Source organism: Nocardia sp. NPDC056100 (genome assembly GCF_042266325.1).
GTDB lineage: Bacteria > Actinomycetota > Actinomycetes > Mycobacteriales > Mycobacteriaceae > Nocardia.
The window spans coordinates 623138-678107 of record NZ_JBHJVY010000002.1 but is presented as its reverse complement, the minus strand read 5'-3'; the positions used below and the strand labels follow the sequence as shown (position 1 = coordinate 678107).

Annotated in this window: 61 protein-coding genes (2 of these 61 cut by a window edge); 33 read left to right on the top strand and 28 right to left on the bottom strand. The window is 65.4% G+C overall.

The annotated features are described in order from the left end of the window. Both ACFC0O_RS14970 and ACFC0O_RS14965 read left to right on the top strand, forming a co-directional pair. On the top strand, positions 1 to 1316 hold the 3' portion of the coding sequence (locus tag ACFC0O_RS14970; protein WP_375960724.1) for an acyl-CoA synthetase. Its footprint begins 268 nt before the window's first position; only the last 1316 of its 1584 coding nucleotides appear in the window; its start codon lies off the left edge, out of view; it ends in the stop codon at positions 1314 to 1316. Positions 1317 to 1356: 40 nt separating this feature from the next. Beyond that, the gene (locus ACFC0O_RS14965) at positions 1357 to 2118 is read left to right on the top strand and encodes a dienelactone hydrolase family protein (RefSeq protein ID WP_375957958.1); all 762 of its coding nucleotides are present in this window, start codon (positions 1357 to 1359) and stop codon (positions 2116 to 2118) included. Between the two features lie 7 nt (positions 2119 to 2125). On the opposite strand, the gene ACFC0O_RS14960 is transcribed toward ACFC0O_RS14965, so the two are convergent. Further along, positions 2126 to 2581, bottom strand: coding sequence for a hypothetical protein (locus ACFC0O_RS14960; RefSeq protein WP_375957954.1), 456 nt, complete (start codon positions 2579 to 2581; stop codon positions 2126 to 2128). Then, positions 2578 to 2988 (bottom strand): YrdB family protein, encoded by a 411-nt coding sequence (locus ACFC0O_RS14955; RefSeq protein WP_375957951.1) that lies wholly within the window; start codon positions 2986 to 2988, stop codon positions 2578 to 2580. Before ACFC0O_RS14955 ends, ACFC0O_RS14960 begins: the two co-directional genes overlap by 4 nt. A 30-nt stretch (positions 2989 to 3018) precedes the next feature. On the opposite strand from ACFC0O_RS14955, the gene ACFC0O_RS14950 reads away from it, so the two are divergent. Next, entirely contained in the window at positions 3019 to 3645 is a 627-nt protein-coding gene (locus tag ACFC0O_RS14950; RefSeq protein WP_375957948.1) for a peptide deformylase, read from the top strand. A 4-nt stretch (positions 3646 to 3649) separates the two neighbouring features. Here the strand turns inward: ACFC0O_RS14950 and ACFC0O_RS14945 are convergent, their stop codons facing one another. Then, the gene (locus ACFC0O_RS14945; protein WP_375957945.1) at positions 3650 to 4327 is read right to left on the bottom strand and encodes a TetR/AcrR family transcriptional regulator; all 678 of its coding nucleotides are present in this window, start codon (positions 4325 to 4327) and stop codon (positions 3650 to 3652) included. A 160-nt stretch (positions 4328 to 4487) separates the two neighbouring features. Between ACFC0O_RS14945 and ACFC0O_RS14940 the strand changes: the two genes are divergently transcribed. Continuing rightward, positions 4488 to 5918: an MDR family MFS transporter gene (locus tag ACFC0O_RS14940; RefSeq protein WP_375957943.1), complete on the top strand. Its 1431-nt coding sequence runs from the start codon at positions 4488 to 4490 to the stop codon at positions 5916 to 5918. 31 nt (positions 5919 to 5949) lie between these two features. Here ACFC0O_RS14940 and ACFC0O_RS14935 read toward each other — a convergent pair whose 3' ends face one another. Further along, positions 5950 to 6630, bottom strand: a complete 681-nt coding sequence (locus tag ACFC0O_RS14935) for a TetR/AcrR family transcriptional regulator (protein ID WP_375957940.1) — start codon at positions 6628 to 6630, stop codon at positions 5950 to 5952. A gap of 66 nt (positions 6631 to 6696) precedes the next feature. Between ACFC0O_RS14935 and ACFC0O_RS14930 the strand changes: the two genes are divergently transcribed. Next, on the top strand, positions 6697 to 7806 hold the full coding sequence (locus ACFC0O_RS14930) for an FAD-dependent oxidoreductase (RefSeq protein ID WP_375957937.1): 1110 nt from the start codon (positions 6697 to 6699) through the stop codon (positions 7804 to 7806). 112 nt (positions 7807 to 7918) lie between these two features. After that, positions 7919 to 8119 (top strand): CsbD family protein, encoded by a 201-nt coding sequence (locus ACFC0O_RS14925; RefSeq protein ID WP_364644510.1) that lies wholly within the window; start codon positions 7919 to 7921, stop codon positions 8117 to 8119. A gap of 12 nt (positions 8120 to 8131) precedes the next feature. Here the strand turns inward: ACFC0O_RS14925 and ACFC0O_RS14920 are convergent, their stop codons facing one another. After that, the gene (locus tag ACFC0O_RS14920) at positions 8132 to 8797 is read right to left on the bottom strand and encodes a hypothetical protein (protein WP_375957934.1); all 666 of its coding nucleotides are present in this window, start codon (positions 8795 to 8797) and stop codon (positions 8132 to 8134) included. A gap of 809 nt (positions 8798 to 9606) precedes the next feature. On the opposite strand from ACFC0O_RS14920, the gene ACFC0O_RS14915 reads away from it, so the two are divergent. Further along, the gene (locus ACFC0O_RS14915) at positions 9607 to 10044 is read left to right on the top strand and encodes a response regulator transcription factor (RefSeq protein WP_375957932.1); all 438 of its coding nucleotides are present in this window, start codon (positions 9607 to 9609) and stop codon (positions 10042 to 10044) included. A gap of 56 nt (positions 10045 to 10100) precedes the next feature. Here the strand turns inward: ACFC0O_RS14915 and ACFC0O_RS14910 are convergent, their stop codons facing one another. Continuing rightward, positions 10101 to 10751, bottom strand: a complete 651-nt coding sequence (locus ACFC0O_RS14910; RefSeq protein WP_375957929.1) for an alpha/beta fold hydrolase — start codon at positions 10749 to 10751, stop codon at positions 10101 to 10103. Between the two features lie 80 nt (positions 10752 to 10831). Further along, positions 10832 to 11704, bottom strand: a complete 873-nt coding sequence (locus ACFC0O_RS14905; protein ID WP_375957927.1) for an alpha/beta fold hydrolase — start codon at positions 11702 to 11704, stop codon at positions 10832 to 10834. A 96-nt stretch (positions 11705 to 11800) separates the two neighbouring features. Here ACFC0O_RS14905 and ACFC0O_RS14900 point away from each other — a divergent pair, with 96 nt between their 5' ends. Continuing rightward, positions 11801 to 12691: an alpha/beta fold hydrolase gene (locus ACFC0O_RS14900; protein ID WP_375957924.1), complete on the top strand. Its 891-nt coding sequence runs from the start codon at positions 11801 to 11803 to the stop codon at positions 12689 to 12691. Positions 12692 to 12719: 28 nt separating this feature from the next. Here ACFC0O_RS14900 and ACFC0O_RS14895 read toward each other — a convergent pair whose 3' ends face one another. Then, positions 12720 to 13124, bottom strand: a complete 405-nt coding sequence (locus ACFC0O_RS14895) for a MerR family transcriptional regulator (protein ID WP_375957922.1) — start codon at positions 13122 to 13124, stop codon at positions 12720 to 12722. Between the two features lie 49 nt (positions 13125 to 13173). Here ACFC0O_RS14895 and ACFC0O_RS14890 point away from each other — a divergent pair, with 49 nt between their 5' ends. From ACFC0O_RS14890 to ACFC0O_RS14880, 3 genes are all read left to right on the top strand, one after another. Beyond that, positions 13174 to 14055, top strand: a complete 882-nt coding sequence (locus ACFC0O_RS14890) for an NAD(P)-dependent oxidoreductase (RefSeq protein WP_375957919.1) — start codon at positions 13174 to 13176, stop codon at positions 14053 to 14055. Positions 14056 to 14161: 106 nt separating this feature from the next. Continuing rightward, positions 14162 to 14575, top strand: a complete 414-nt coding sequence (locus ACFC0O_RS14885; protein ID WP_375957916.1) for a hypothetical protein — start codon at positions 14162 to 14164, stop codon at positions 14573 to 14575. A gap of 80 nt (positions 14576 to 14655) precedes the next feature. Next, positions 14656 to 15321 carry an NAD-dependent epimerase/dehydratase family protein gene (locus ACFC0O_RS14880; RefSeq protein ID WP_375957914.1) on the top strand — a complete coding sequence of 222 codons (666 nt, stop codon included), beginning with the start codon at positions 14656 to 14658 and terminating at the stop codon, positions 15319 to 15321. A gap of 6 nt (positions 15322 to 15327) precedes the next feature. On the opposite strand, the gene ACFC0O_RS14875 is transcribed toward ACFC0O_RS14880, so the two are convergent. After that, positions 15328 to 15849 carry a nuclear transport factor 2 family protein gene (locus tag ACFC0O_RS14875; protein WP_375957911.1) on the bottom strand — a complete coding sequence of 174 codons (522 nt, stop codon included), beginning with the start codon at positions 15847 to 15849 and terminating at the stop codon, positions 15328 to 15330. Between the two features lie 193 nt (positions 15850 to 16042). On the opposite strand from ACFC0O_RS14875, the gene ACFC0O_RS14870 reads away from it, so the two are divergent. After that, complete coding sequence (locus ACFC0O_RS14870) at positions 16043 to 17452, top strand: amidase family protein (protein ID WP_375957909.1); 1410 nt, start codon at positions 16043 to 16045, stop codon at positions 17450 to 17452. 8 nt (positions 17453 to 17460) lie between these two features. Here ACFC0O_RS14870 and ACFC0O_RS14865 read toward each other — a convergent pair whose 3' ends face one another. Continuing rightward, positions 17461 to 18192, bottom strand: coding sequence for a nuclear transport factor 2 family protein (locus tag ACFC0O_RS14865; RefSeq protein WP_375957906.1), 732 nt, complete (start codon positions 18190 to 18192; stop codon positions 17461 to 17463). Positions 18193 to 18252: 60 nt separating this feature from the next. Between ACFC0O_RS14865 and ACFC0O_RS14860 the strand changes: the two genes are divergently transcribed. Further along, positions 18253 to 18846 carry a TetR/AcrR family transcriptional regulator gene (locus ACFC0O_RS14860; protein WP_375957903.1) on the top strand — a complete coding sequence of 198 codons (594 nt, stop codon included), beginning with the start codon at positions 18253 to 18255 and terminating at the stop codon, positions 18844 to 18846. Here the strand turns inward: ACFC0O_RS14860 and ACFC0O_RS14855 are convergent. From ACFC0O_RS14855 to ACFC0O_RS14845, 3 genes are all read right to left on the bottom strand, one after another. Next, a complete protein-coding gene (locus ACFC0O_RS14855; protein WP_375957900.1) occupies positions 18840 to 19412 on the bottom strand; it encodes a TetR/AcrR family transcriptional regulator in 573 nt (190 codons plus the stop codon). The genes ACFC0O_RS14860 and ACFC0O_RS14855 overlap by 7 nt on opposite strands. 64 nt (positions 19413 to 19476) lie before the next feature. After that, a complete protein-coding gene (locus ACFC0O_RS14850; protein ID WP_375957897.1) occupies positions 19477 to 20052 on the bottom strand; it encodes a hypothetical protein in 576 nt (191 codons plus the stop codon). Between the two features lie 36 nt (positions 20053 to 20088). After that, positions 20089 to 21600: a multicopper oxidase family protein gene (locus ACFC0O_RS14845; RefSeq protein ID WP_375957895.1), complete on the bottom strand. Its 1512-nt coding sequence runs from the start codon at positions 21598 to 21600 to the stop codon at positions 20089 to 20091. A gap of 330 nt (positions 21601 to 21930) precedes the next feature. Between ACFC0O_RS14845 and ACFC0O_RS14840 the strand changes: the two genes are divergently transcribed. Both ACFC0O_RS14840 and ACFC0O_RS14835 read left to right on the top strand, forming a co-directional pair. Next, entirely contained in the window at positions 21931 to 22797 is an 867-nt protein-coding gene (locus ACFC0O_RS14840) for a dimethylarginine dimethylaminohydrolase family protein (protein ID WP_375957892.1), read from the top strand. A 6-nt stretch (positions 22798 to 22803) separates the two neighbouring features. After that, positions 22804 to 24183, top strand: coding sequence for an MFS transporter (locus ACFC0O_RS14835; protein ID WP_375957890.1), 1380 nt, complete (start codon positions 22804 to 22806; stop codon positions 24181 to 24183). Here ACFC0O_RS14835 and ACFC0O_RS14830 read toward each other — a convergent pair whose 3' ends face one another. The 5 genes from ACFC0O_RS14830 to ACFC0O_RS14810 form a co-directional block, all read right to left on the bottom strand. Further along, on the bottom strand, positions 24184 to 24576 hold the full coding sequence (locus ACFC0O_RS14830; protein ID WP_375957887.1) for a hypothetical protein: 393 nt from the start codon (positions 24574 to 24576) through the stop codon (positions 24184 to 24186). Between the two features lie 127 nt (positions 24577 to 24703). After that, positions 24704 to 25099 carry a hypothetical protein gene (locus ACFC0O_RS14825; protein ID WP_375957885.1) on the bottom strand — a complete coding sequence of 132 codons (396 nt, stop codon included), beginning with the start codon at positions 25097 to 25099 and terminating at the stop codon, positions 24704 to 24706. Between the two features lie 94 nt (positions 25100 to 25193). Further along, the gene (locus ACFC0O_RS14820; RefSeq protein ID WP_375957883.1) at positions 25194 to 25805 is read right to left on the bottom strand and encodes a TetR/AcrR family transcriptional regulator; all 612 of its coding nucleotides are present in this window, start codon (positions 25803 to 25805) and stop codon (positions 25194 to 25196) included. Next, entirely contained in the window at positions 25802 to 27412 is a 1611-nt protein-coding gene (locus tag ACFC0O_RS14815; protein ID WP_375957880.1) for an FAD-binding oxidoreductase, read from the bottom strand. The genes ACFC0O_RS14820 and ACFC0O_RS14815 overlap by 4 nt, the downstream gene beginning before the upstream one ends. Positions 27413 to 27537: 125 nt before the next feature. After that, positions 27538 to 27861 (bottom strand): putative quinol monooxygenase, encoded by a 324-nt coding sequence (locus ACFC0O_RS14810; protein WP_375957877.1) that lies wholly within the window; start codon positions 27859 to 27861, stop codon positions 27538 to 27540. 353 nt (positions 27862 to 28214) lie between these two features. Here ACFC0O_RS14810 and ACFC0O_RS14805 point away from each other — a divergent pair, with 353 nt between their 5' ends. The 4 genes from ACFC0O_RS14805 to ACFC0O_RS14790 all read left to right on the top strand — a co-directional run bounded on the left by ACFC0O_RS14805 (position 28215) and on the right by ACFC0O_RS14790 (position 32954). Further along, complete coding sequence (locus tag ACFC0O_RS14805; protein ID WP_375957874.1) at positions 28215 to 29525, top strand: FAD-binding oxidoreductase; 1311 nt, start codon at positions 28215 to 28217, stop codon at positions 29523 to 29525. Between the two features lie 70 nt (positions 29526 to 29595). Beyond that, entirely contained in the window at positions 29596 to 31017 is a 1422-nt protein-coding gene (locus ACFC0O_RS14800) for an MFS transporter (protein ID WP_375957871.1), read from the top strand. Between the two features lie 93 nt (positions 31018 to 31110). Continuing rightward, positions 31111 to 32058, top strand: coding sequence for an NADP-dependent oxidoreductase (locus ACFC0O_RS14795; protein WP_375960722.1), 948 nt, complete (start codon positions 31111 to 31113; stop codon positions 32056 to 32058). A 218-nt stretch (positions 32059 to 32276) separates the two neighbouring features. Further along, positions 32277 to 32954, top strand: coding sequence for a DUF4232 domain-containing protein (locus tag ACFC0O_RS14790; protein ID WP_375957868.1), 678 nt, complete (start codon positions 32277 to 32279; stop codon positions 32952 to 32954). Positions 32955 to 32964: 10 nt separating this feature from the next. Here ACFC0O_RS14790 and ACFC0O_RS14785 read toward each other — a convergent pair whose 3' ends face one another. Then, positions 32965 to 33192 carry a hypothetical protein gene (locus ACFC0O_RS14785; RefSeq protein WP_375957865.1) on the bottom strand — a complete coding sequence of 76 codons (228 nt, stop codon included), beginning with the start codon at positions 33190 to 33192 and terminating at the stop codon, positions 32965 to 32967. 151 nt (positions 33193 to 33343) lie between these two features. On the opposite strand from ACFC0O_RS14785, the gene ACFC0O_RS14780 reads away from it, so the two are divergent. Both ACFC0O_RS14780 and ACFC0O_RS14775 read left to right on the top strand, forming a co-directional pair. Next, positions 33344 to 33694, top strand: coding sequence for a hypothetical protein (locus ACFC0O_RS14780; protein WP_375957862.1), 351 nt, complete (start codon positions 33344 to 33346; stop codon positions 33692 to 33694). A gap of 68 nt (positions 33695 to 33762) precedes the next feature. After that, positions 33763 to 34710: a YihY/virulence factor BrkB family protein gene (locus ACFC0O_RS14775; protein ID WP_375957859.1), complete on the top strand. Its 948-nt coding sequence runs from the start codon at positions 33763 to 33765 to the stop codon at positions 34708 to 34710. A 28-nt stretch (positions 34711 to 34738) separates the two neighbouring features. Here ACFC0O_RS14775 and ACFC0O_RS14770 read toward each other — a convergent pair whose 3' ends face one another. Together ACFC0O_RS14770 and ACFC0O_RS14765 are read right to left on the bottom strand one after the other, a co-directional pair. After that, on the bottom strand, positions 34739 to 35980 hold the full coding sequence (locus ACFC0O_RS14770) for a serine hydrolase domain-containing protein (RefSeq protein WP_375957856.1): 1242 nt from the start codon (positions 35978 to 35980) through the stop codon (positions 34739 to 34741). A gap of 116 nt (positions 35981 to 36096) precedes the next feature. Then, positions 36097 to 37113: a DUF6670 family protein gene (locus ACFC0O_RS14765; RefSeq protein ID WP_375957853.1), complete on the bottom strand. Its 1017-nt coding sequence runs from the start codon at positions 37111 to 37113 to the stop codon at positions 36097 to 36099. Positions 37114 to 37221: 108 nt separating this feature from the next. On the opposite strand from ACFC0O_RS14765, the gene ACFC0O_RS14760 reads away from it, so the two are divergent. Next, the gene (locus ACFC0O_RS14760; protein WP_375957850.1) at positions 37222 to 37839 is read left to right on the top strand and encodes a TetR/AcrR family transcriptional regulator; all 618 of its coding nucleotides are present in this window, start codon (positions 37222 to 37224) and stop codon (positions 37837 to 37839) included. A 179-nt stretch (positions 37840 to 38018) separates the two neighbouring features. Further along, a complete protein-coding gene (locus tag ACFC0O_RS14755) occupies positions 38019 to 39884 on the top strand; it encodes a VWA domain-containing protein (protein WP_375957847.1) in 1866 nt (621 codons plus the stop codon). Positions 39885 to 39992: 108 nt separating this feature from the next. Here the strand turns inward: ACFC0O_RS14755 and ACFC0O_RS14750 are convergent, their stop codons facing one another. The 3 genes from ACFC0O_RS14750 to ACFC0O_RS14740 form a co-directional block, all read right to left on the bottom strand. Then, on the bottom strand, positions 39993 to 40304 hold the full coding sequence (locus ACFC0O_RS14750; RefSeq protein WP_375957844.1) for a hypothetical protein: 312 nt from the start codon (positions 40302 to 40304) through the stop codon (positions 39993 to 39995). Positions 40305 to 40370: 66 nt separating this feature from the next. Then, positions 40371 to 41039, bottom strand: a complete 669-nt coding sequence (locus ACFC0O_RS14745; RefSeq protein ID WP_375957841.1) for a DUF6461 domain-containing protein — start codon at positions 41037 to 41039, stop codon at positions 40371 to 40373. 143 nt (positions 41040 to 41182) lie between these two features. Beyond that, the gene (locus ACFC0O_RS14740; protein WP_375957838.1) at positions 41183 to 42118 is read right to left on the bottom strand and encodes an SDR family NAD(P)-dependent oxidoreductase; all 936 of its coding nucleotides are present in this window, start codon (positions 42116 to 42118) and stop codon (positions 41183 to 41185) included. A gap of 151 nt (positions 42119 to 42269) precedes the next feature. Here ACFC0O_RS14740 and ACFC0O_RS14735 point away from each other — a divergent pair, with 151 nt between their 5' ends. The 3 genes from ACFC0O_RS14735 (at position 42270) to ACFC0O_RS14725 (ending at position 44189) form a co-directional block, all read left to right on the top strand. Then, complete coding sequence (locus ACFC0O_RS14735) at positions 42270 to 43115, top strand: helix-turn-helix transcriptional regulator (RefSeq protein WP_375957835.1); 846 nt, start codon at positions 42270 to 42272, stop codon at positions 43113 to 43115. A gap of 95 nt (positions 43116 to 43210) precedes the next feature. Next, the gene (locus ACFC0O_RS14730) at positions 43211 to 43807 is read left to right on the top strand and encodes a DinB family protein (protein WP_375957832.1); all 597 of its coding nucleotides are present in this window, start codon (positions 43211 to 43213) and stop codon (positions 43805 to 43807) included. 61 nt (positions 43808 to 43868) lie between these two features. Continuing rightward, positions 43869 to 44189: a hypothetical protein gene (locus tag ACFC0O_RS14725; protein ID WP_375957830.1), complete on the top strand. Its 321-nt coding sequence runs from the start codon at positions 43869 to 43871 to the stop codon at positions 44187 to 44189. A gap of 45 nt (positions 44190 to 44234) precedes the next feature. Here ACFC0O_RS14725 and ACFC0O_RS14720 read toward each other — a convergent pair whose 3' ends face one another. Further along, on the bottom strand, positions 44235 to 45281 hold the full coding sequence (locus ACFC0O_RS14720) for an AraC family transcriptional regulator (protein WP_375957827.1): 1047 nt from the start codon (positions 45279 to 45281) through the stop codon (positions 44235 to 44237). 135 nt (positions 45282 to 45416) lie between these two features. On the opposite strand from ACFC0O_RS14720, the gene ACFC0O_RS14715 reads away from it, so the two are divergent. Beyond that, positions 45417 to 47609: a CocE/NonD family hydrolase gene (locus ACFC0O_RS14715; RefSeq protein ID WP_375957824.1), complete on the top strand. Its 2193-nt coding sequence runs from the start codon at positions 45417 to 45419 to the stop codon at positions 47607 to 47609. Between the two features lie 171 nt (positions 47610 to 47780). Here the strand turns inward: ACFC0O_RS14715 and ACFC0O_RS14710 are convergent, their stop codons facing one another. Further along, complete coding sequence (locus ACFC0O_RS14710) at positions 47781 to 48293, bottom strand: nitroreductase/quinone reductase family protein (protein WP_375957821.1); 513 nt, start codon at positions 48291 to 48293, stop codon at positions 47781 to 47783. A 396-nt stretch (positions 48294 to 48689) separates the two neighbouring features. On the opposite strand from ACFC0O_RS14710, the gene ACFC0O_RS14705 reads away from it, so the two are divergent. Further along, a complete protein-coding gene (locus ACFC0O_RS14705) occupies positions 48690 to 49037 on the top strand; it encodes a GntR family transcriptional regulator (RefSeq protein ID WP_375957820.1) in 348 nt (115 codons plus the stop codon). Then, positions 49037 to 49498 carry a hypothetical protein gene (locus ACFC0O_RS14700; RefSeq protein ID WP_375957817.1) on the top strand — a complete coding sequence of 154 codons (462 nt, stop codon included), beginning with the start codon at positions 49037 to 49039 and terminating at the stop codon, positions 49496 to 49498. The genes ACFC0O_RS14705 and ACFC0O_RS14700 overlap by 1 nt, the downstream gene beginning before the upstream one ends. 197 nt (positions 49499 to 49695) lie before the next feature. Here ACFC0O_RS14700 and ACFC0O_RS14695 read toward each other — a convergent pair whose 3' ends face one another. After that, positions 49696 to 50052: a hypothetical protein gene (locus tag ACFC0O_RS14695; protein ID WP_375957814.1), complete on the bottom strand. Its 357-nt coding sequence runs from the start codon at positions 50050 to 50052 to the stop codon at positions 49696 to 49698. 96 nt (positions 50053 to 50148) lie between these two features. Between ACFC0O_RS14695 and ACFC0O_RS14690 the strand changes: the two genes are divergently transcribed. The 3 genes from ACFC0O_RS14690 to ACFC0O_RS14680 all read left to right on the top strand — a co-directional run bounded on the left by ACFC0O_RS14690 (position 50149) and on the right by ACFC0O_RS14680 (position 52705). Next, positions 50149 to 50547 (top strand): hypothetical protein, encoded by a 399-nt coding sequence (locus tag ACFC0O_RS14690; protein WP_375957811.1) that lies wholly within the window; start codon positions 50149 to 50151, stop codon positions 50545 to 50547. A gap of 249 nt (positions 50548 to 50796) precedes the next feature. Beyond that, positions 50797 to 51495, top strand: a complete 699-nt coding sequence (locus tag ACFC0O_RS14685) for a hypothetical protein (protein WP_375957809.1) — start codon at positions 50797 to 50799, stop codon at positions 51493 to 51495. A 262-nt stretch (positions 51496 to 51757) separates the two neighbouring features. Continuing rightward, positions 51758 to 52705: an alpha/beta fold hydrolase gene (locus tag ACFC0O_RS14680; protein WP_375957807.1), complete on the top strand. Its 948-nt coding sequence runs from the start codon at positions 51758 to 51760 to the stop codon at positions 52703 to 52705. A 47-nt stretch (positions 52706 to 52752) separates the two neighbouring features. Here ACFC0O_RS14680 and ACFC0O_RS14675 read toward each other — a convergent pair whose 3' ends face one another. Continuing rightward, positions 52753 to 53073, bottom strand: a complete 321-nt coding sequence (locus ACFC0O_RS14675; protein WP_375957804.1) for a DUF4913 domain-containing protein — start codon at positions 53071 to 53073, stop codon at positions 52753 to 52755. Between the two features lie 424 nt (positions 53074 to 53497). Here ACFC0O_RS14675 and ACFC0O_RS14670 point away from each other — a divergent pair, with 424 nt between their 5' ends. Beyond that, a protein-coding gene (locus ACFC0O_RS14670) for an SMI1/KNR4 family protein (protein ID WP_375957801.1) crosses the window boundary here: on the top strand, positions 53498 to 54970 show its 5' portion. The gene runs 135 nt beyond the window's last position; only the first 1473 of its 1608 coding nucleotides appear in the window; it begins with the start codon at positions 53498 to 53500; its stop codon lies off the right edge, out of view.

The window sequence follows — 54970 nt, the reverse complement described above, 5'->3', positions numbered from 1 at the left end:
GCGGGATGGTGTTGAGCCTGCAGGCGGCGGGGAAGGTGGGCGCGCGAGTTGTGTTGATGAACACCGGGTTCGCCAAGCCGCAGCTGGCGGATGTGGCCGCTCGGGAAAACGTTGGGGCGGTGCTGCTCGATAGTGAGTTCGCGGGTCTGCTGGATGCGATTCCGGCCGAGATTCCTCGAATCCTCACGTGGGTGGATCAATCGGACGATGTCGATGCGAGCCTGCCGACGATCGATGACCTGATCGCCGCGAATTCCTCTGAGCCGCCTACTCCCCCGGCCAAGCCCGGCGGGCTGGTCATCCTCACGAGTGGAACCACCGGAACCCCGAAAGGCGCACCGCGCGATAAGGTTTCGCCGTTGCAGTCCGCGCAGTTCCTCGATCGGATCCCACTCCCCCGCGATGCCGCCATGGTCATCGCCGCCCCGATCTTTCACGGCACCGGACTGTCGCAGCTCATGCTCGGCTGGGCGCTGGGGAACAAGGTCGTCCTGTTGCAACGCAAGTTCGACCCCAAGGCGACACTGGCCGCCGTGGCCGAAAATCACGCCGCCACATTGGTTCTGGTGCCGACCATGCTGCAGCGCATAGTCGACCTCGGACCCGAGGTGCTGCAGAGCATCGACACTTCCTCGCTCCGGGTGATTTTCGCGGCGGGCTCCTCGGTCTCGCCCGATCTGAGTCGGCGCACCGCAGAGGCTTTCGGCGAGGTGCTCTACAACCTTTATGCCTCAACCGAAGTCGCGGTCGCCGCCGTCGCGACCCCGCAGGACATGCGCGACGCGCCCGGCACGGTGGGCAAACCGCCCGTCGGTTGCCGCGTCGCGCTGTATGACGAAAACCGCTGCCGCATAACGAAACCCGGGATCACCGGCACCATCTTCGTCTCCAGCGGCCTGAGCTTCGCCGGGTACACCGACGGCCGCAACAAGGAAACCGTCGACGGCCTGCTCTCCAGCGGCGATGTCGGCCATTTCGACGCCGAGGGCCGCCTGTTCATCGACGGCCGCGACGACGACATGATCGTCTCCGGTGGCGAGAACGTCTTCCCCCTGGAAGTGGAGAACCTGCTGGTCTCGCGCCCGGACATCCTCGATGTGGCGGTGGTCGGCGTCCCGGACCCGGATTTCGGAAAACGCCTGCGCGCCTTCATCGTCCCGGCCCCGAACACCACCATCGACCCGCAGTCGATCAAGGACTACGTCAAAGCCAACCTCGCCCGGCACAAGGTTCCGCGTGATGTCGTCTTCCTCGACGAGCTCCCCCGCAACGCCACCGGCAAACTCCTGCGCCGAAATCTGTCGAATATCGAATGAGGTACGTTCGAGGCCGACTATGCAACTGGAGGCTGCAACGATGACTGCGCTGCAAGGTCATTCACTCGACATTCCCACCCCCGACGGCGTCGCCGACGCCTACCTCGTCCATCCCGACGACGACTCCGCGCACCCCGGCGTGCTGGTGATCCAGGACGGTTTCGGGCTGCGCCCGAGCCTGCGCACCTTGGCCGACCGCATTGCGTCGCACGGCTTTACCGTGCTGCTGCCGAACGCCTTCTACCGACACGGCCGCGCTCCGGTGGTCGACCTGCCCGATTTCATCGATCCGGGCGAGCGCCCGGAGATCTTCCAGCAGGTCTTCCCGATGATCCGCGATCTCACCCCCGATCGCGTACGCGCTGATATCGGCGCGTACCTGGACTGGATGGCGGCCTCGCCCAAGGTCGCTCCCGGCAAGGTCGGGCTCACCGGCTACTGCATGGGCGCACGCCTGGCGGTCATCGCCGCCGCCATGTTCCCCGACAGCGTCGGGGCGGTCGCCGGATTCCACGGCGGCCCACTGGTCACCGACGCACCGGACAGCCCGCACCTGATGGTCGAAAACATCACCGGCGAACTGTATTTCGCGCATGCGGGTGAAGACCACCACATGACCCCGGAACACATCGCGCAATTCGACAAGGCGCTGGAAGCCGCGGGCGTGCGCCACCGCACCGAGGTATACGACGGTGCGCAGCACGGGTTCACCCAGGCCGATACCGCCGCCTACGACGCCCAATCCGACGATCGGCACTACGTCGAACTGCTGGGCTTGTTCGACCGCACGCTGCGTTCCTGATCGGGACCTACGCCTCGACGCTCACTTCCAGCACCTCGCGCTCCGCGCTGAGCGACACCGCGGGCCAGTAGCCATCCAGGAAATGCTGCCCGCAGGTGTCCTCGAGGTGCAGCACAACGGTGCCGTCCTCGCGCACCTCGATGGTGCTGACCCGAAGATCTTGTGCGGCGTCATCGAACTCCTCGGGCGCGGTCTCCGCACCGCCGAATTCGGTGACGACCGCGTCGGAGGCGGTGCGCGCCAAGGCTGCGAACGTCCCCACCACATCCTCGAGGTCCGGCAGCAATGCCCGCGCCCGCACCGGATCGCCGGTCCCGATCATCACCTCGATCTCGGCACCATCGACCACGACGTTGCCGATGTACCAGTCGTGCTCGAGCACCTCTCCCGCACCGAGTTCGGTCCGGGCTCGGCGAAACTCACCGAACCACGCATGGGTGAAGGCATCGGGTGAATCAGTCACGCAGACACCGTAACCAGATGGATCGCAGCCAAATTCGCCACCACCACAATGGGATAGATCACCGCTGCTCGTCGATACCCGAGGCGGTACAGTGCCACCGCCGCGCCGCCGAAGACCGCGATCTTGGTCAGCACCGCCAGCGCGGGAATGCTGAAGCTCGCCTGCGGCGCGGCGAACAGACCCCATACGGTCATCGCCGCCAGTGCCGCTGCCACTCCGCACACGACTTTCCACACGGACCCACGCCCGTAGCGGGCACCCAGAAACCCGATCGCGCAGAAGGCGATAAGTTCCATGAGGAATGCGAGGGTGAGGTTCGCGCCCCGCCAGATTTCGTTGATCATTACCGCTCCGAGATCAGTGCTCTGTTTTGTGATCACTGTGTCACGCACGGTGATACGAGTCAAGAGCACTGCTCTCCGTGAAGAATAGCCGGTATGGAAATCGCGGAGTTGGTGACCGAGTTGGTCGAGAAATACCGGGGTGAGGCGGCACCACTGGTCGAAGTGGGCGATCCGGTACTGCGGGCGGTGGCCGAACCGGTGAACGGGCAGGTGGAGCCCGAACTGCTTCGGGACCTGGTCGAGATCCTGTTCGCCACCATGCACGCGGCCCCCGGGGTCGGGGTGGCCGCGCCGCAGATCGGAATTCCACTTCGAATGGCGGTACTCGGCGACTCCGCGATCGTGGCGGAAGAGGTCGCGACCGCGCGCGGACGGCGGCCACTGCCGGAGTTCACCATCATCAATCCGACGTACACCGCCGACGGCGGCGATATCGGATTCTACGAAGGCTGCCTGAGCATGCCCGGATATCAGGCGGTGGTGTCGCGGCCCGAATCCATCGTGGCGACCTATCAGGATGTGGATGGCGTTCAGCACACCGAGCGGCTGACCGGTTGGCCCGCAAGGATTTTCCAGCACGAGACCGATCACCTGCACGGCATCATCTACATCGACAAGGCCGACACCCGATCGTTGACCACGAACGATCACCTGCGCGAACGCTGGGCGCAGCCGACACCGGCCGAAGCGGCTCGGGCCCTTGGATTCTCGCTCCCCTGAGCGGTCAGCGCCGGGCAGCCCGCGCGAGTAGGCCATCGATGACCACGTCGATGGCCACCCGGAACCGCTGCTCGGTATCACCCGCGACCAACTCGGAGGCGTAGGTGGTGACCAGCGGGAACCGCTCCGGGGGGAGGCTGGTGAACGCCTTGTAACCCGCGTCGGCCTGGCCCTGACTGTCGGAGTGCCGGGCATCGGCCTCGACGGCAGCGTGGGTGACCAGAATCGCGAAAATGTCTGTGGCCCAAGCGGCTTCCTGAGGTTCGAGACCCGCGGCGAGCAGAATGCCGAGCAGATTCTCGGTATAGGTCAGCGTGGCCTCGGTGGCGGGAGCCTCGGCCACGACCGTCGCGGCGATGCCCGGGTGCGCGATGAGCGCCTGATGCATGCGGGCCAATAGCGCGTGGAGCTGTTCGCGCCAGCGCGCCGGATCCGGTGTTTCGAGGTCGACACTGGCGAACACGCGCTCCTGCATGGCCTGGATGAGCGCCTCGCGGTTGGAGACGTACACGTAGAGCGAGGACGGGCCGGTATCGAGTTCGGTCGCGACCCGGCGCATGGTCACCGCGACCATTCCCTCCGATTGCAGTAGCGCCAAGGCCGTATCGACGACCGCGTCCTCGCTCAGCGGCGCTTTGGCGGGGCGATCTCGGGTCGAGCGCTGACGGCTGGTGGGGGGCATCGGCGGCGGCTCCCTTGTATCTCGGCGATGGGACCTGTTGACAGGTGCAGCTTACAGCGTACTCTGTTCGTAACGAACGCTGTTCGTGACGAACGACGTTCGGCAGACACATTCAGCCTCTCACCAGCCTCGATCCGACCCCACCCCCAGGAGGAACTCCATGACCACCACGAGCAAACCCCAAGTCCCCGACTCCGATCGCATAGATCCACACGTGTGGAAGATCGGGATCACCGTCATCATCGGCGCGCTGGCGGTGGTGTTCGACACCACCATCCTCAGCGTCGCCATCAATGATCTCGGGCGCGATCTGAACGCGCCGCTGAGCACCATCCAGTGGGTCAGCACCGGTTATCTGCTGGCGCTGGCGATCACCATGCCGATCGCCGGGTGGGCGCAATCCGCGCTCGGCGGCAAGCGACTGTGGATCGCCTCGCTCGGCATCTTCCTGCTCGGCTCGATACTGAGCGCCTCGGCCTGGAATGCGCCCAGCCTCATCGCATTTCGCGTCGTACAGGGCATCGGCGGCGGGTTCATGATGACCCTCACCGCCACCCTCATCTTGCAGGCCGCGGGCGGCCGCAATATCGGCAAGCTCATGTCACTGATCACCGTGCCCACCGCGCTCGGCCCCATCCTCGGCCCGGTGCTGGGTGGACTCATCCTGCACTTCGGGAACTGGCGCTGGATGTTCCTGATCAATATCCCGTTCGGCGTCATCGGCATCTGGCTGGCCATGCGCAACCTGCCCGCCGACGCGCCCAGCCCGCGTCAGCCGCTCGACATCATCGGATTCCTGCTGCTGTCCCCCGGTGTCGCGGCCATCATCTACGGTCTCTCGCGCATCGACGGCACCGCCGGATTCGCGGACGCGAAAGTGCTTGCGCCCGTGCTGATCGGCGTGATCCTGGTCGCCGCGTTCGCCGTATGGGCATTGCGCCGCCGCGCGGGAGCGCTGGTCGATATCCGCCTGCTGCAACACCGTCCACTCGCCGCCTCATCGGCGATGCTGCTGCTCACCGGTGCCGCGCTCTACGGCTCGATGCTGCTGCTCCCGCTCTACTTCCAGCAGGTCAGGGGCACCGACGCGCTCGGCGCGGGACTACTGCTGATCCCCCAGGGCATCGGCACCCTGCTCTCGCGCTCGCTCGCCGGCAAGTACACCGATAAGTTCGGCCCGCGCCCGGTGGCACTGGCCGCGTTCGTCATCGCCTGCGTGGCAACGATTCCCTTCGCCTTCGTCACCGCCGACACCAGCGAGATCTTCCTCATGGCGGTGCTGCTGCTGCGCGGTATCGGCTTGGGCGCGGCCATGATCCCGCTCAGCGGAGCCGGATTCAGCGGGATGAGTCACGATGAAATCCCGCACGCCAGCATCATCATTCGCGTCGCCCAGCAGCTCGGCGGCTCGTTCGGCACCGCGATCCTGCTGGTCATCCTGCAGCACGCCGCCGCCGGAGCCCACACCCTCGACGCGCTCAATGACGGCTTCCACCAAGCCTTCTGGTGGGCGATCGTCGCGACCGCCCTCTCCATTCCGCTGTGCTTCCTGCTGCCGAGCAAGCGCGAGAACGCCGAGACGGCTTCCTGACATGATCACGGCCGCAATGGATCACACCGCGCTATCGCGAGATGCGCGCCTGGATACCGTCGAGCAGACATTCGAGACCGATTCCGAAAGTCTCGTCGGCGTCCAGGTGCGCGGCATCGCGGATCACCGTCGACAGTGCCGGGAACCGGCCGGTGGCGAAGGTGCGTTCCAGATACGGCCCGTAGGTCGCCTGCCACTGCTGTTTATCCATCCCGCTGGCCCGTTCGCTGCGCCGCTCGGTGATTTCGCGGCGCACCGCACCGATCACGTAGGCGTTGACCGCGTCGACGATCGGCATCACGATGTCGAGGTCGACCCCGCTCATGGCAGCCACCACCGCTTCACCGCGCGCGAGGGTGTTCGGCCCGAGTTGCGGTCGCCCACCGATCAAATCGGCAAGCCATTCATGCTGATGAGCGGCTCGCCGCGTGGTTTCGGCGAGCGAGCGCAGCACCTGCCGCCAGTCCTGTCCGACCGGCTGGATCTCGGCGAAGACCGCATCGACCATCAGGTCGAGCAGTTCCTCCTTGGTGGCGATATAGCCGTACAGCCGCATCGGCCCGACATCGAGCACCGCGGCGACCTTGCGCAGCGAGACCGCCGCGAGGCCATCGGCATCGGCCAGCTGAATCGCGGCCGCGACGATCCGCTCCCGGCTCAATTGCGCGGGCACCGGGCGATTCGGCGGCTCGGGTCGTTCCCACACCAACATGCCGCTGACGATACATCGACTCGCGCGATACAGTGTATCGGTAGATACGGTGTATCGGAGGGAATCATGACCATAGCCATTGCCGGAGCCGGATTGGGCGGGTTGGCCCTGGCCCGCGTGCTGCACGTGAACGGCGTCGAGGCCGTCGTCTACGAACGAGAACATTCGCGCGAGGCACGCGGCCAGGGCGGCATGCTCGATATCCATTCCGGGCAGCAGGCCCTGCGGGATGCCGGACTGATCGAGCAATTCCACGCGATCGCGCGCGGTGAAGGGCAGGACATGCGCCTGCTCGAACCCGACGGCACCCTGCTGCTGCAGGAGGACACCCCCGACGATGCCCCACTCGCCCGGCCTGAGGTCGACCGCGCGGATCTGCGTGACCTGCTACTGGATTCGCTCCCGGACGGCACGGTGCGCTGGGGCCACGCGTTCGACTCTGCGGCCGAGGGGGTGCTGCGTTTCGCCGACGGCCGCACCGCGGACTACGACCTGTTGGTCGGGGCGGACGGCGCTCAGTCCCGAGTCCGCGCACTGCTCACCGACGCCCGCCCGACCCATATCGGCCAGAACGCCGTCGAACTCTGCATCTCCGATATCGATCGCACCCATCCCGCGCTCGCGGAAATGGTCGGGCGCGGCAACTACTGGGTGCTCGGTGACGGCATATCGCTTGCGGCACAACGCAATGGCGACGGCCGCGTGCGCATCGGCGTGAGCTTCTACAACACCGCCGCGGACTGGTTCGCCACCAGCGCGATACCGTTCGACGATCCGGCGGCGACCCGGGCACGACTGATCGAACTGCTCCCCGGCTGGGACCCCCGTTTCACCGGACTGATCGCGGCCGCCGACGACACGATCGTGCCGCGCTCGATCTCCACGCTCCCCATCGGCCTGACCTGGCCTTTGAAGCCGGATATCACGCTCATCGGCGATGCCGCGCATCTCATGCCGCCGGTCGGCGAGGGCGCGAACATGGCACTGCTCGACGGTGCAGTGCTCGGACGCGCGTTGGCGGCACATCAGGGCGACTTCGCCTGTGCCATCGAGGAATACGAGTCCGAGATGCACGAGCGCACCGGAGCGGCCGCCCGCAAGTCGACAATGCTCCAGGACATGCTGATGGCTCCGGACGCCAGCCGGCGACTGCTCGAATTCTTCCAGCCGCGCTGACGGGTGACGGCAATTCCGGGACGAACGTGTGAATCCGCGGAACCCGGGTATGGCTCGGATCAGGACGTCACCGATGCCGTTCGCGAGCCACCACCGAGAGGAAGGACCCGCCATGAGCACAGCAGATAACAAGGCCGAGGAGTTCAAGGGCCGCGCCAAGGAGGCCGCAGGCAGCCTCACCGGCGACGATGACCTCAAGGCCGAGGGTAAGGCAGATCAGACGTCCTCGTCGGTAAAGCAGCACATCGACGACGCCGCCGAGAAGGTCAAGGAAGCCGCCGAGTCGGTGAAGGACAAGCTGACCGGCCACTGACAGTTGGCGTGATCACATCGCGCGCGAATCCGCCGATCCGGTGGGTTCGCGCGCGAACGCGCGCCGCACCACCGAGACTTCGGTGGCGACGAGCGTAATCAACAACGCACCTTCACCCGCGTTACCGAGCGGTGGGACAACGGGCGCCACAGCCGATGCCGCGGTCAGCGCGATCACTCCGGCCAGTAGCCACACCCACCGTCGCTGTCGCCACAGTCGCACGCCCGCGATCAGTAGGACGACGGTGACCGCCAGTGCCGCAATCGGCGGACCGGTGGAGATCAGATGGGTGTATCGGAGCGTATCGGCGAAAGTCCGTGGCACCAGGTTCAGCCGGAGCAGATCGGCGACCGCGCCCCACGCAATAAGACACACCACCGTGGGCCATACCCACCACGCGCGCTCCCGGAAGACTCGGTCACCAGCCCAGACCACCAGCAGTGGGGTGAGGACCACATGAGCGACGAAGCGCAGGACGCTCAGCACGCGGAGTGTGGTCCCCTCGCCGAGCAGCGCGCCGGCGCCGAACACGGCCGAGTCATAGGCCAGCCCGCACCCCACCACGATGATGAGCCAGCGTGCCCTGTCGATCGGCTCATGCCGACCGGACTTGACCAGCAGCCAAGCAACGCAAGCCAACTGGGCTGCCGCCAGCGATATGAGCGCGCCGGATACCACAGCGAATTCCTCCCCGTCTACAGCCGATAGGGCGGCCGAATTCACCGGCCGCCCTATCGCCTGAAAGCGCTACCTCGGAAGCGCGTTGTCCAATAGATAGTAGAGCTGGACCAGGGGCATATGAATGGCCTGGAATAGCGCCTCGAACACCTCACGCATGGCGATCATCTCCATCGGGTACGGCTTGCGCCGAACGACTTCGGGCTATTGATCCACGACAACCAGTACAAGCTGCTCATCGTCGCAACCAACTATTTCATCAACGAGATATTTAAGCAACTGAAATATTTCTGCGACAGCCGTCGTCGGCACCCGAACTCCCGGAGTGCACCAAATACGCTGCGCTCCAACCATGTTCGACGCATCGAGGAAACATCGCTCGAGCGGCCCCGCTCACCGTCACCCCTCAAGATGCCGATCGCGTTCGCCCCGGAGCCTTGGCGGCATCGCCGAACCGGATGGTCACACGGGCTCAATGTCCGAAAATTGCCTGTGGATAGCAGAATTGGTGCGCACGCGGACTTGTGCTGCGAATTAACCGCCGTGCGGCGGCCGAAAGCGCCTCCCCCAGCACGCGTTCGACGCTCCACCCAGCAGCGACACTCCGGTGATACGCAGTAGATTCGATTACAAAATGGATGCGATCCAGCGCGCGGAGGCCAATTTCCGATTGCGTATTGCCCATAAATAGCTGAGGCGTTAGCGTGCGAAAGGTGGCTCGGATATCGACTTTTCGGCGAGGGGCAGATCGTCGACGGGAAGTCGATTCGAGCTTCGACGGCAGGGTCGGGGCCGAAAGGGTAGGGATCGTGAATACACATCAGCTGTGCGGTCGCAGGGCAGCGCATCCGCTCATTCCCGCATCGCAGGACGAGGGTCCCGCGCTGGGGAGAATATTGCTCCTCGAATGCCATGAGCCAAGCGCCGCAGCCATTGTCGGCGCGCTCTCCGGCGCGGGCTACGACGCCCTGCACGCGATGAACGCCGAACAGGGCATGGAGATCGCGCAGTGGTGGCGTCCGAACCTGATCGTGCTGAGCCTGTCGCTGCCCGATCCGGGCGGGCTCGAGGCGTGCCGAAGATTGCACACCGCACTTCGGATCCCGATCATCATCGCCTGCGCACAGTCGGATCCCACCGTGGTCGGTGCGGCGATCGCCGCGGGCGCGTGTAACTATCTGCCCGCGCCGTTGCGGACCGGGGAACTGCTCACCCGGATACGCGCTCGCCTGCACCCGCAGGCATGAAAACGCCTGCACGGCATCAGCACCGAGCTGCGATCGTGCGCAACGATCCGAACGACTCACGGCTGTGCGCCGCGCCGTCCACGGTGGTCGTCGTCGGTAACACCGGAATTCGGTGAGCAGGGTCCGACTTCGATCACGAACTGCGCTGCGACACTGTGCCATACGGAGAACTTGCGCAGCATGAAGTGACCTGTGCGGGAGAGACCGGACCACTGCGCGTCTACGCCACGACCGCGAGCGCGCACGGTCTGGCGACGTGAGGCTTCCGCATCGGTCCAGCTGTCGGCGACACCGTGCAGCACGCGAACTCGGCAGGTCGACGGGATCAGGTCGGCGTCCTCGTCCGGCCACCACGGTGCGAGGGCGACAATGCCCGCGATGTCGTGCGCGGCAGCCAGGTGCGCGGCGACCCGCGCACCCATGGAGTGCCCGACCAGGATGATCGGGCCCGCCTGCGAGCCTGCCGCGCGCACCGCCCGTGCGCCGTCGGCGACCGGGTCCAAATCCGGTGCGTTCCAGCCGCGGTGGCGATAGCGCACCTGTTCGACCATGTAGTCCGGGCCCAGCCGCCGGCGCAGGCTCCGCGTGAGCAGTGCGGCGCGCACCTGGGCGAGCTGCCAGGGACGAACCCGGGCACGACTGCGCTCCTGCCCGCCGGGCAGCACCAGCACGCGACCGGACGGACGTGGGTGGTCGACTCTATGCACTCTTCGATTTCGACACCGGCTCAGCTCCGGTTTGGAGCGCGAATTGCCGACCAGCAGCGGCAGCTGCGTACGACCGCGAGTCAGCCGAAAAACTCGAGGAATCTGCGGGAGACGAGGTCGGGGGCTTCCTCGGGCAGGAAATGCCCCGCGCGCATCGACTCACCCTCCACCTGCGTGGACCAGCGACGCCAAATATCGAGCGGCTCATACCATTGCGCGAGCGCACCCGAAGCGCTCCACAGCACCAGCGTGGGACAGCTGATCGGCCTTCGAGGGCCATCGATCCTGTCGAGGTCGGCGTCGATCGTCGCGGCGCAGCGATACTGCGCGCAGATCGCGTGCACCCGGGACCGATCGTGGAATTGGCGTCGATAGGCGAGGCGATCGTCTTCGGCGAACTCGAAGCCGGGGTCTGCCCACACCTCCAGCACGTGATCGATGAATCCGTCCGCACCGGCGAGAATCAGATTCTCCGGTACCGGTGCGGGAGCGGCCAGGAAGCTCCAGACCCAGAAGCCGAGCGCGAAGCGGTGATCGGCGCGATCGAAAGCCTCGGCGGTCGGCACGATATCGAGCACGGCCAGCCGACGCACCCTTTCGGGATGGTCGATCGCCATTCGATAGGCGCACCGCGCCCCGCGATCGTGCCCCGCCACATCCAATCGGTCGAATCCCAACGCGGTCATGACCTCTGTCTGGTCGAGGGCTAGGCCACGCATCGAGTAGTCCGCAACAGAGGGCGACGGGGCACTACTGCCGCCGTAACCACGCAGGTCTGTGGCGACAATCGTGTGCCCCGAAGCGAGCGGGCCTGCGACCGCCGCCCACATCAGATGTGTCTGCGGAAACCCGTGCATCAGAAGCAACGGCGGCCCCTGCCCGCCGATCACGCCGTGGATCGTCCCGGCCGTGGTGTCGATGTCGAACTCTCGAAATCCCTTGGGGAATCCCATACCTCACGATAGGCGCGCAGGCATCCCGCGTTTAGTGGTACGTACATATCATTTACGTGGTACGGTCATATCATCAACGATGATGAAGGGGCGGCCATGGCCAAGGTTGGGCGATTCAAGAACGAGCGGGCACGAACAGACTTCGTCGCCGCCTACGACGCACTGGCGGCGCAGTCCGCGCTGGAGGCGGAAACCCGGGAAATCCCAACATCTTTCGGCACCACTCATGTGCGCCGGTTCGGAAACGGCACGGGCACACCGATCGTGCTGTTGCATCCGTTCGGCGGGAACGGCCTGTACTGGGATTTCGTCGCGAAGGATCTTGCGGATGACCGTGTCGTGTACGCGCTGGACACGATCGGCACGGCGGGAAAGAGCGTGCAGACCGCACCGATCGGCGGTGAGGCGGATTTCGCGAGCTGGTTCGGCGAGACTTTGACCGGTCTCGGGATCGACCGGGCGCATGTGGTCGGACTGTCACAGGGAGCCTGGCATGCCTCGATCGTGGGACTGCGACTGCCACAACGAGTGGCGAGCGTGACCCTGATCGAGCCGAATGGCGTGATCACCAAGATGAAGTGGAGCGTGCTGTTCAAGATCCTGCGCTTCGGAATGAACCCGTCCGAAGAGGACTGGCGCAAAATGAACGCCTGGATCACCCCCGGCGTCACCATGAGCCGGGCCCAATTCGATTGCGCGAAAGCCTCTCTCGGCTATCGCACCCGGCTCGGCTGGGCACGCGTGCTCAAAGACGCTGAGCTGCGGTCATTCCCGACGCCCATGCTCGCGATCTTCGGCGGAGACTCGGTCGCATGCGATCCGATCGCGGCCGTACGGCGAATCACCAGCCTCGTCCCGCAGGCCGATACCGAGATCTACCCCGGCATGGGCCACGGCGTACTCGACCAGGTACCCGAGCAGGTCATTCCCCGAATCCTCGAACACGTACGACGGCACGACCTTTCGTCCGCGTCCACCTCGGCCTAGGTGCGAGCCGCTGCAGCGGGCAGCCGACCTATGCGGGTATGCGATCCACATCGCCGTCGAACGGCGGATACCGGTCCGCTCCCGTCTGCTCGGCGGCATCGATGTAATCGGACAGGGCCGCACGCGATTTCGCGAGGGCCGCGATCTGATCGTCGATGCGTTGCATCCGGGATCGCATCGCGGACACCAGTTCCGGGCAGCCGGCCAGCTCGGGGACTTCGCCGACCGCACACGGCAGCACGTAGGCGATGTCCTCGGAGGACAGGCCCGCCCCGAGCAGATGCCTGATCTGTTTGACCCGAAGCACCGCGGTTTCGTCGTAGTCGCGGTAGCCGTTGGCGCTACGCCCGGCCTCCAACAGTCCTTGCGACTCGTAATACCGCAGCTGATGCGTGTTCACCCGGGTGCGCCGACTCAATTCACCGATAAGCATCGAATTCTCACTTGACCTTCACATTGGTATCAACGTTGACCATGGTGCCATGAGCAAAAACGAAACCCCCGTGACAGTCCTCGGTCTCGGCCTGATGGGCAGGGCGCTGGCCAGCGCTTTCCTTGCCGCCGGGCATCCCACCACAGTATGGAATCGCACACCCGCCAAGGCCGAACAGCTCGCCGGCGAGGGCGCGATGGTCGCGTCCTCGGTCGGCAAGGCGCTCGCGGCCGGTGCCGTGACGATCATCTGCCTCACCGACTACCGCGCGGTGCGTGAGCTGCTCGACGATCCCGAAGTCGACCTGACCGATACGACATTGGTCAACCTCACCTCCGGCAACTCGACCCAGGCCCGCGACGCCGCGCTCTGGGCTGCGCAACGCGGTGCGCGCTACCTGGACGGCGCGATCATGGCTATCCCGTCCACCATCGGCACCGCCGAGGCGACCATCCTGCTCAGCGGACCGCAACCGGTCTTCGACGCCCACCAGCACGTGCTCGAAACACTGGGCGTCAGCACATATCTGGGCGCGGATCCCGGACTTGCTTCGCTCTACGACGTGGCCGGACTGACCATGATGTGGAGCGTCCTCAACGCCTGGTTGCAGGGCACCGCCATGCTCCGTACCGCCGGTGTGGACGCCACCACCTTCGCCCCCTTCGCCCGGCAGATCGCGGCCGGTGTCGCCGAATGGATCCCCGGCTACGCCGCACAGATCGATCAGGGCGACTACTCCGTGACCGTGGCCGCGCTCGAAACCGAAGCGCGCGCAATGGATCACATGGTCGAAGAGAGCGAACTACTCGGGGTGAACACCGAACTGCCGAAGCTGATCAAGGCAATGGCCGACCGCGCGATCGCCGCAGGCCACGGCGGTGAGCAATATCCGGTGCTCATCGAGGAATTCGGCAGAAACCGCGCCAGCTGAGGTACCCGATCGCGCGGTCTGCCGAGGTTCGCCATAAGAAATGGGGGCATTTCATTTGGATCCGGATTTCCTAGGGTGGGCATCCACACCAGAAAGGCATGCCTTGATGACATATCGGATCGCGGCCGCGGCAATCGCATTCCCACTTGTGGTCGGGGCGGGTGCGGCTCAGGCCGCGCCGGTCAGCGCGCCAGAACCCGTCGCGGCCGATTCCGGCTCCGCGCTGCTCAATTCCGATCTCGCTGTCGCGCTCGGCACGGGTTCGGGCGAGCTGGCGAAGGCGCTGCTCAATGCCGGATCCAGTCGCGCCCAGACGAATGCGAACATCGCCGGTAGCGGATCGGCGGATCTGGCGTCGAGTGGTTCGGCGCTCGGTAACGGCGCGCTGACCAGTGGTTCCGCGCAGGCGCTCATCGGACCCAATAGCGCCTGGTCCAATTTCTGGGCGATGCTGATCAATTCGGGGTCGGGCAAGGGCTGGATGCAGGGGTTCGGTTCCAGCGGCTACCAACCGGGCTGAGTCGACGAAGGACTCCGGGGACCGCGGATTTCCGACGCCGGGTCCCCTCCATCCCGCTGCCGATGAGGCAGGATTCCGGCATGAAAGTAATGCTGTTCGGTGCGACCGGGATGATCGGTCAGGGCGTACTCGCAGAGTGCCTGCGCGATGATCGGGTTCGGCAGGTGCTGGCTGTCGGGCGCAGTTCGCTGGGGATCGAGAATCCCAAGCTGCGGGAATTGATTCAGTCCGATCCGTCTGATCTGTCGGCGATCGCCGGGGAGTTGGCGGAGTTCGACGCCTGCTTCTTCTGCCTCGGGGTGTCCTCGGTCGGCATGAAGGAGCAGGACTATCGGCGGATCACCTATGACCTGACGCTGCGCGTGGCGAATACGCTGGCGGCGGCGAATCCGAAGATGACGTTCATCTACGTCTCCGGGCAGGGCACCGACAGCACCGAGCAGGGGCGGTCGATGTGGGGGCGGGTCAAGGGTAAGACCGAGAACGATCTGCTCGCACTTCCGTTCCAGGGGTACATGTTCCGGCCCGGATTCGTGCAGCCGATGGACGGGGTGGTCTCCAAGACCCCGCTGTATCGCGCCGCCTACGCGGTGACCGGACCGTTGATCCCGCTGTTCAAACGGCTGGCACCGAACGCGGTCAATGACAATCGCGAGATCGGGCGCGCGATGATCTCGGTCGCGGAGTCCGGCGCGGACACCCGGGTGCTCAAGCCTCGCGAGATCAACGCCCGGGCAAGGCTATAGCGGCGATCAGCCGAATATGGCGGTCGGATCACCTGTATACCAGGTGTTTTCGATGCGCATTCGATGGATGAGCCAGCGCTCGCCGTCGCGCCGGAGTTCGAGAATGTAGGGATTCTTCAGCAGCGCACGGGTTTCCGGTGCGGCGGTGAGTAGGTGCTGGGCTTCGACCAGGGCGGTCATGCGGGCGGTGTCGCCCTCGACTCGTACCCGCACGTTGGTGACCTGGTGGGTGGTGTCCACGCGTCCGCTGAACATCGCGAGGATGGTGCTGACGATGGCGTCCCGCCCGGTCATGACGGGCGGGTTCGCTCCCCATTTCGCGGCCGCGGGCCGGAAATCCAGTTCGGCGTCGACGGTGAACGCCGAGGCGAACAACTCCTTGTCCTTCAGATCCTGACCGAGCGCGAAACGGTAGAGGGCGTCGGCGATTTCGGCCCGATCGCGCAATTCGGCGACGACCGCCGCGACATCCTCGGCGGATGCGGCCACGGCTCGATGAGTGATTTCGGGATGCTGTTCGTACGACATGATTCGAACCGTATGCCGGTGCAGGTGCCACGCCCGGGGACCCGATGCGCCAATATCCGGACCGGGCCCGCCACCCGATCTCCGCAAGGTTTAGCCACGCTGATGAAGCGTTGACCGAACACCTGTTGATCGAGTGCCGTTGCACGACCGAAGGTTTGGGTGACCAACTCGCCCACCCATCCAGGAGTCAGTAGTGACGACCACTCGGTCCACCGCATTGTGGACCCAAGACGCGCAAACTCTCGCAGGCATGATCGCCGCCGGCGACGTGAGCGCCACCGAGGTGGTGTCCGCGCATCTGCGCCGCATCGCCGATATCGATCCGGTCGTCCACGCCACGACCTCGGTACTGGCCGATACCGCGCTCGCCGCGGCGGCCGCGATCGATCGCGGGGACGGGCCGCGCGGGCCGCTGGCCGGGGTTCCGTTCACCGTGAAGAACAATCTCGACGTCGCCGGTGGCGCGACCAGCTGGGGCGTCGGGGCATTCGCGGGCGCGGTGGCCTCGCAGGATGCCCCGGCGGTCGCCGCGCTGCGGCGAGCGGGTGCCATCCCGATCGCCCGCGGCAATATGCCGGACTTCGCCACACGTTGGCATACCGACAATGACGCCAACGGTCCAACCCTCAACCCCTGGAACGCTTCTCACAGCCCCGGCGGTTCCAGCGGTGGTGATGCGGTAGCGGTCGCGACGGGGATGACCCCGCTGGGACTGGGCACCGATTTCGGCGGATCGTTGAGAGTCCCTGCGGCGTTCACCGGTGTCGCCTCGCTGCGCGTCACCCCGGGCCGGGTCGCGGTGGCGTCCAGCCTGCCCGGGCCCGCTCCGACACCGACGAATCAATTGTTCGCCGCGCCAGGTCCTTTGGCTCGATCGGTGCGCGATCTCGCGTTGGTCTTCGAACTGATGCTCGCCGATGACCCTCGCGATCCCTCCTGGATTCCGGTGCTCGACTCCCCCGACGCCACACCACCCACCGTCGCAGTCACCTTCGACGGCGGAGCAGGCAGCCTCGACCCTCAGGTCCGCGCTGCGGTCCGGCGCGCCGCCGACGCGCTCGCCGATGCCGGGCACCCGGTCACCGAGCAGACCCCGCCGCAGCTGATCGAAGCCACGACCTCCTACGGGCGATTGGTCTCCACCGAATTGCTGCCCCAGCGACTGGAATTCATGCGCCAGGTCGGCAGTGCCGGGCTCAACGCGTTCCTCGGCGCGGCACTCGAACTGTTCCCGCCGCTCGATCTGGCGGGATACATCTCCGAACTCGGTGAGCGGCTGCGCGTGCGCGCGGCGTGGTCACTGTTCCTGCACGAGTATCCGATCGTGCTGGGGCCGGTATCGGGGCAACTGCCATGGCCGGTCGGATACGACCTGGGCGGGGCCACGGCGGTGGCCACCATGTACAACGCTCAGCGACTCACCGTCGCCGCGAATTATCTTGCGCTGCCAGCGGTTACGGTTCCAGCGGCGCAGTCGAGCGAGGGCCTTCCGATCGGAGTGCAGCTCATCACCGCACCGTTCGCCGAACGCCGGGCGCTGGCCGCCGGGGCGCATATCGAAGCGGCGTTCCGGCCCGAGACCCCGATCGATCCGAGGTCCTGAGCGGGGTCTCAGCGGCGGCCGAGCGTGGTCGCGACGCGAGTGGCCAGTCCCGCGCCACGCATGAGCCAGGCGAATTTCCTTGTCGCCGGGCCGGGTAGCAGACCGGCCGTCTGCACGGCGTCGATGAGGTCGTAGAGGGTCTCGCCCTCGTACATCAGGTGGTCCCGGTTGAAGTGGTAACGGTCGACCGCGGTGCACTGGACGAAAGCGCCGTTTCCGGGCAGTGCCACCGCGTCGTCACCGTAGGGATGCAGTTTCAACGGTCCCGCCAAATGCCCACTGCCGTAATACCTTACGACCATACGGACCTCACCGTCCGGGCTGATGTCGACGTAGGACTGCCCGGGAATCGGGTCGTAGCGCCAATCCGGGATCGCATCGAAGAACGCGAAGTTGTAGGCGACGAATTCGTCGAGCCCGACCATGGTCGCACCCAAGGTCGTGACGTCCTTGTACCGCAGATCGGCGGTGTAGAGCTCGTGGTTGTAGCTCATATCCCGCGCCTGCCAACTCCACCAGTACTTCTTGGCCCAGTCGAGCGTCCAGGCGATATCGAAGCCGTGCGCGGCATACCAGTCGATCTTCTGCTCGTATTCGGCGAACCAGGTCGTGGTCATGGCCGTGAGCGCGTCCTCATCGAGCACCGGGACCGGGACCGCGCGATTGGTCAGGATCGATGGAATCGGTTGTGCCAGGCGCGATTGCCCCAGCGCCCGCTGGAATTGTGCATCGGTGAACATCGCATCTCCATCTGGAACCAGCCGCTTTCTAAAGCAGATGGTTCCTGATAGATTCCAGGTGTGTCAAGGAGCTACGGCGGACGCACCGCCACCGATCGCGTCGCCGACCGGCGCGCACAGCTGATCGCCGCCGGTGTGAGCGTGGTGGGCACGGAAGGTGTTGCCGCACTGGGCATGCGGGCGGTGTGCCGGGAGGCCGGGCTGAGTCAGAAGTTCTTCTACGAGAGCTTCACCGACACCGATGAGCTGCTGCACGCGGTCTATGCCGCGGCGTTATCGGAGTTGGAGCAGGCCGTGGCGAGCGCGGTCGCGGCGCGGGATCTGCCCGCGATCGTCGACGCCGCCGCGCGGGCGATGGAGGCCGACCCGCGACTGTGCCGGATCCTGCTGGTCGAACCCGTCGCCGATATGCGCCTGCGGCGCCACGTACGCGAGACGGTTCCCGCCCTCACCACCGCCGCGCTGGGGCACCTGTTCCCCGGCTCCCCCGACGACCCGCAGGTCCGCATGCGTTTCTCGGCGCTGTTCGGAGCCCTGATCTCGCTATTCGTGGAATGGACCGAGGGCAACCTGGGCACCGACCGCGACGCGTTTGTGCGCCACACCACCGCCGTCGCAACCCAACTACTGGGCGCGCACAGCCCCGCTCAGTAGGCGGGCCACTCCGACAGCGAGGTGTGCAGCGCGTCCAGAATCCGCGCCCAGGACTCATCGGTGCCACGCGAATGCGCGAACCCGCCCCCGGCCTCGAGGGTGGCGAACCCGTGAAAAGTGCTGCGCAGCAGGCGACCCGCGTCCAATCCCTCGGACTCCCCCAGCCTGTAGCCGCGCAATACCGCCGTGGTCAATTCGATACTGCGCAATAGCGCGGGCTCACCGGCGACCTCGGCCGGATCCATCCGAATCTGCGTCGCCGCATAGCGTTCCGGATACTCGAGCACGTATCCCCGATACGCGTTCGCGAACGCCACCAGCGCATCCTTACCGGATCGCCCGGCAACGGCGGCACCGATCCGGTCGTTCAACTCCGCACTGGCCAGCAATGCCACTCGCACCCGCAGATCGTGCAGATTGCGCACGTGCACGTACAGGCTGGGGTCCTTCACTCCCACCCGCCGCGCGAGCGCGGACAGCGTGAGCTTGTCGAACCCGATCTCATCGGCCAGCTCCGCCGCCGCGGCGACAACGCGTTCCCTGGTCAAGCCCACCCTGGGTGACATGCGACCTCCTCCTACGCATACTAAGACAAAGCCTAGAGATCGTAGGTTCACACCCCCGGGGCCATCAGGCCGACGGCAGTGCCCGCTGCCGCACCGCGATCATATGCTCGCGCGGCGTCCACGCGTCCACCCACACCGGCGCCTCGAGTTCGGCGTCCGCCACTTCCAGATCATCGCGCGCGGCGGTACTGAACTCCTTGCGCAGCCGGTAGGCCTCCCGAATGATCAGCAGCCAATCGTCCTGCCCGCTCATCTCCCCCTGCGCGAACCACTCCAGGGTCCAGGTGCACCTGTTGAGTTCATCGCCCACCGCCACCGCTTTGGGACTGCCGAGCAGCTGCACCTCCTGCCACCGTTGAATCCGCTCCCGCTCCAGCTCGCCCAGTCGAACGATCCCGTCCTGCAACGACATTCCCTCCACATCACGCACCCCCGCCCGGATCCGCACCAACCGCGCCGCCAAGGTGTGCATCCCCCGGGTGACGATCAAATACTCCGAATACACCTGCAATCGCCGCTCATCCCACCGCGCCCCCTGAGTCCGATTCCACTTCGACCGTTCATTGACATACGACGCGAGAAACGTGATCGCCCCACCGATCACCACCCCGCTCAACGTCCCGAGCAACTGCGCAAACACACCCAAATACTATCCACCCCAACACTTTCACCGCCCTCACTTGACGTACGAGAGGATGGTCATCATTCCGGCTTCGGCGTGGTAGGCGTTGTGGCAGTGGATCATCCATTGGCCGGGGTTGTTCGCGTCGAAGTCGACTTCGACGGTGTGCATGGGGGCGACGATGGAGGTGTCCTTGCGCGGGCCGGATGCGGTGGGTGTGCGGAGTTGGTAGGTGTGGCCGTGCAGGTGCATGGGGTGGAACATCATGGTGGAGTTGATGAATCGGAGGCGAATGCGTTCGCCCTCGGTGACGTCCAGTGGGGATCGATCGTTGTAGGTTCGGCCGTTGATCGTCCAGATATAGCGTTTGGGGTCTGAGCCGAGGGTGACGTCCAGGGTTCGGTCGGGGGTCTTGGTGGGAAGCCGGACCGCGTCGATGGCGGTCAACCGGTCGGCGATCAGGGGCGGCGTCGTCAGTTCCGCGGGGCGGAAATCGGGCGGTGGCGGGGTGCCGGAGCCGGTGCGGATCAGGGCGAGTGCCCCTCCGGGTTTGCCTTCGGGGACCGCTACCAGGGGAAAGACGCCGTCGCCGAGTTCGACTATCGCGTCGTAGCGTTCGCCCATTCCGATGAGGACCGACGAGGTGTCCGCCGGTTGTACCGGGAAGCCGTCGGTGTGGGTGATGCGCAGGCGGTGGCCGCCGACCGCGACTCGGAAGGGGGTGTCGGCGGCGGCGTTGATGATTCGCAGGCGGATTCGCTGGCCGGGGCGGGCGGTGATGGTTGCCGGATCGGTGTTGAGGCGGCCGTTGATCAGGTAGTAGGGGTATTGCACATCACCGGTGTCGGAGCCCAACGGGGCGTTGGGGTCCGAGGGCATGTCCATGGACATGCCGCTCATACCCTCCATTCCCTTGTCCCGCAGCTGCTGCAGTTCTTTGTCCGGGTCGCGCCCATCGACGCCGTCGAGCCAATCGTCCAGGACCACAACGGCTTCCAGATCGTAGTCGCGGCCGTCGGCGGGGTCTTCAACGATCAGCGGAGCGTAGAGGCCGCGATCCTGTTGTACGCCCACGTGCGGATGGAACCAGTAGGTACCCGCATCGGGCACGGTGAATTCGTATGGAAACGACCCGCTCGCAACGATTTCGGGTTGGGTGATGTCGGGGGTGCCGTCCATGTCGTTGCGCAGGGCCAGGCCATGCCAGTGGACGGTGGTGGGCGCGGGCAGGGCGTTGGCGAACCGCGCGCGCAGTACTTCCCCGCGACCCAGTCGGATTTCCTGCCCGGGCAGGCGTCCGCCGTAGGTCCAGGTCCGCACCTGTACGCCGCCCAGATCGACCGCGGCGGGTTCGGCCCGCAGCGTGACATCGCGAACGGTCGCCGAGGCCGCTCGCCGTCGCTTTTCGGCGGCGGCAACCGCGTCCGAACCGGGCTGCACCGGCTCGCGTGTGGTCGATGAGCCGCTCGAGCACGCGGCGAGCACGCCCGCCGCCACGACTCCGCCACCCAAGGCGAGGAACCGCCGCCGTGCGAGGGGCGATGCCGGAGTGTTCGAGTCACGCATGATCTCTCCCGACAATCGTGGGTGCCCAGCGGCGGACCGGTCAGATACTGACCGTACGACCCACAGCGAACTTCTCGCAATCACAACTCGCCATCAGAGACCTACCGCACGTGAATCGCGCGGCGCATTACGTGAAGGCACACATTTTCCACGAGACCGTGGCGTGGCGTGCCGATAGAACGGCGACCCCTACTCCCGATATCGTGACTCGTTATGCCCGATAGCGATCGTCGAGTACGTGTAGACAGTGAATTTGCGCCGCTGCGCACCGTGGTCGTCTCTCAGAGCGAATTCCGAGCACCCGACGCCCCGGAGGTCCTCGGGCATTCGATGCCGGTTGAGGCGAGCGCCGTGGAAATCCTGGAGGCGGTGTGGGGTCGGGACTTCGGGGCGGTGTATCCTGATAAGCAGCGTGCGTGGGAGGCCGAGCGTGATGAGCTTGCCGCGGTGCTGGGCCGGCACGGGGTGGAAGTGCTGCGGCCTCGGCTGTTCACCGCGGATGAGAAGGCCGCGGCGGGACCGACCGGTTATGCCAATTTCTTCGTGCGTGATCCGTGGTTCACCGTGGGCGAGCATGTCATCGAGGGCGTGCTGCAATTCCCGCACCGTCGCATGGAGGTGCTGCCGAGCCGGGACCTGTTGCTCGAGCGGGTCATGCCCTCCCCCGCGCACTACGTGTCGTTGATGCAGCCGGGCATCGCACCGCTGGGCGATCCGGGGCCGGGACCGTTCCTGGAGGGCGGCGATGTCCTGGTGCTCGGCACCCAGATCCTGGTGGGCTGTTCGGGTATGGCCACCAATGAGATCGGCCACCGCTGGCTCGCAAAATATCTCGCGCCCTTCGGTTTCACCGTGCTCCCGGTGCGGCTCCCCTCGCATGTACTGCACCTGGACTGCGCGATCGGCCTCGTTCGCGAGGGACTGCTGATCGCCTGCCGTGACCGGCTGCCCGATGGGCTGCCCGCACCGCTGCGTGAGTGGGAGGTCATCGAGGTGAGTGAGGACGAGGCGGCCGCGATGGCCACCAACGGATTGCCCATCGATTCGAGCACCTACATCACCGATCCCGAATTCGACCGTGTCGGAAGCGAATTGCAGGCGCGCGGGATCACGGTCGAATACATCGACTTCTCGGTGTCACGGCTGTTCGGCGGCGCGTTCCGCTGCTCGACCCAGCCCCTGCTGCGCGCCAACTGACCGCCGATGACATCGCAGGACGGCAGCGACCGGCCGCACCGGCAAGACGCACTGAATCGGTTGCGGCACAGTACTACTCGCGCGACGGAGCACGGCGTCGAGCTGGTGAAGCACGCCGCGCGAGCAAATGGAGCACTGGAGTCCGGCCTGACCGCGCTCCTGCGGGCGACGGTCGCCAATTTCGCGACGGACGCCGCCATCGCGGTCGCCCTCGCGAATACGCTGTTCTTCGCCAGTCCGGCCACCCAGTCCCGGGTGAATGTGGCGCTCTACCTGCTGATGACGGTCGCACCCTTCGCGGTGATCGCCCCGGTGATCGGGCCGCTGCTGGATCGGGTGCAGCGCGGACGACGGGTGGCATTGGCCGCGACGTTCGCCTTGCGGGTAGTGGTCATCGTGCTGCTGATCTTCAATCTCGACGGATGGGCGCTGTACCCGCTGGCATTGACGACGATGGTGTTGAGCAAATCGTTCTCGGTGCTCAAGAGCGCGATCACCCCGCGCGTTCTGCCGCCCGGAATCGACTTGGTGCGCACCAACTCCCGGCTCACGGTGTTCGGTTTGGTGGGTGGTTCGATCATCGCGGGTGGTATCGCGGCGGGGGTGGCGGTGCTGTTCCATTCCACCGGTGCGCTGGTCGTGGCCGCACTGTTGGCTGGAGCCGGTGCCGTACTGAGCCTTCGCATTCCGAGCTGGGTGGAGGTCACCGAAGGTGAAGTGCCCGCCACCCTGGGACACTCGCGAGAGCAGGTGACTGATCGCCACTCTGTTCTACCGACGCGACAGCCCTTGGGACGCACGGTAATCGCGGGCCTGTGGGCCAATGGCGCGATTCGGGTACTGACCGGCTTCTTGACCTTCTATGTCGCGTTCGTGGCCAAGAGCAGCGGCGAATCGGCCCTGCGGCAGGCGGTGATGCTGGCCGCCGCTGGTGCCGCGGCCGGAATCGGAAACTTCACCGGCAATTTCGTCGGCGCGCGCACCGAACTCGGCAAGCCGAGAACGGTCATCGTGGTGTGCGCACTGAGCTGTGTCGCGATCGCGGTGGCGGCGGCACTGCTGGACAACCTGGTGGGCGCGGTGCTGGCGGCATTGGTCGCATCGGCTTCCACCGCGCTGGCGAAGGTTTCGCTCGATGCCACGATTCAGGACGCGCTGCCACCGGAATCGATCGCGTCGGGTTTCGGGCGCAGCGAGACGGTCCTACAGCTCGCCTGGGTCACCGGCGGCGCACTGGGAGTGCTACTGCCGACACAGTATTGGAAGGGATTCACCGTCGTGGCGGTACTGATGGCGATCGCATGCATCGGATCGGCGGTGACCTACCGGGGACATTCACCACTCCCGACCCGCCATCGCGAGCCGAAAGCAGCTGGGCCGCAGTAACTATGCGCGGCGGCAGTCGCTGGCGGTCGATATCGTCGCGTTGTCGTTGATATCGGAATCGGCCAGCTCCACGTGGACCGTGCACAGCACCCGATCACCCGTGCGCAGCTCCGCGATCGCGGGCTGCGGCACCAGCGTAATGGCGGACAGCCCACTGCCGCGGATGGCCAGGGGCGGTGTCTGCTCCGGCACACTCTTGATCACGCAGGAGATCCCGGGCGAACAATTGGCGATGAAGGCCAACTCACCATCCCATCGCGGATTCCCCAGGGTCGTATTCAGATTGACCAGGAGCAACCAAATCCCGCCCACCGCGATCACGAAGGCGCACACCATTCCCACCAGCACCCACATCGCATCGTCGAGTATCCGCCGCACCCGCGACCAGTCCATAACGTTCCCTTCCCCGCCGCCGGAATCCGGCGTGAGGTCTGACGTTATCGGTTGGGCGTGTGGCGTTTTCGGCAGAATTGGGGAGATTTCGTGCGGATTCCCGCAGGCCAATGCCGATCCACCGGGTCTATGCGCGGCGGCAGTTGGTGACGGTCGACGTCGGCTGTGGATCGTTGGCTGCCTGCCCCCACGCGAAGATCTCCACGTGGACGGTGCACATCACCTGATTACCGGTACGCAGGCCCGCGATCTGGGGCTGCGGGGACGCCGAGATGGTGTCATGACCTCTGCCAATGGCCAGGCGCGGTGTGCGCTCGGGCACGCTGGTAATGGTGCACGGCAATGCGGGCGGGCAATAGACGATGAAGGGCACCTCACCATCCCAGGCCGATCCCCCGAGGGCCGTATCAAGCCGGTTCCCGAGCCACCACAGCCCGCCCACCATGAACACACAGGCGACCAGCATGCCTGCCAGCACCCACATCGCGTCGCCGAGTAGTCGGCGCGCACGTGACCTGTCCATAACGTTCCCTCCCCCATCGCCGGGTACCGGCGCGAGGTCTGACGTTATCGGTTGGGCGTGCGGGGTTTTCGGTGTTCTCGTGCAGATTCGGTGATCATTCCCGCGCGGGTTGCCGGATGGCGGTGAATACGCGCAGGCAGCGTTCGGTCATATCGGCGGGGGTGTGGTCGGGATGGTCGGTCCACCAGGCGATGGTGCTCGATACGATGCTGAACCACCAGGTGAGCAGGAGTGAATGGTCTTCCGCGGCGGTGATTCCCGCGCCGGAGAGGACCTCGGCGACGCCTTCGGAGCCCATGGTGTTGAGCGCGTCCTGGTAGGTCCGGGCGAGATCGTGGGCCGCGCTCGGGCGGGGCAGGGTGCTGTCGTAGATGATTCGCCAGTTCTGGGTGCGTCCGTCGAGGGCGTGGAAGATGCCGGTGAGGGTGGCGAGGGCTTTGCCCTGTGCACCGTGTACGACCTGGGCGCGGGCGACCGCCTCGACCAGGCTCTCGCCCGCGTTTCGTACGCATGCGGCGTGCAGGCCGTCGCGGGAACCGAAGTAGGTGTAGATCAGCGGTTTGGAAACCCCTGCCGCACGGGCGATTTCGGCGAGCGAGGCGTGGGTGTAGCCGCGCGCGCCGAATTCGGCGGTGGCGATATCGAGGATCTGCTGTTCGCGCTGTTCGCGCGGTACGCCTTTGGTTCCCGCCCGGCTCGCGGTCATCGCCGTGCCACGGGGTCGATCAGCACGCCGGGGTTGAGGATTCCGGCCGGGTCCAGTGCCGATTTCGATGCGCGCAGGGCGACAGCGAACGGCTCGGGGCGCTGCAGGTCGTACCAGGGCCGGTGGTCGCGTCCGACGGCGTGGTGATGGGTGATGGTGCCACCGGCGCTCGAGAGTGCCTGCGACACAGCGGCTTTGATCTCATCCCACTGTTCGACCGTCCGGCCCCAGCGACCGGCGGCGTAGATCCCGAAATACGGTGCGGGACCGTCGGGGTAGACATGGGTGAACCGGCAGGTCACCACACCGGCGATGCCGAGGGATTCGAACGCCTTCGCCGCCGCGGCATGCACCGCGTCCCGCAATTCGTCGAAACGGTCCCAGGTGCAGGCGGTTTCGAAGGTTTCCACGATCATCGACTGCGCGGCCAGTGCATCACGCTGATACGGCATGCGCAGGAACGAGGACCGCCAGGTGTCCGCCGCGCCGGTGCGCGCCTGTTCCTGTTCGGAATCGGCCGAGCGCACGCCCTCGGTGGCCTGCCCGCCGTGGTCGCGGCAGATCTGCAATGCGCGCGAGATCGACTCGTCCACAGGGTGATCCGCGGATTCGAAGCCCAGCACGAGCACCCCGCCGGAGGTGGGCGTACCCGCGTTGAGGAACGCCTCCACCGGATCCAGCAGACGGCAGTTCGCCGGGAACAGCCCCGACTGCGCGATCTCGCGGGTCGCGGTCACGGCGGCGGCATAGTCGTCGAAGATCACCGATGCGCCCGCCCGCCAGCGCGGGCGCGCCTGCAATCGCATCCACGCTTCGGTGATGACGCCCAGGATCCCCTCGGATCCGAGGAACATGCGATCCGGTGACGGTCCCGCGCCCGAACCGGGCAGCCGACGGGATTCGCTGATCCCGACCGGTGTCACCACCCGCATCGATTCGACCATGTCATCGATATGGGTGTAGACGGTCGCGAAATGCCCACCCGCCCGCGTCGCCAACCATCCACCGAGAGTGGAGAATTCGAACGATTGCGGGAAATGCCGCAGCGTCAGCCCTTCGGGGCGCAATGCCTGTTCGAGATCGGGTCCGAGCATTCCGGCTTGGATCCGCGCGGCCCGGCTGACTCGATCGATCTCCACGACCCGGTTCAATCGGCCGAGGTCCAGGGACACCACCCCGGCGTAGTCGGCGATACCGCGCGGCTCCACCCCGCCCACCACCGACGTGCCGCCGCCGAATGGGATCACCGCGACCCCGGCCTCGGCGCACCAGTCCAGCACATCGACCACATCGCGTTCGGTGCGTGGCCGCACCACCAGATCCGGCACCTGCTCGACCTGACCGAGCAGCATGCGCACCACATCCCGGAATGCCTGCCCGTGACTGTGCGCGACGCGATCCCGCAGATCCCGAGAGCCCAACTCCGCCAGCGCATCCGGGAGCTGGATCCGTGACTCGGGTACCGCCAGCGCATCTAGTGCCGGCGGCTCGTGCACCGACAGGTCCGCTCCCGGAAGCAGATTCGCGACCCGCTTGGTCAGCGTGGCTCGCTCCGCCTCACCGACCGCGTCCTCGACATTCCCCCAGCCCCACCACGACCGCGTCATCAGGCGTCTCCTCTCGACCTGTCAGGCAATTGACTGCAAGGTAATTTACTCGCGGTTCAATTGCAATGGCGCGCGAAGAACGCCCAGGCCACGACCTCGGGCCTCCTCAGCCGGTGACCGGTGGGTTAGTCGGCGATTCCGCCGTGAAAGTGCACGGTATGGCCGTAATGCCCTTCGGGCTGCCCGGCCAGCAGCGCGGGAACCTGACGGCTCACCGCCGCGACCGGCTCGGACCGCGTGGTCGCGTCATGTGCCGCTTTATCGACCCACAGCTGTGTCAGCCACACCGTGTCCGGATCGTCCACGGCCGCATTGATACTGAAGGAGATCAGCCCGCCATCCTGATCACCCGCGCGCAATCCCGCCAGGAGCACGGCGATCAGCTCATCCCGCCGACCGGGTAGCGCGGTCATGCGCCCGTAGACGCTGAACATATTCTCGCCGGACATAGTCGCCCTTTCGCATGATCGATCCGCGTTCGAGGCTACCCGCCGCGATGTCGCGGTACCGCGATCGCAAAGCGCACTGTTCCCAATCGATTTCATCGGTCACCCGCGCGGAACCGTCCGCGATCGCGCGCAATCGCCGGGCAAATCGGGCGACACATTAGGGCACATGACCGATGCGCCCGAGTGTGCCCGCTTCGTACGGTCGGTGGCCGGGATCGGACTGCGGGAATGGGCGCAGCGCCGTGACTGGTGGCCGGGGCACGCGGTGCTCCGGCGGGTTGATGTCACACATCCGGATGCTGTGTCGTCAACCAGGCAGTAACCCGGCAAACAAGAGTGGATGAGGGAAGAGAATGGGTATCGAGAACCTGCGCACGAACCTTCGCGGTGGTGTGCTGCTGCCGGGCGACGCTGACTTCGAGCGGGCGTCGCAGCCGTGGAACTCCGCGGTGCGGCAGTCGGTGGCGGCGGTGGTCGAGGTGGCCGACGCGCAGGATGTGGCGGCGGTGCTGGAGTACGCCGGCGGGTCGGGGCGGGTGGTGGTGACACAGCCGACCGGGCACGGGGCGACCGGGGATATCGACGGGGCGATTCTGCTGCGCACCAAGCGATTCGACCGCGTCGAGATCGATGCGGAGCAGCGGGTGGCGCGGGTCGGCAGCGGGGTGGCGTGGGGTCGGGTGCAGGCCGCGGCCGCCGCGCACGGGCTCGCCGGGCTGTCGGGCAGCAATCCGGTGGTGGGCGTGACGGGGTACACGCTCGGTGGTGGATTCGGTTGGTTCGCAAGGAAATACGGCTGGGCCGCGAATGCGGTACGCGCACTGGAGATCGTCGATGCCGCGGGACGTCCGCAGCGGGTAACCGCCGAATCCGATCCGGAACTGTTCTGGGCATTGCGCGGTGGCGGTGGCGATTTCGCGATCGTGACCGGGCTGGAGTTCGAATTGGTCACGCTGCCCGAGCTTTACGGTGGCCGGGTGATGTGGTCGGCCGAGCGCACGCGTGAGGTGTTCGATGTGTTCACCGAGCTCACCACCGATGCACCGGACGAGCTGTCGGTGTGGTTGCAGCGCTTCCAGATTCCGGGTGCGGCACCGATGATCGCCCTCGACTTCGCCTACCTCGGCGATCCAGCGCAGGGGCGGGAGCTGACCGGCGCGCTCGATTCCCTGGGCGACGCGGCGGTCGATACCCGTGGCGCGCTCACCCCGGCACAGATTGGCACCATTACCGCCGAGCCGACCGATCCGAGCCCCTCGCTCTCGCGTGGCGAGCTGCTCACCGATCTCGATGACGCGGTGATCAAGACCCTCATCGACGCTCCGGTCGCCCCGCTGCTCAATATCCAGATCCGCAATCTGGGCGGCGCGCTCGCCCAGGACGCACCCGGGCGCGGCGCGCGCGGCGCGGTCACCGAACCGTACGCGCTCTACCTGCTCGGGCTCGGCCTGCCGCAGCTGATCGACGCGGTCGGCGAACGATTCGGGGAGATCGTGGACGCCCTGGGCTCGCACATCACCGGATCCAAGCCGTACACCTTCCTCGCCCCCGGCGAGTCCGCCGCCGCGGCCTTCGATCCGGAGACGCTGGCGCGGCTGCGCGAGATCAAGCGAAATCGCGATCCGCACAACGTTATTCGCGCGAACTTCCCCGTTCAGGACTGACTTCCCCCGCGCGGTGCGGTGCAGGCGTCCGCGTCGTCACCGCCCCGCTGTGAACAAGAGTGAGAAGACCATGAGTACTGCGACCGAATCCGATGCCGGTTGGGGCGACCTGCTGACCCGCGAGCGTCTGGGCGTCACAATCGTCCTGGCGGGCGGCACCGCCCTGTACGCAATCAGTAGCTATGTCACGGCGAGCCTGCTGCCGACCGCGATCGGGGATATCGGCGGCGCGCAGTATCTCGCCTGGGCCACAACAGTATTCGTGGTCGCCTCGATCGTGTCCTCCACCCTGGTCGGCATGCTGCTCGCCACGCGCGGCCCGGTCGGCGCGTATCTGACCGGTTTCGCGCTGTTCTCGATCGGCACCGTCGTCTGTTCCGCCAGTCCGACCATGGCGCTGCTACTTGTCGGCCGAGTGATCCAAGGGCTCGGCGGCGGTTTGCTGATGGGCCTGGGGTACGCGGTGATTCACCAGACCTATCCGCCGGCACTGCGTGCTCGCGCGGCGGCGATGGTGTCCGCGATGTGGGGTGTGGGCACATTCATCGGCCCGGCCCTGGGCGGCGCGTTCGCCCAGCTCGGTCCGTGGCGACTGGCTTTCGTCTTTCTCGCGGTGATCACCGTGTCGATCGGCGCGATCGTGCCGTTCGCCCTGCGGGGCACCGGTCGATCCGGGCATGCGCAGCGGGTTCCCGCGGTTTCGCTCACCCTGTTGATGACAGCCGCCGCGCTGGTCAGCGTCTCCAGCGTGCTCCCGCGCGGCGGCTGGACCATCACGGGCATCGGCGCGGCCCTGCTCGTCGTGGCGGTCTTCCTGGCCTGGGAGCGGCGCGCCCAGGTGACAGTGCTTCCCGCGCTGACCTTCGCCAAAGAGTCGCCGTTGCGGTGGATCTATCTGACCATGACCGCGCTGGCAATCGGCATCAGCCTGGAGAACTTCGTCCCGCTTTTCGCCCAGGAATTGGGCGGATTGGCTCCACTGTTAGCCGGATTTATCGGCGCGGCAGCATCATTGGGCTGGACGCTGGCGCAGATCGCCAGCGCGAGCGTGACTCGCCCGGGTGCTATCGCCCGGCTGCGGGTGGCGGGTCCGGCTGTGCTGACGGTCGGGTTGACCCTCACCGCACTCACCCAGATCCAGGGCGCGGGCCTGAGCTCCCTGCTGATCTGGACGCTGTGCATGATCATCGCCGGTTCCGGTATCGGCCTTGCATGGCCGCACCTGTCAGCCGCGGTCATGTCCAGTAGCCCCGATCCGGCCGAAGCTCAGCAGGCGGCCGCCGCCATCGGCACCGTACAACTGATCGCCACGGCTTTCGGCGCCGCGATCTCGGGGGTCTTGGTAAACCTCGGCGACTCGTCCGCCCTGCGTTCGGCCCGATTCCTGGAATCCGGGCTCGCTACCATCGCAGCCCTGGGGATAGCGGCCGCGCTCGCCGCGTACCGTTCCGCGGGCCGCAATGAACCAACTCGGGAACCGGTCGACGCCTAATACCCGCGTCGTCGATCACCAGGACACCTGTCTACGCACCGTCGAGTATCCTTACACCACAATCAATCTGGAGTAATCATGACTCGCACCACCATGACCGCGGCCCGCATGCCCAAGGCGGGCCGTGCCGCCGAACTCGTCGTCGAGCCCGCGCCCTACCCGCGCGCCGCGGTCGGCGACGTGATCGTCCAGGTGCATGCCGCCGCCTTCACCCCCGGTGAATTGGATTGGGAGCCAACCTACGTGGACCGCACCGGCCGGGACCGCACCCCGGCGATTCCGGCGCGGGACGTGTCGGGGGTGGTGGTCGAACTCGGGTTCGGCACCAATCCGAGCGATCTGCGGGTCGGCGACCGCGTCTTCGGCATGATCGACCGCTACCGCGACGGGGCCGCCGCCGAGTACGTCGCGGTGGAAGGCCGCGATCTGGCCCTGCTGCCGCCCGAAGTCGACCATGTCCAGGCCGCCTCGCTGCCCATGTCGGGTCTCACCGCCTGGCAGGCGCTGTTCGTGCATGGCGGCCTCGGTGCGGGACAGCGGGTGGTGATCCACGGTGCGGGCGGCGCGGTGGGCCAGCTCGCCGTTCAGCTTGCCCGCAATGTCGGCGCGGAGGTGATCGGCACCGGTCGCACCCGCGACCGCGACGCCGTCCTAGGGGCGGGTGCGACGACCTTCCTCGATCTCACCGGCGACTCGCTCGAACCTCTCGATGGCACAGCCGATCTGGTCTTCGACATGATCGGCGGCGATATCCTGGCCCGCTCCACCGCGCTGATCGCTCCCGGCGGCACGCTGGTCTCCATCGCCGCCCCGCCCGCGGTGCAGCCTCTCACCGGGCGCGCGGTCTACTTCATCGTCGAGCCCAACCGCGCCCAACTCACCGAATTGGCGCGCGGCGTCGCCGCCGGTGAACTCGTGATGCCCACCCCCGTGCTCTATCCGCTGACCGAGGCCCAGAAAGCGTTCTCCGACAAGGAGAACGGCGTCCCCGGCAAGTTCATCCTCCGCAACGAGAACGTTGTCTCGAACGGATCACACTGAGCATGCGGACCGGCCCCCAGTTCCTGGGGCAGCGGGCGCGTTAACGTTTTCCCGCAGGTATGCGGAGCAGCGGGTATTGGACGGCGGTGCGGCGAACTGCGTTGAACCGCAGTTGATTACACAGCTCACCGCCGTCGCTGTCGCGTAACGGGCATTCCCGCTGCTCGATGTGCTGCGTGCGAAGGAACGCTCGCACCACCGAACCCGAGGGGGATCCCATGCGATTCAAATCATTGATTATCGCCGCCGTCGCGGCGGGTATCGCCGTCTCCACCAGCGCGTGCGACCCGACCTCAACGACCGGAGCCCAGCCCACGACTCCGGGAGCCCAAACCACCGCACCACCGGCACAAACCACCCGCCCCGGCCAGCCCACGCAACCGGGCACCGCGACCGATCCCGGCGGCACGGTCACCGAAACCGTCACCGCGCCGCCGACCGGGAGCCCGGTCTCGGACCCGACGACCACCGCCAATAACGCGATCCCGAAATGCGTGACCGCACAACTCCGCCTGGACAAGGGCGTAGGGGCTCCGATCGGCGGCCAATGGTATCTGCGGTTCTACAACACCAGCTCCAAAACCTGTGTCATGCAAGGCTTCCCGGGCATCTCGCAGACCAACGGCCCCAGCGGTGACCCTGTGGGCGAGCCCGCCGAACGAGATCAGGGCGCGGACGCCCCCAAACCCGCCCCGGTCGTCCTGGCCCCGGGTGCCGCAGCCCAATTCCAATTCATCACCTATCCCAAGCAGGTCAACGACTGCGACGCGCTGCGTACCAATACCTTGCGCGTCTATCCGCCCGACAACACCGAATCCCAGTGGCTGCCCTGGGACAGCCTGATCTGCCCGAGCCCGCAGCGCATGCTCGTGGTCCGGGCGGTCACCCCGATGTAGGGCGGTCGGTTCAGCGCCGGCCGTGCCCGCCGTCGTGGTTGTTCCCGAGGTCACCCTCTTGATCGTGGTCATCGGGGTATTGGGTGCAGTACGGATTGCTGACATCCGGGTATGGGCACAGCTGCGAATTGGGATCTGTGCCCGGATCGTCCGGATCGGCAGCGGCGATACCTCCGAGAGCAACCGCGCTGACGATGTACACCGCCGTCGCGGCGGCGGTCACACATTTTGTCCACATGGGATACCTCCACGGATAGAACGAACCCGATCGGACCCTGCAACCTTCGACAGTAGCGAACACTCCGAGGGGCTGATCACGACCCCTATGGACGGACCGAGCAGGCAATACGCGCGCGGAGCACCGAGTAGGCACCGCTAGCCTGTTGATCATGAGCGCCATTCCCGCCCACTGGATTCCGCACCGTCGCGAGGACGGTGAAGTCATCGGCTGGATCGATCTGGAATCCCACGCTCCCGAGCTGATCCCGATCGATCGCCTGGGCCGATCCCTCACCGCGGTCTCGGACTGGGTGGCCGCCGAGGAGGCACTCGAGGAGCACGGCCTGCGCTTTCTGATGAACCGATTCGACTACCGCGGCCGCACCGTCCGCATCCGCCATCTCTACGACGACCGCATCATCGTCACCACCGCGATCACCGACGCCATCGGCGACGTCGGCGAGGAGTTCGTGCTGCCCTTCCCCGCCGGATCGGAACTCACCGAGATCCACTCCAATTGATCCGACGCGTCTCCCGCCCAGGTTTGAAGACAGACGGCGGTGTCAATGACCTTCGGGGAGGTGTGGGTATGAGCTTGAAATCGCCGTGGGCGCGACGCTATTCGATCATGCGCGTTCCATCGATCCGCGTGGGTATTCACACGATCAGGGCCGCGTGGTCGGATGAGTTGTCCGATAGAGCCGCGACACTCACCTATCACAGCATGCTGTCGCTGTTTCCCGCCCTGCTGATAGCCATGGCGGTCTTGGGGCTGCTCGAACCGCGATCCGCCGATTCGATCGCCGACGCGGCTCGCCATCTCGGTCCAGGCGACGGCCGCGCGGCATTGGTCGAGTCCATCCAGCATCTGCAACCGTCCGCCAACTGGTCGGGTCCGGTCGCGATCATCGGCTTCGTTTCCGCGATCTGGACGGTCTCGAGCTATATCGGCGCCTTCATACGCGCAGCCAATTCGCTCTACGGGGTTTCCGAAAACCGTTCGGTGGCAAGAACAATCGGGCTCCGACTGCTCTTGAGTGTGCTGCTGGTCAGTTCGATCGTCGGCATTGTCGTCGGGCTGGCCCTCACCGGGGGTGTGGCCACCCGGATCGACGGTTCACTCCATCTCACGACCACCGTGCTCACCACCTGGCGAATCCTGCGATGGCCGGTGCTGGCGCTCATCGCCAGCGTGGCGCTGGCACTGCTGTACTGGATCGCTCCGAATGTCGCCGGTCAGCGGATACGGTGGGTGACCCCGGGCAGTCTGCTCGCGGTGGCGATATGGATCGCGAGCTCGGCGGGCCTGGCCTTCTACGCCGATCATTTCGATTCGTTCAATCGACTGTACGGATCGCTCGCGGCCGCGGTCATAGTGCTCGTGTGGATGTGGCTGTCGAATTTCGCGCTGCTACTGGGAGCGGTCATCGATTCCCAGATCTCGCGCCAACGCCTGCTCGCGGGCACATCCACCGGCGAGGTTCGGGACAAACCCTTTCCCGAGATGATCGCGGCACCCGGAATTGCCGCGCCATGACTTCGCCGATGCTGTGCCGCACGATCATTCAGCCGGTCGGGGCCGGTGAATTCGAGGTCGGCGCGGGTTGTGCCGGGTCGTGGTCGGGGATTGCGGTGGCGCCGTAGAACGTTGGCAGCATGCCTTTGACCAGAACCAGCGCGGAGCCTTCGCCGGAGGGGACGGTGGCCAGATTGGTGGCGACAACGATGGTGAGACCGGAGTCGGGGTCCGATCCCATGAAGGTCATATAGCCGGGGATTTGGCCGTCGTGACCGAGCAGGTGAGTGCCGAACCGGACGATGCCCAGGCCGTATCCGGCCATGGCGGGGTTAGCCGGATCGATAGGCTGGATGCTTGCTATTCGCTGCTGCTGCATCTGCTTATCGAGCAGGCCACCGTCGGCGAGGGCTTTGACGTAGGTGGTCATATCGTCGACCGTCGAGATCACCGCGCCCGCGGTCCAGGTCCACGATGGGCTGGAGGTGGTCTGGTTGCTCGGTTGCAGGGTGCCCGCGAGAGCCGCGGCCTGCTGATCCGGTGGGAGGGCGAAGGTTTCGATGGTGGAGACGTTGGTGCCGAAGGCGTAGCCCTGCGGGTGCGGATCCGGGATGGACGAGTCCGCGGGGGCGGGGAAAGAGGTGTGCTTCAATCCGAGCGGGGTGAAGATGCGGTCTTGGAAGGTGGTGGCGACCGATTTGCCGGTGACCTTCTCGATGACCAGTCCGAGCAGGATGGTGTTGGTGTTCGAGTACTCGAACTTCTCGCCCGGGGCGAAGTTCACCGGATGCGCGAAGGCGATATCGAGCAGTTGTTCCGGCGTCCAGATCTTCTGCGGCTCATTGTCCAGGTAGGCGTTGAACTGCTCGTCGAAGGTGTAGCTGAACAGGCCGCTGCGCATTTCGGCGAGCTGAGCCAGCGTGATTCGATCCCCGTTCGGTACACCCGGCCAATACTTGGCGATCGGATCGTCGAGCGAGAGTTTGCCCTCCTGCGCCAGTTGCAGCAGCACCGTGACCGTCATGGTCTTGGTATTGCTACCGATCCGGAAGTGATCGTCCACCGTCATCGGGACGTCCTTGCCGATGGTTCCGGTCCCGAAGGTGGCGGTCCAATCACCGTCCTTGGGTGATCGAACCACCACGACCGCGCCGGGAATAACGTTGTCCCGCATCAACTTCTCGATGATCGGCCGCAATGTCGCGGCATACGCGGGTTCGGCCGATCCGCTGGAATCGGTGGAGGATCCGCACCCCACCGCGACCGTCAACCCCACGGTCGCGACTAACACCCCTAAACCCCGTCGGTATCCCATGGCTGTCTCCGGGTCCGCTGGATTGTGGTTACGAAGTGTTTGCCAGCGTAATCCCGTACCGGGCGGTCTCGAAGCGAAACGGCTCGGGTAAGTCAGCGCGTGCCGATGTACTCGATATAGCCGGTCCCGTCGATCGGCGAGCCACGGAAGCGCCCGGTGTACCGGTAGCTGCCGACATAGCCGCCCGCCATGCCGTACACGTAATCGTCGTTGGTGATGGCCTCGATCTCGATGAGTTCATTGCCGCGCTCATCGTCGACGCGCCAGGCGAACTCCGTCGCCAGCCGCATCGACAGCCCGTTGGGTGTGCGCCGAGCCGCGGGCTCGAGACGGTGGACATCGAACGCGAAGTTGTCTTCGTAGGTGCCGCCGTGATCATGCAGTGAGCGCACGTAAACCGCCCGCTGCACAGGAACGCCGAGCGGCCCGAGTACCTCGGTCATCAGCACCTGGGTGGTGTCATCGATATTGATGATTTGATAGGTGAAGAATGAAAACGGCAGTGCCACATCGGCTCCGCGCGCGTACTCCAGGGTGTTGAGCCCGGACAGCTCGGTGGTCCGCCCGTTATAGGTGACGGCTCCGTCGTACTGGCACAGCAGCGACCAATGGTCATAGAGCCCGCCGCGCACCTTGGCGAAATGCGAGACCTTATCGGTGGCGCGCACGCGCAGATAGAGGTCGAAGGCGGGATTGCGGTAGGCGACGGTGAAGTCGGGATAGGTTCCCTCGAAAAGGAATTCGTCACCGAACCGGACCATGCTGGAGTCCGCCGCCATCTCCAGATCGCGATCGACCTGATACCCGCGGAACTGACCGGGAAACTCGACGCCCGCACCGATGAGCAGATTGGCGGTATCGGCGGCCGTGGTTTCGATGAGGTGATCGTTGCGCCACAGCGTGATTCGAGGCTGGCCGATGACCGCGATCACGTCGATGAAGTTCAACGGCGCGGGCAGCCCGGGCAGCATCAACCCGTAATGCACTGTCCCATAACGTCCCTGCGGCGGATGGAACGCGGTCGCAGGATCGAACGGCTTGCCGCGCAACGCATATGAACCAGACACCCCGCGCTGGGCGGCATGGAATACGACATCTTTCAAGCTCACCTGACTGTCCTCTCGCAAACGTCAATGTATGCGTAACTGACGGTATCAGATAGATATGACTTTAGAGTCACTTGATGTATCATCAATGGGAATCGGGAGGTAGAGGCGATGGCGCAACGATCAGGCAGCCGGGGCATGCCCCGCAGTGTGCGCGAGGCCCAGATCCTGGACGCGGCCGCGATAGAGTTCGGCACCCACGGCTACGCCGCCGTCCTGGTCACAGACGTCGCCACCCGCGCCGGAGTCTCCAAACCACTGATTTACCAATACTTCTCATCCAAAGACGGCCTCTGCGCCGCCTGCGTGGAACGCGCGGGCACAGCCCTGTCCACCGGCATCGCCGAAGCCATGAAATCCCCCGGCCCCACCTTCGTCACCGCCGCCTCGGCAGTCCTGGACGCGATCTTCACCGCCCTCGAGCCCCGCCCTCACGATTGGCACGTCCTCTACGACCGCACCGCCCCGCCGGACACCGAAACCGCCACCGCCGCACGCCGTTTCCGCGCGATCATCGCAGCTCAAGCCGCCTCCGGCGTCGGCGCGGCATTCTCCACCGCTCCCCTATCGGACCCCGGCGACCTGGCGGTGCTGACCCGGGTCTGGATGAACAGCGTCACCGCCATCGTCTCCTGGTGGCTCGACAACCCCGGCCAAACCGCCGAACAGATGAGCGCCCGTGCACGCCGCGTACTGTCCACACTTGCCGCCGCGGAACCCGCACCGTAACCCGCCGCGATATTCCCGATATCAGCTGTGGTGACGCAATTGCGCCACCACAGGCGAATTGCGAGGCAGCGGTGGTGTTCTGGACGCTCGCGCATGCCGATGCGCTTCTCAGCGATGTGAACGGGACTATCTGGTCGGTATTTTCGGAGGGCACGATTCACCGAACACCGAAGAGGATCATGTCGACAACGACCAGACTGACCGCACTGTTCGCGGCCGCCACGGTCGCGCTGCTGCCGTCCCTCCTGCCGACGACCGCGCACGCGACTCCCGATTCGCCGCAGTACGCCCCCACCATGCTGATCCTGGACGCATCCGGTTCCATGCAGCGCCCGGATACCGGCGGCACCATGATGGATTCGGCCAAACGCGCCGTACGCGGCTTCGTCGGCTCCGCCCCCGCCGAATCGAAAGTGGGCCTGGCCGTCTACGGCACCGGCACCGGTAATGCCGAGGCGGACAAAGCCGCCGGATGCGGCGACGTGCAAGTGCTGCAGCGTCCGGAAACATTGGATCGCAACGCACTGACCGTCGCGGTGGATGGCGTTCAGGCTCGCGGCTGGACACCGATGGGCGTCTCGCTGCGCAAGGCCGCCGAGACGCTGCCGAAATCGGGACCTCGGTCGATCGTGCTGGTCTCCGACGGTGACGACACCTGCGCACCGCCCGAACCCTGTGATGTGGCAAGGGAATTGAAGCAGCAGGGCCTCGATCTGATCGTGCATTCGATCGGGTTCGCGGTCGATGAGAAGGCGCGCGCGCAGCTCAGCTGTATGGCTCAGGTGACCGGCGGCACGTACGCCGATGCCGCGGACGGCGCCGCACTGGAACGAATCCTGCCGCGCGTCACCGGTGCCGCCCTGCGCAATTACTCCGCATCGGGCACGCCGATCACCGGCGCCGATGACTATCGGACTGCTCCGGTGGCGACCCAGGGCCACTATCTCGATACCGTCGGCCAGCACGAGAAGCGTTACTACGGAGTCGATGTGCCCGCGGGCGGCACCGCCTACTTCAGCGGTGTCGTATCGTTCCCGCGCCTGCCGAACATCAGCGTCGCCGATGACTTCAACACCATGAACCTGCGGGTGTTCGATCGAAACGGCAAGGACTGCAACGTATTCGAATACGATCAAGCTTCGCATTCCAGTGACGGCGTGACCCTGGCGGTGAGCCTGACCTTCCGGGGCGCGGTGGAGGGCGCGAGCGGCGGCACCTGCCACGGCGCGGGCCGTTACTACTTCCAGCTGGACTGGGACAAGGTCTCCAACGGCCTGCCGCAGCGGTTGCCGCTGGAGTTGATGATCGGCGTCGAACCCGGTGTCACCGATCGCGGCCCCGCCGCGAGCGAGGTCGCCACTGCGTTCACCGATCCGGGTGGCGCGGAGTCGCCGGTCACCGGCGGCGGTTCGCTGGCATCGGCGGCCACGCTCGGCGGCGCGGGCCGCTACACCGATACCTTGCGACCGGGCGAGTACGTCTTCTACCGGGTCAAGGTGGACTGGGGTCAGGGATTGGCGTACCGGGTGAACTTCGCCGCCAACGGGGGCACCGGCACGAAGGCCACCTCCAATATCCAGACCGTGCTGTACTCGCCGGTCGCCGCGGAAATCACCTCGGACACGCACGTGTACACCGGGACCGACGTCGCCCTGCCCACCTCGGACAAACCGATCGCGACGGTACCCATCCGCTACGCCAACCGAGATTCCAGCACCAGCGCGGTGACTCGCCAGGCCGTCGCAGGCTGGTATTACATAGCGGTCAAGCTGGGTTCGCCGGTCGAGGCCGGTGACGAACGCCCGGTCCCGATCCGCCTGGACCTGTCCCTGGCGGGCACCCCCGAACCGGGCCCGAAATACGCATCCGGCGCAGTGACCGGCGACTCGAAGGGCACCGTCTCCACCCCGGCCGCGGCCCCCGCCGCCACGTCCTCCACCGATGACGGTCTGCGCCAACCGATCCTGATCGCCACCGCGGTCGCAGCGGTCATCCTCATCGCCGCGGCCTCCACCGCGGTCCTGCTGATTCGCCGCCGCAGATAGCGGTCACGCCATCGGTAGCGCGTCCGGGCGGAGCACCCATCCGCCCGGACGCATCGGAGTCGGACCACAGCGATCCCTTTGGTCGCCCGTAACCAAACCGGTTGTGCGTCAAAGATTGTCGATCGCGGCACCCAGATCATCGCCATAACTCGACCAGCACCGGATCGGTTCGTCCGGTGCGCCCCGCTGGCCCATGTACCACTCGCTGTCATCGACGCAACGTGCGAGATACAGGCAGGAGAAGTCCACGATGAGGTCGACATTCAGTCGGACACTCTCGCCAAATCGATTGGGTTCCAAATAGACCGGGGTACTCGGGTCCAGCAACCGTATCGCGTCAATCTGAGAGCGCCGCCGGACATCGTCAAGGGTCCAGCCATCAGGAAGCCGCGTTTCGGCATCGGCACGATCGGTACTCACCGGAAACAGCCTGCCACGCGGCGCAGCACGCCATTCGGAGCCGGTCGAACCAGCGAGCGCACCGGGTCACGCGGTGGTGTGGTGGGGAGGTTGCCATCGGTAGGCGATAGGTCCGATGAGCAAGGGCTGGTCCAGCATGTCCGGCGTGAACGACACTCCCGTGACCTTCGCCGCCAAGGCGAAGGCTCTCGGCACGATGGTGCCGTAGCTGATGTCATCGTTGGTCATGTCCAACTCCATGCCCAGCTCGCGCATGTAGTCGTTGAGTCGATCGGGATCGCAACCCCAACGGTCATGCGGGTAAAACAGTCGGTGGCCGGTCACGATCGTCCCGTCGATCGCGTACTCGAGGCTGGGTTCGGCGTAGTCGTGCCGGGTGATCGCCAGCACCTCACAGTCTCGGGATAGGTCGGCCAGCGCCTTACGGTCAGTCATCCACCATCCGACCGGTTCGATGGCAACACTCCATGCACCCGCCCGAAGCACGCCCACATGTCCGCCGCCTTGACCGCCACCTGTCTTGCCGAGGAACTCGACCATCCTGTCGTTGAGTTCTTCGAAGTCCGACTCCTGGCCGGAGTCCTCGCCTTTGCTGAAGCGGCGCACCACCTCCGACGGATCCAGGTTTCGGAAGAAACCGACGCTGAAGATCTCGCCCAGCGGATCCACCTGGCTCTCGGCTGCGCCGAGCCACTGAAATGGGGCCAGCGGATCAGTTGTCACCACACGGGTCATGGTGGCAGACCCCACCGACAACCATTCGATCGTCCGGACGCCTGATCGACCCGCTGTCCTCAGCGCGGGCTTCCCGTTGGCTCCCTTGACATCCGATCGGCTTGCGCGGTGTGGCGGGTAGGGGGACCGACGATCGTGGCCGGTCAGCTTGCGGAGTCGAGCAGTTCGGTGGTCGCCGTCCACAGACGCGCCTCGCGGTCGGCATCGTTGGCGAACGGCTGCACGGGGCGCTGCTTGTCCTTCACCACGAACGCGCCGTTGTCCAGGTGCGCCCAGCGGTCGTCGAGAACGACGGACGCGAGCGCCGGGCCGGATGTCTCGGGTGTGGAAATGCCGGGAAGGTGTGCCATGGCTCGGCCGATCGTCTCGGCCGCTTTGCCGTGGTCGCGCGCCAACCCGGTTCCCGGCATGAAACCCGGTTCGAAGACCACAACATTGACCCCGTCCGGTGCGTGGCGCTGCAATTCGCGGGCGTAGTAGATGATCGCGAGCTTGGAGTTGGAATAGGCCGTCCCGCTGAGCTTCACACTCGCAGGCACGTCCGCGGCCGTGGGGCGGGCCAGCTCGATCGGATCGCGCCAATCGGCGGGCGCGACAGCCATCATGCGCCGGACCGTGTTCCGGTAGTACGTATTCGAGCCCAGCAGCACGATTCGGGCCGGGGCGGCAAAGGATTTCAGGAGATCGCCGATGAGCTGAGCATGGGCCAGATAGTTGACCGCGAAACTCAGCTCGAAGCCGTCCGCCGAAGCCTTGTGGGTGTCGGCGACCGATACCCCCGCGTTGGCCACCAGTGCCCGCAACGGGCGCACCGCACCCGCGGCCAGCAGGTCGATCACCTGCTGTGCGGCCGCCCTGACGTCGGCCAGCCGAGCCAGATCGCAGCCGACCTCGACGACCGTGGCTCCGGCCGCCCGAGCTTCGGCCGCCACGGCGGTCAGTCCCGCGCCGGCCCGGCCGACCAACAGCAGATCCGGGCGCTGCGCGGCGGGACGGTTGGCCATCGCCAGCGTCGCCGCGCGACCGAGGCTGCCGGTCGGGCCGGTGATCAGCACGGTGCCGGAAGAGATCGAGTTCATGGTTGTCTCCGTTCGTCTGGTGCACAGCACGTCAGGGTTCGGACCTGGTCAGCTCGAGTCTCGTCCGGTCGCGCTCGGCTAGGCAGTCGCCCGGTTGTCGTAGGACTGGGAGGGCCAGGACAACCAGAAGGGCTTGCGTCACCATGGAGAAATGGACTCATGGGAGTTCGGTACGACAGTACGTAAATGGCGCGACCGGGTCAGCCCCGACACGGCGGGTGTTCGGGTAGGTGCCCGGCGGCGTGCGAGCGGACTGCGTCGCGAGGAACTGGCCGAACTGGCCGGGATCTCGGTCGACTATCTGACCCGCCTCGAGCAAGGCCGATCCACCTCGCCGTCGGTACAGGTCGTCGAGGCGCTGGCGCGAGCGCTGCGGCTCTCCGACAGCGAACGCGACCTGCTATTTCGACTTGCCGGGCATACCGCGCCCGGTTCGGGCGTCGTCTCGATGCGCATTCCGGCCAGCGTGCAACGCCTGCTCGACCGGCTGGCAGGCAACCCGGTCGCCGTCTACGACGCGACATGGACACTGATCGTCGCCAATGCGCCCTACGACGCACTGATGGGCCCGACCTCGAGTTGGCGGGGAATCGAACGAAACAGCCTCTGGCGCAACCTCATCGGGCCGGGCACCCGAGCGGTCCACACCCGCGAGGAGCAGGCCGAATTCGAGGCCGCCCTGGTGGGCGACCTACGCCTGACGGTGGCTCGATATCCCGCCGATCAGCGGCTACAACGCCTGGTTGCTGACCTGTCCGCACAAAGCCCCCGGTTCGTCGAACTCTGGAACTCCGACGGCGTCGCCGACCACCAGGATCACGGGCGACGCAAGGTGATCGACCACCCCGGCGTCGGCCGCGTCACGGTGGATTGCGACACGCTCATCGTCGCCGGCGACGACCTGCGCATCATGATCTACACCGCCGCTCCGGAAACGATCGACGCCGAGCGTCTAGCCCTGGCGATCGTGCTCGGAACCCAAACCCTGGTCGACTGATTCATCCCGACGCACAGTCCACCTGACTCGAACGAATTCCATTGACTGCAAGGGAAATCGATCGAGAACTCGGAGGGGCTGGCAGTGTGTTCACCGTGACAGCCTCCGACCCCAAAGCAGATTTGCATCGATACCTGCGCTCCGCCCGCGAAGCCATGTTGTGGAAACTGGATGGCTTGTCCGAGTACGACATTCGTCGTCCGATGACTCCAACCGGCACGAACCTACTCGGTTTGGTCAAGCATCTCGGTGGGGTCGAGTTCGGCTACTTCGGGGACACGTTCGCGCGGCCCTACGACGAACCCCTCGCCCAGTACGACTTCGACACTGATCCGACGGCCGACATGTGGGCCACCGCTGAGCAATCACGCGATGAAATCATCGGGTTCTACCGTCGGTCCTGGGCGCATTCGGACGCCACGATCGAGGCCCTGGAACTGACCACACAGGGCCTGGTCCCGTGGTGGAGCGAGGAGCACCGGACAGTCACGTTGCACCGGATCCTGGTGCACGTGATCGCCGAAACCCACCGGCACGCCGGGCACGCCGACATCCTCCGCGAACTCATCGACGGCGTCGCAGGATTGGTCGACGGCAACGACAACATGCCCAGCACCGATCCCGCCTGGTGGCAACACCATCGAGCCAAGGTCGAGAAAGCGGCAGAACTCGCCGATGACTCCACAGCGTGAACGCCGGCCAGCTCGGCATGTCGATCGCTGAGACGCCCGATCCTCATTGGATACTCGGTGTGTGACTGCCCCTGGCCCCGAGGGACCAAGCCGCAGCGCACTTCTGGCCTCGGTCAATCGTGCCTTGTGGGGTGAGATCTCGACCGCGGTTCGGGCAGTGTTCTACAAGGTTGAGGACGACTGCACTCTGATTCGGTTCGTCGTGGATGGACCCATCACCGCGAGCGATCGAGAGTCGGTGAGTTGTGTAGGCGGTGAGGTCGTGGCTGACTTCCCTGAGCTTCGGGTCGAGGAGTTCATCGACCGTGTGGACGCACCGGCGAGGCTCGTCGTGCAACCCGGATGGGACGTGGCCTTCATTCGCAAAGAATCGCAGGACTGAGCGATTCGTCGTCCACGCTCGTGGTCGGTAGGGAGCTGTCGATCATCATGCTTGCTGGTGGTGGCTCTGGCGTGCGCGGCCTTCGGTGCGGATCTCCTGGGGAGTACGGCCGTACCAGCGGCGGACCACGCGGGTGAGGGCGGATTGTTCCCGGAGGCCGACGAGGGTGGTTACTCGGCCCATGGGGAGATCGGTTTCGCAGAGGAGTCGGTAGGTGGCGTCTCGGCGTGCGGTATCGAGGACGGCGGTGAAAGTGGTTCCCTCGCTTGCCAATGCGCGCTGCAAGGTGCGAGGGCCGGTATGCAGCATCTGGGCGACGGTGGCGATGTCCGCGGTGGATTCGAGCAAAGCACGGTCGATGGCGAGGCGGACCCGGGCAGTCATGGTGCGATCGAGTTCGGAGTAGTTGCGGGCCAGGTAGTCCATCGCCAGTGTGTGCAGCATCGGGTCGCTGCCGAAAATGGGGCGGGCAAGTACCTCGGACGGGAGGCGCAGCAGGGTGGTGGGCATATCGAATCGCACTTCGGCACCGAAGAATTCGGCATATCGCGAGGCGGGCGCCTGTGGCGGATGCGGCAGGTACACCGTCCGTAGGCCGTAGGGGTTGCCGATGCTGTGGCACAGCAGCCGATGCAGCAGACCCGCGCCGTGGTCGATGCAGTGACTGAAGGGGCTTACCTCCGCGATATCGCGATAGTTCATCGCGATCATGCCGGGCTGATGCTCCGGATCGGCACACAACTCGATGGAGAGTCCGGCGTGCTGGGTGAACAGGTAACGCTGCGCGCAGACCAGTGCGGATCCGACGGTGGGCGCATTGAGCAATGCGACGGCGAGCGGACCGAGCACGCTGAAGTCCTGGCGTTCGGCCAGGCGTAAACCCAGGTCGGGGCAGCCCAATTCGGTCGCGCCGACCTCCAATGCCCAGCCCATGGACTCCGCCGTCACGACCGCCTCATCGGAATCCAACGCCTCGGGTGTGATGCCGAACCGCCGCAGCAACGCGACACCGTCGCCGCCGAGCTCATCGACCAGCTCTCGATACCCGCGCAACATCGCCGCACGCCCCATGACCGCCATCGGCAACCCCACCAACCATTTCCGAGTTGGTTCCGCAGCGTATCCATCGTCGTGCCCCGAGACAAGATCGCACAGCGATTGTCTCAGCCACGATCTGCGGTTTCGAGCGGCCCGGATACATGGGGCGATCATCAAGGGCCACAACCGTTGTCGCGCTGGGGTAAAAGTATGTCGCCCAGGAACGAGTCCGTATTACTCATCGGTAGCAACAATCTGGCTCAGGAACCGAATGAGAGGTGGAACACACGCATGAGGGCTCGGAAGCGGACGAAGCGGTTCGCGGCACGCGGCATGGTGGTGGCATCGGTGGTGTTGGCGAGCGCACCGTTCCTGGCGCCGGTGGCGTTCGGTGCACCGAATGGGGGGTTCACCGCAATCGACGGTGGCGATCATGCGGCACAATGGAATTCGGCCTTGAACGGACCGCAGCCCTACAACGGTGTCGCGCCCGATCTTGCGGTACCGATCACGATGAGCGATGGCACCGTACTCAAGGCGGACATCATCCATCCGGCCCGTGACGGGCAGCGTGCCGATGGCCGTCGCCCGGTGATCCTGCAGATGCAGGGCTACGGCAAGCTTCCGATCCTCATCGGGCAGGCGCTGTTGAGTTCTGCTGACGGTCTCGGCATCAAAAAGCCTCTCGAAGACTGGATTTCCTCGATCAACCTGCCCGGGGTCGGCATCGACGGGCTATTCGACCTCACCCGCCAGGCCGACTCCGGCGCGATCGAGGCCGCGGCCCAGGACTGGACGCTCGCCGAGGCCGGATACACGCTGGTGCAGGTCGATCTGCGCGGCACCGGTACTTCCGAGGGCGACTGGCAAGTCTTCGGAGACCGCGAGAAGCAGGACATCGCTGAGGTGATCGATTGGATCACCCGGCAAGGGTGGAGCGACGGCAATGTCGGGACCATGGGGGTCTCCTTCACCGCGATCAGCGCGCTCGAGGCGACCGACCGGATGCCGCCGGGGCTCAAGGCCGTTTTCGCCTATGAAGGCAGCGCGGACATCTTCAACGATATTGCCGGACCCGGTGGCGCGGTCGGCGTCGGCTTCCTGGTGCCATGGCTGCTCGGCGTCAACGCGCTCAAGATGATTCCCGATATCACTGCCCTGGCAGTCGGAAAGTTCGATCCCGCACAGCAATTGCAGTGGCTGAAGGACCGCATCGCCGACCCACTGACGCTGGTCGATATCGTCGCCAATGCCTACACCGCGCTGACACCGGACCAGCTGACCCCGCGGACCCGCGGCCTGATGGATCCGAATTCGCCCTTCCGGCAAGGACTTAAAGCCAAGGTCGGCAACATTCGGGTGCCGACCTTCATGGTGGGCGCGTGGTTCGACATCTTCGGCACCAGCCCGACGGATACTTTCAACTCGATCCCGCTGCCGGCCGAACAGAAGAAACTCATCATGGGCGACGGCTACCATCTCGGTTCCGGCGTAGCCGGTTTCGGCCATCCGGGAATGCCTCCTCGACTGGATGTGTTGCAGCGGGCCTGGTTCGACCACTGGCTGCGCGGAATCGACAACGGCATAGAGGATTACGCGCCGATCGTGGTCAAACAGCAAGGTGGCGGCTGGACCGACGCCTCGGAATTCCCGCGCACCGAGGCGACCTACCGGCGCGTGTACCTCAACGACACGCCTTCCGGCACCGCCGCCGGTTCGGTCTATGACGGTGGGCTCTCGCAGAACCCGCGGCAGTCGCAGCCGCGCGACCTGACCGTCGCACCGGGCCTGCTGAGCATCTGCGGCCGTGACGTCGCCAGGATCGCCGCCGGTGCGACGGCAATCCTGGATGCCTGCGGCAAGGACTCCCGCATCTGGGAGCACAACGGCCTGAGTTTCACCAGCAGCCCTGTCACCGAGGCAACGACCGTATCGGGGCCAATCAACGTGCACCTCAACGTGGTTCACGACGCCGCCGACGGCTACTGGGTGGCGACAGTCAACGATGTAGCCCCGGACGGCAGCTCCAACGAGATCGCGACCGGACAGCTCGTCGCCTCACTGCGCCAGATCGACGACTCGGCGAGCACGACCTCTGCCAACGGCGACTACACCGACCCGCGCTACTTCCTCGACCTCAATCGGCGCCAGCCCACCATCCCCGGTATGCCCGTCACCCTCGATATCGCCGCCACCCCGATCGACGCGGTGCTGCAGCCCGGCCATCGCTTGCGTGTCGATGTCTACGCCAGCAATTTCCCCAAGGGCCTGCCGCCGCTGATATTCGTGGCTGACTCCGGCTTGCGACCTGAACACCTGCGCCTGGATCCCGACGCGCCGAGCTGGATCAATATCGCCCTGACCGCACCTATCCCGGACTGACTCACGGCGCGCGGGCTGCTGATCAGCTTCGCGCGTTCGATCAGGTGAGGGTGGCCTGCGGACATACGAGCTCTCATAATGCAGGCTCGACGGTGATGGATCGATGCCGTGCTGACCGAACCGGCCAGCACGGCACGCCGAGAAAGATCAACGGGCCCGTTCCAGGAGCGCTCAGCTCTCGCCGAGCAGGGTCAGCACGACCAGCGGAATCGGCCGGTCGACCTTGGACTGGAAGTCCGCCAGCAGCGGGTTTTCGGCCAGCGCCCAAGCTGCGAACTCGTCGTATTCCGCAGCTTCGAGCACCTTGCCGATCGCCCGGTAGGTCTTATCCCTGAGCTCGATGGTGACCTGCGGATTCGCCTTGATGTTGTACCACCAGGCCGGGTACTTGTCCTCGATGAACGAGCTCACGTACATGATGTTGTCCCGATACAAGGGGCCCAGCGGAGTCGTGTGCCGCTTACCGCTCTTGGCTCCGGTGGTGGTGAGCAGGATGAGGTCCCCTCCCGCGTAGGCACCGCCCACCCTGCCCGAGTTCTCCCGGAATTCCTTGATCACATCATCGTTCCAGTTGGCAATGCCGCCGTCCTGGTCCCACGCTTGGTTCCACGGTGCGTTCGGATCGTTGTAGTCGGTGATGTCGGCTTGATCCGGCTGTCCCACAGTCGATTCGGTTTCGCTCATGATTCGAGTATGTCCGCGAATTAGGACAGATAACGTCCTAGCTCGACGACGATTTCGAGGAGATTCGCAACGCACTCTGCGAGCCATCCGGCGCCCCGAAGTCGAGCTCGCGGCCCCGACACACCGCGCCCGAATATCAAGGGGCCGAGACCATCTCGGCCCTCGAACGCGGCGAAATGCCGATACGCGGTCTGATTCGGCAGTCAGTCCCGTTCACAACACCGTGGGATGTCAGCGCAGGACGATCAGCGGCTGGTCGCGTTCGGTGTGCATGCGCCACAACTGCTGGGCCACCGCGTCCGGTTCGTGCCGGGCACCGGGTCCCAGCACCTGACCCAGTCTGAAATGCCGTTCGCCGCGCGGGGATACAGCGATGGTGCTAGTTTCATTGGCACCATGTTTTGGCATATCGATCAGAACCCCCGGGTGTCGCTGCACGAGCAGATCGCCGCGTGCGTTCGGCGTGCGGTGGCCACCGGGGAGTTGACGGTCAACGAACAGTTGCCGCCCGCAACGGAATTGGCGGAGGCGTTGGGCGTGGACCGTAATACGGTCCTGGCCGCGTATCGGCGTCTGCGGGAGGAGTCGGTGGTGAACTTCCGCCGCGGGCGTGGGGTTCGGGTCATTGCGACCGCGCGTACCGCGGCGCCGGTGGAACAAGCGGTGCGGCAGTTGATCGATGTGGCACGGGTGAACGGTTACAGCAAGGCCGAGATACACGGCCTGATCGAGGAGTTGATGTAATGCCTGCCGCGACGATCTACACCTGCCGCGTCACCAACTGGAGGATGTTCTGGTTCAACGCCGTGATTCTCGCTGGCACGTGCTGGCCCCTCCTTGTGCCACCTCATCCCAGGATCGGAACCACTCTGCTGGCTGTCACCGTGGTTATCAGTTTTGTCCTGTCGGTGGCCGCCATAAGTCAGCGCGTCACCGCGGGTCCGGCGGGTCTGATGGTGAGCCTGGGCCCACTGGGCCTTCCCCGTGTCAGGGTCGCCCGCGCGAACATCAACCACGCCGAGGCTGTGTACCTGTCATCGACAGCCTGGTTGAGCGACGGCGTGCTCTGGAGAGGGAAGCAAGGGTGGTTCCTCACCCCGAAACGCGGTCCGTCACTGCGTATGAGCCTGGCCAGCGGTCGCACCCTCACCGTCGCGATGCCCGAACCCGGCGCGGCGCTGTGGGCGATGGGCATCGCGCCCTAACGACGCGACGGACCCGTGGCCGCTGGACAGTCCAAGCTGGAAATACCGATGATCAGATCGACCAGCAGGGAGTGCGTCTATGTCGGCCACCGAATGACCTTCTCCCAGAAATTCTTCGGGCACCCGACCGTGCCCATGCCAGTCGCACTCAGCTCGTCCACGATGCGTCGGTCGGCATATATGGCTTCGGCATATGGCTACGGGCGCAGGCGACCCTGCTGCGGGTCGTAGCAGTTGAGCCCGAACACTTTTGCCAACCCGGCAACGAACGCCGAAACCTCAGCCGCGGTGTCCCACTGGGTTCTGACGTTCAGCAACTGACCGTCGACGTGCCCTGTCCCGCTGCGAGACCAGACGCTGCCCTCCTCTCCACAATCGGGCCAGCGCCGCAGCAGCGCCTGCACGAAATCCGCGATTTTCGCAGTGGGCGGCTCATCAGCCTCGCCACGGAGATAGCGCTGTTCGGAAGCATCGCTCATCGCATTGAGCGTCTTGGAGAGACTGACCTCGCAGCATGGCGGCTCGCCTTCCCAGATGACCAGGTCGTAACTCATGCCCGGATTCTGCACTGCGCCACCGACATTGTGATGCTGATACCTGTGCGCACCCGATTGGTGGCAGACCACGGTCGTCTGTGATGGAGTAGGTATGTGATCAGACAGGATTCCCCGCAACCGGTGTATGACCCAGACCGGTCCGCGATGAACTCTTCGGTCAAGCATGTGGCCGATTGCCGCGATGTGTACGAACTTATCGATCACAACATTCGACCCAGGCCAGGCATGTGGGCGCGTGGTGAATCGCTGCAAGAACTAATGGTGCTTCTGAGCGGATACGGAGTCGCGCTCGAACTGCATTCTGTGCCAGAAGAGTTCGCACTGAGCCCGGCCGGGCCGTTCTCTCGTTGGCTGCATGCCGAATTCGGGTGGGGTATGGCGCTGGGGTGGGCCTCGGCCATCGAGGACAATCTCAACGACACCGAGACCGCGATGGATACGTTCTTCCGTCTACTCGACCAATATCGGACGACCCTCAAGGCATCGGACTAGGGTCTGTCCGGGTCGGAATGCCGTCGATCGCGACGTGGTGCACCGACCACCACCGAGGCATTGACTGCCGACTTCAAGTGACTGCAGTGCGCGCTTATTCCGCGACCCGGGCATCGGTCGGTCGCCCAAACAGGTGGACAGCGCTTCCGGCGCGCGGTGTTGCCGATGGCAGACTCCGCTGCCGAGGAGCCATTGAATCGGCGAATGCGAGAACACCTATCGCGCCGTACGGTTCGCCATGGAGAGGAAATGCCCCAGACGGCCGAACGTGCGGATCGCTGGTCGGCAATGGATCATGTCCGAGTGGATGTGGATCGACTCGGCGTACGCGCCAATGAACTTGCAGCAACATTGGGGACGCGATCGCCGCGGTTGAAGGCTGGCAGGTTGCCTAGGCGGTGGTTTCCAACCGGTGTCTGGGTTCGCGTGCTTGTTGGGCACCCGTACATCGTGATCGGGCCTGCCTTTGACGAGCTTTCAGAGAATGAGCAGGACGGTGAACTCGCCCACGCCGTGGTCCACGCGCACCTGTTGAAGAATTTCGCGTTCACCGGGAGCGTCGTCGCTGCCCTGGTCACGCTGCCGTTCGCCGTCGCGATTCCCTCGTTGGTCAGATCCGGCTACCCGTTGTGGCTGGTCGGGGCAGCAGCGATCATCGCGGCGTATCTGGTCTGCTTCGCTATCCAGGCCGTGTGGTTTCGGCGCATCGTCTTCCAAACTGACCGCAGGCTCGCCGAGGTCCTGGGACTCGAGGTGATGAGGACGATTCTCGATCTCAGCCGCCGAGTGCGTTTCGAGCGACGCGACCTCGTTGGTGTCTATCTGGGGCTCTGCGTGCCTTCCGAGGTGCACCGCGCTGACGCCATCTCGGACTTGAACGTCACCGAACCCAAGCTTGGCGATGGTGACACACACGGGTCCATCAAGCCTCACGCGCTCGAACGATGAGAATGCTCAAGTTGTCGCGACCCAGGCCGCTCGGAACAGCTGGAATAGGGCATCGGAAGATCAACGGGTAGTTGGGCATTCGAAGTAGATCGAACGCACGCTATTGCTGCGACCGCGCGTTGTTCGGCTATCCGAGTCGGTTGGCTGTCAGCGCTTCCGGTGCACTCTTCTGCCGAATTAACCACACAGCGGCACGATGACGGCCGGGCCGAGGCTGTCGCTGCTGCGATGCCGGTAGGGTCGCGGTGTGGTGGCTGGTGCGATGTTCATGCCGATCGAGCCGTTCGCGTCCGGGCGCCTGCCGGTCGGGGACGGGCAGGAGATCTATTGGGAGACATCGGGGAATCCGGACGGCAAACCGGCGTTGTTTGTGCATGGTGGCCCCGGCGCCGGGATGGGAGCGGGTTATCGTCGCCGGTTCGATCCACGGATATATCTGATCGTTGGGTTCGAGCAACGCGGGTGTGGCCGTAGTGTGCCGCTGGCTCGTGCCGACTCGGATGCTTTGTCGGTCAATACGACCGCGCATTTGATCGCCGATATCGAGGCATTGCGAGCTCATCTCGGTATCGGGCAGTGGTTGGTCAACGGTGTTTCCTGGGGTACGACACTGGCTTTGGCCTACGAGCAGGCTTATCCGCGTGCGGTCAGCGAGCTTGTTCTGATGGCCACGACTCTGACCGATCCCGCTGCCGTCGAGTGGATCACCGAGACGGTCGGACAGCTTTTTCCAGTCGAATGGGAGGCATTCCGTGCGGCCTCCGGTGCCCAGCCGGGTCAACGGTTGATCGACGCCTACTACGAGTTGCTCACCGCACCCGACGAACAGGTGCGGGCTCGGGCGGTGCGGGCGTGGGTGGCGTGGGTGGCGTGGGAGGACGCTCACGTGTCTCTCGGTGCGAAATCGGTTCCAGCTGAGCGTGATCCGATGTGGTGTCAGGTGTTCGCCACACTGGTGGTGCATTACTGGAAGCATGCTGCTTTTCTGCCGCCGACGGCACTGGTGGATGGCATGCGGTTGTTGCAGGGGATTCCGGCGGTGCTGATTCAGGGAAAGCTCGACGTCAGCGGGCCCGCGGCAATGGCCTGGAATTTGCATAGGTCATGGCCGGGAAGCCGATTCGTGCTGATCGACGATGAAGGACATGGCGGTCCGAAGATGGTTCAGGCCATGGTGGACGCGATCGCCGACTTCGCGGACCACCGCTGAATCACTCGCGCGCGAAGCACATCCGGCCGAGCACACCGCCATGCAGTTCAGGGCAACTTGAAAAGTCCCGGTGGCGGCGCGGTCAGCTGCAGCGGCAGCATTTCGTTGGAGTGTCCGGATGCGGTGGAGCAGAACTGGAAGGGGCCGTCCGGGTCGAACAGGATGCTCATATGCGGATCGGCGTGGTCGAGAAACCACACGCTCAAACCCGTTCTGCTGTCGATCCGACAGTGCTCCCACGCCCGCCACATAGCATCGAGTCGCGCGACGGCCTCAGCGTGCATCCACCACCGCGGACACCACACTCGACGGCCCTTACCAACTTCTCGCCGATACACAAGGCTGAGGTAGTTCTCCACGAATTCCACGACAGATCCGTATACCGACGGAGAGTTGCTTGGGTCCACAGAACATTGAACATACTCGGCCACAAGAGATTCGGCGCGTGTGGTTCAAGAAGTACGTGATCGTGTTCGGGTGCTGTCGGTGTTGTCCTGCGGTTGTGGATGTTCGGAAGTGGGTGGAGAATCCCGCCTTGTTCGACTTACTGCCGCGTGTATCGCGCGATCCCGAGAGCCGGGGCCTCGGGGATCGTTGCGGAGTCTGAAGCCACGGAGGCGGTTGCTCGACCTCGGTTCCAGGCGGACAGTAAACGCGTTCCCAATGAACTGTTCCGAGTCCGCAAGAGCCCGAGCCGAATTCATCGCATCGGGTTTCCCGCGGCTGGGAGTCCGGTCTTGTCGGTGTGGGTGGCTAGGGTGACCGCGACACGATCGGCGATGGGTGACCAACATGACTGAATTGATCGAGCAGATCGAGAAGCTGGTACGAGAGCTCGCAGCGAGCGGCGCGACAGCGGGAACATTGGAGCTGCACAACGGAATGGGCGGCTACGGCACCATGTTTCGCAACGTGCAACTGTTCGGCATGCCGAAGCCGGGGTGGCCGGACACCGCGGTCATAGCAGCGGCGGTGCGTGCTGAAATGGGCGCGGGTGCGGACGATTTGGCGCAGCTGCGGTTGCGGCTACTGGGCGATGGCTATGAGTTCCAGTACCGTTGCGCGCCAACGCATCACCACAACTACGAATGGTTCGAGTGGGAGTCGGCCCGACAGGTGGTCCTCGACCCCACTTACCGCTATCCAGGCCATGCTATTCCGGTTCCGTCCACCGACGCCGATCACGATGACCGGCCCACCGATCCGGAGTTGGTCGACACTGTGACCGACTTGGTCCGCGAGTACGTAGAGCTGCGCACGCGGCAAGAGGGCCAGGCACCGCAATTGGGCGCCGCAAACACCGAAGCGGAGATCGCAGCAGCCGAGGCGAGGATCGGTTTCCGACTGCCGGAGGACCTGCGTGCGCTGTATCGGGTGGTGGGCCATGACTACGACGACCGGGGTCTGCTGGCGTTTACCCGCCTGATGCCTTTGGCTGCCGTCGCCGCGGCCCACCTCAACGACGACACCGACACGGCGCAGCTGGAATACGGCCACGGCACCATCGGGGCCTGGAAGGACTCGCTGTTCGCCGGCATCGATCGCATCGTGTTCGAATCCTGGCCCCACGGCGTGGTGCGCCGAATCTCGCGCAGCCCCAAGTGGCTGATTATCGGCACCAGCGACCGCGATGTGACCGCCGTCGACCTCGACCCCGGCCCGATCGGCGTGTCCGGGCAGGTGATCAAGTTCGAACCCGATGGGTGGTACGCCGCCTTCCGGCAGGACGATTCGGTTCTCGAGGTGCTGCGGCGGACAGTCGAGGCACTGCGCGCGGGCGAGTCGGTGCTGGAGTACTACAACGCCCAAATCGAGGACCATCCGAATCGTGCGGCGTCCCTGCGCGGTGCAGGTGAATCGGTGTCGGAGCTTCCCGGTGCGATCGCCGTCCAGCAGCTGACGGTCGACGGCGGTGATTCGTTCGACAGCGCGGAACTGGCGTCGCTGCCCCTGCTGCGGGAGCTGCAAGTGCGCGGTGTCGAATCGGTGCGGCTGTCCGTGCCGCACACCGTCCCGCTGGAACAGCTGCATGTCCACGCGTCGCGCATCGACGTGGAGCCGCTGGCGGGCCACCCGACCCTGTGGGACCTCACCCTCTCGGGAGCGACCGAGCCGGTGCGCATCGGCCCGTTGGCGACGCTGCCGTCGCTGCAACGCCTGGACATCTCGGCGATCGAGGTCAGCGACCTCGAGGCGATCGCAACGCTGCCGACCTTGCGGGTGTTGGTGGCCACCATCGGGCAGTGGCAGTCGCTGCGCGCCCGG

Bases quoted from the DNA above. Each gene is read 5' to 3' on its own strand.
- ACFC0O_RS14965 (WP_375957958.1), top strand. From the start codon at position 1,357: ATGACTGCGCTGCAAGGTCATTCACTCGACATTCCCACCCCCGACGGC.
- ACFC0O_RS14950 (WP_375957948.1), top strand. From the start codon at position 3,019: ATGGAAATCGCGGAGTTGGTGACCGAGTTGGTCGAGAAATACCGGGGT.
- ACFC0O_RS14945 (WP_375957945.1), bottom strand. From the start codon at position 4,327: ATGCCCCCCACCAGCCGTCAGCGCTCGACCCGAGATCGCCCCGCCAAA.
- ACFC0O_RS14940 (WP_375957943.1), top strand. From the start codon at position 4,488: ATGACCACCACGAGCAAACCCCAAGTCCCCGACTCCGATCGCATAGAT.
- ACFC0O_RS14935 (WP_375957940.1), bottom strand. From the start codon at position 6,630: ATGTTGGTGTGGGAACGACCCGAGCCGCCGAATCGCCCGGTGCCCGCG.
- ACFC0O_RS14930 (WP_375957937.1), top strand. From the start codon at position 6,697: ATGACCATAGCCATTGCCGGAGCCGGATTGGGCGGGTTGGCCCTGGCC.
- ACFC0O_RS14925 (WP_364644510.1), top strand. From the start codon at position 7,919: ATGAGCACAGCAGATAACAAGGCCGAGGAGTTCAAGGGCCGCGCCAAG.
- ACFC0O_RS14905 (WP_375957927.1), bottom strand. From the start codon at position 11,704: ATGGGATTCCCCAAGGGATTTCGAGAGTTCGACATCGACACCACGGCC.
- ACFC0O_RS14900 (WP_375957924.1), top strand. From the start codon at position 11,801: ATGGCCAAGGTTGGGCGATTCAAGAACGAGCGGGCACGAACAGACTTC.
- ACFC0O_RS14895 (WP_375957922.1), bottom strand. From the start codon at position 13,124: ATGCTTATCGGTGAATTGAGTCGGCGCACCCGGGTGAACACGCATCAG.
- ACFC0O_RS14890 (WP_375957919.1), top strand. From the start codon at position 13,174: ATGAGCAAAAACGAAACCCCCGTGACAGTCCTCGGTCTCGGCCTGATG.
- ACFC0O_RS14885 (WP_375957916.1), top strand. From the start codon at position 14,162: ATGACATATCGGATCGCGGCCGCGGCAATCGCATTCCCACTTGTGGTC.
- ACFC0O_RS14880 (WP_375957914.1), top strand. From the start codon at position 14,656: ATGAAAGTAATGCTGTTCGGTGCGACCGGGATGATCGGTCAGGGCGTA.
- ACFC0O_RS14875 (WP_375957911.1), bottom strand. From the start codon at position 15,849: ATGTCGTACGAACAGCATCCCGAAATCACTCATCGAGCCGTGGCCGCA.
- ACFC0O_RS14865 (WP_375957906.1), bottom strand. From the start codon at position 18,192: ATGTTCACCGATGCACAATTCCAGCGGGCGCTGGGGCAATCGCGCCTG.
- ACFC0O_RS14855 (WP_375957900.1), bottom strand. From the start codon at position 19,412: ATGTCACCCAGGGTGGGCTTGACCAGGGAACGCGTTGTCGCCGCGGCG.
- ACFC0O_RS14845 (WP_375957895.1), bottom strand. From the start codon at position 21,600: ATGCGTGACTCGAACACTCCGGCATCGCCCCTCGCACGGCGGCGGTTC.
- ACFC0O_RS14840 (WP_375957892.1), top strand. From the start codon at position 21,931: ATGCCGGTTGAGGCGAGCGCCGTGGAAATCCTGGAGGCGGTGTGGGGT.
- ACFC0O_RS14835 (WP_375957890.1), top strand. From the start codon at position 22,804: ATGACATCGCAGGACGGCAGCGACCGGCCGCACCGGCAAGACGCACTG.
- ACFC0O_RS14830 (WP_375957887.1), bottom strand. From the start codon at position 24,576: ATGGACTGGTCGCGGGTGCGGCGGATACTCGACGATGCGATGTGGGTG.
- ACFC0O_RS14825 (WP_375957885.1), bottom strand. From the start codon at position 25,099: ATGGACAGGTCACGTGCGCGCCGACTACTCGGCGACGCGATGTGGGTG.
- ACFC0O_RS14820 (WP_375957883.1), bottom strand. From the start codon at position 25,805: ATGACCGCGAGCCGGGCGGGAACCAAAGGCGTACCGCGCGAACAGCGC.
- ACFC0O_RS14815 (WP_375957880.1), bottom strand. From the start codon at position 27,412: ATGACGCGGTCGTGGTGGGGCTGGGGGAATGTCGAGGACGCGGTCGGT.
- ACFC0O_RS14810 (WP_375957877.1), bottom strand. From the start codon at position 27,861: ATGTCCGGCGAGAATATGTTCAGCGTCTACGGGCGCATGACCGCGCTA.
- ACFC0O_RS14805 (WP_375957874.1), top strand. From the start codon at position 28,215: ATGGGTATCGAGAACCTGCGCACGAACCTTCGCGGTGGTGTGCTGCTG.
- ACFC0O_RS14800 (WP_375957871.1), top strand. From the start codon at position 29,596: ATGAGTACTGCGACCGAATCCGATGCCGGTTGGGGCGACCTGCTGACC.
- ACFC0O_RS14795 (WP_375960722.1), top strand. From the start codon at position 31,111: ATGACCGCGGCCCGCATGCCCAAGGCGGGCCGTGCCGCCGAACTCGTC.
- ACFC0O_RS14790 (WP_375957868.1), top strand. From the start codon at position 32,277: ATGCGATTCAAATCATTGATTATCGCCGCCGTCGCGGCGGGTATCGCC.
- ACFC0O_RS14785 (WP_375957865.1), bottom strand. From the start codon at position 33,192: ATGTGGACAAAATGTGTGACCGCCGCCGCGACGGCGGTGTACATCGTC.
- ACFC0O_RS14780 (WP_375957862.1), top strand. From the start codon at position 33,344: ATGAGCGCCATTCCCGCCCACTGGATTCCGCACCGTCGCGAGGACGGT.
- ACFC0O_RS14775 (WP_375957859.1), top strand. From the start codon at position 33,763: ATGAGCTTGAAATCGCCGTGGGCGCGACGCTATTCGATCATGCGCGTT.
- ACFC0O_RS14760 (WP_375957850.1), top strand. From the start codon at position 37,222: ATGGCGCAACGATCAGGCAGCCGGGGCATGCCCCGCAGTGTGCGCGAG.
- ACFC0O_RS14755 (WP_375957847.1), top strand. From the start codon at position 38,019: ATGTCGACAACGACCAGACTGACCGCACTGTTCGCGGCCGCCACGGTC.
- ACFC0O_RS14745 (WP_375957841.1), bottom strand. From the start codon at position 41,039: ATGACCCGTGTGGTGACAACTGATCCGCTGGCCCCATTTCAGTGGCTC.
- ACFC0O_RS14740 (WP_375957838.1), bottom strand. From the start codon at position 42,118: ATGAACTCGATCTCTTCCGGCACCGTGCTGATCACCGGCCCGACCGGC.
- ACFC0O_RS14735 (WP_375957835.1), top strand. From the start codon at position 42,270: ATGGACTCATGGGAGTTCGGTACGACAGTACGTAAATGGCGCGACCGG.
- ACFC0O_RS14710 (WP_375957821.1), bottom strand. From the start codon at position 48,293: ATGAGCGAAACCGAATCGACTGTGGGACAGCCGGATCAAGCCGACATC.
- ACFC0O_RS14705 (WP_375957820.1), top strand. From the start codon at position 48,690: ATGTTTTGGCATATCGATCAGAACCCCCGGGTGTCGCTGCACGAGCAG.
- ACFC0O_RS14700 (WP_375957817.1), top strand. From the start codon at position 49,037: ATGCCTGCCGCGACGATCTACACCTGCCGCGTCACCAACTGGAGGATG.
- ACFC0O_RS14695 (WP_375957814.1), bottom strand. From the start codon at position 50,052: ATGAGTTACGACCTGGTCATCTGGGAAGGCGAGCCGCCATGCTGCGAG.
- ACFC0O_RS14685 (WP_375957809.1), top strand. From the start codon at position 50,797: ATGCCCCAGACGGCCGAACGTGCGGATCGCTGGTCGGCAATGGATCAT.
- ACFC0O_RS14680 (WP_375957807.1), top strand. From the start codon at position 51,758: ATGTTCATGCCGATCGAGCCGTTCGCGTCCGGGCGCCTGCCGGTCGGG.